This is a genomic window from Thalassolituus sp., assembly GCF_984348125.1.
The window spans coordinates 173015-230685 of sequence record NZ_CFHJLR010000002.1; the positions used below are offsets into that span (position 1 = coordinate 173015).

53 protein-coding genes and 1 pseudogene (2 of these 54 running past the window's edge) are annotated in these 57671 nt (G+C 50.9%); 24 read left to right on the plus strand and 30 right to left on the minus strand.

Features of this window, described 5'->3' with window-relative positions:
* The 7 genes from prmB to AC5E51_RS02290 form a co-directional block, all read right to left on the minus strand.
* Window positions 1-37, minus strand: partial view of a 50S ribosomal protein L3 N(5)-glutamine methyltransferase gene (prmB, locus tag AC5E51_RS02260; protein ID WP_491778039.1) — the 5' end (the start) only. The gene continues 899 nt to the left of window position 1, outside the view; only the first 37 of its 936 coding nucleotides appear in the window; it begins with the start codon at window positions 35-37; its stop codon lies off the left edge, out of view.
* A 39-nt stretch (window positions 38-76) separates the two neighbouring features.
* The gene (locus AC5E51_RS02265; protein ID WP_076515992.1) at window positions 77-1009 is read right to left on the minus strand and encodes a patatin-like phospholipase family protein; all 933 of its coding nucleotides are present in this window, start codon (window positions 1007-1009) and stop codon (window positions 77-79) included.
* 47 nt (window positions 1010-1056) lie between these two features.
* A complete protein-coding gene (locus AC5E51_RS02270) occupies window positions 1057-1938 on the minus strand; it encodes a DUF4892 domain-containing protein (RefSeq protein WP_076515990.1) in 882 nt (293 codons plus the stop codon).
* 34 nt (window positions 1939-1972) lie between these two features.
* A complete protein-coding gene (locus AC5E51_RS02275) occupies window positions 1973-2809 on the minus strand; it encodes a hypothetical protein (RefSeq protein WP_491778040.1) in 837 nt (278 codons plus the stop codon).
* Window positions 2790-3221 (minus strand): hypothetical protein, encoded by a 432-nt coding sequence (locus AC5E51_RS02280; RefSeq protein ID WP_068441210.1) that lies wholly within the window; start codon window positions 3219-3221, stop codon window positions 2790-2792. The genes AC5E51_RS02275 and AC5E51_RS02280 overlap by 20 nt, the downstream gene beginning before the upstream one ends.
* 118 nt (window positions 3222-3339) lie before the next feature.
* Window positions 3340-4704 carry a DUF3422 family protein gene (locus AC5E51_RS02285; RefSeq protein ID WP_491778041.1) on the minus strand — a complete coding sequence of 455 codons (1365 nt, stop codon included), beginning with the start codon at window positions 4702-4704 and terminating at the stop codon, window positions 3340-3342.
* Window positions 4705-4752: 48 nt separating this feature from the next.
* Window positions 4753-5958, minus strand: coding sequence for a YihY family inner membrane protein (locus AC5E51_RS02290; protein ID WP_068441215.1), 1206 nt, complete (start codon window positions 5956-5958; stop codon window positions 4753-4755).
* 69 nt (window positions 5959-6027) lie between these two features.
* On the opposite strand from AC5E51_RS02290, the gene arsC reads away from it, so the two are divergent.
* From arsC to AC5E51_RS02305, 3 genes are read left to right on the plus strand one after another with little or no spacing between them, the layout of a single operon-like run.
* Window positions 6028-6378, plus strand: coding sequence for an arsenate reductase (glutaredoxin) (gene arsC, locus AC5E51_RS02295; RefSeq protein ID WP_068441218.1), 351 nt, complete (start codon window positions 6028-6030; stop codon window positions 6376-6378).
* Entirely contained in the window at window positions 6378-6983 is a 606-nt protein-coding gene (gene wrbA / locus AC5E51_RS02300) for an NAD(P)H:quinone oxidoreductase (protein WP_068441220.1), read from the plus strand. The genes arsC and wrbA overlap by 1 nt, the downstream gene beginning before the upstream one ends.
* Window positions 6980-7339, plus strand: coding sequence for a DUF2069 domain-containing protein (locus tag AC5E51_RS02305; RefSeq protein ID WP_068438024.1), 360 nt, complete (start codon window positions 6980-6982; stop codon window positions 7337-7339). The genes wrbA and AC5E51_RS02305 overlap by 4 nt, the downstream gene beginning before the upstream one ends.
* 38 nt (window positions 7340-7377) lie before the next feature.
* Here AC5E51_RS02305 and AC5E51_RS02310 read toward each other — a convergent pair whose 3' ends face one another.
* Entirely contained in the window at window positions 7378-7608 is a 231-nt protein-coding gene (locus AC5E51_RS02310) for a hypothetical protein (protein WP_068439062.1), read from the minus strand.
* A 552-nt stretch (window positions 7609-8160) separates the two neighbouring features.
* Here AC5E51_RS02310 and AC5E51_RS02315 point away from each other — a divergent pair.
* Window positions 8161-8832, plus strand: coding sequence for a glutathione S-transferase (locus tag AC5E51_RS02315; protein WP_068441227.1), 672 nt, complete (start codon window positions 8161-8163; stop codon window positions 8830-8832).
* Window positions 8833-8847: 15 nt separating this feature from the next.
* The gene (locus AC5E51_RS02320) at window positions 8848-11238 is read left to right on the plus strand and encodes a fatty acid cis/trans isomerase (protein WP_491778042.1); all 2391 of its coding nucleotides are present in this window, start codon (window positions 8848-8850) and stop codon (window positions 11236-11238) included.
* A 133-nt stretch (window positions 11239-11371) separates the two neighbouring features.
* Here AC5E51_RS02320 and AC5E51_RS02325 read toward each other — a convergent pair whose 3' ends face one another.
* Together AC5E51_RS02325 and AC5E51_RS02330 are read right to left on the minus strand one after the other, a co-directional pair.
* Entirely contained in the window at window positions 11372-11530 is a 159-nt protein-coding gene (locus tag AC5E51_RS02325) for a YqaE/Pmp3 family membrane protein (protein WP_076515971.1), read from the minus strand.
* A gap of 67 nt (window positions 11531-11597) precedes the next feature.
* Window positions 11598-12176 (minus strand): glutathione peroxidase, encoded by a 579-nt coding sequence (locus tag AC5E51_RS02330; RefSeq protein WP_068441235.1) that lies wholly within the window; start codon window positions 12174-12176, stop codon window positions 11598-11600.
* A 133-nt stretch (window positions 12177-12309) separates the two neighbouring features.
* Between AC5E51_RS02330 and AC5E51_RS02335 the strand changes: the two genes are divergently transcribed.
* Window positions 12310-13425, plus strand: a complete 1116-nt coding sequence (locus AC5E51_RS02335) for a nucleoid-associated protein (protein WP_297532206.1) — start codon at window positions 12310-12312, stop codon at window positions 13423-13425.
* A 50-nt stretch (window positions 13426-13475) separates the two neighbouring features.
* On the opposite strand, the gene AC5E51_RS02340 is transcribed toward AC5E51_RS02335, so the two are convergent.
* Entirely contained in the window at window positions 13476-14519 is a 1044-nt protein-coding gene (locus tag AC5E51_RS02340; protein ID WP_301377541.1) for a hypothetical protein, read from the minus strand.
* 220 nt (window positions 14520-14739) lie between these two features.
* Between AC5E51_RS02340 and AC5E51_RS02345 the strand changes: the two genes are divergently transcribed.
* Window positions 14740-16710: a RecQ family ATP-dependent DNA helicase gene (locus AC5E51_RS02345; RefSeq protein WP_301377543.1), complete on the plus strand. Its 1971-nt coding sequence runs from the start codon at window positions 14740-14742 to the stop codon at window positions 16708-16710.
* A 10-nt stretch (window positions 16711-16720) separates the two neighbouring features.
* On the opposite strand, the gene tcdA is transcribed toward AC5E51_RS02345, so the two are convergent.
* The 3 genes from tcdA to AC5E51_RS02360 form a co-directional block, all read right to left on the minus strand.
* Complete coding sequence (gene tcdA, locus AC5E51_RS02350) at window positions 16721-17527, minus strand: tRNA cyclic N6-threonylcarbamoyladenosine(37) synthase TcdA (protein ID WP_491778043.1); 807 nt, start codon at window positions 17525-17527, stop codon at window positions 16721-16723.
* A 138-nt stretch (window positions 17528-17665) separates the two neighbouring features.
* Window positions 17666-19006 carry a diguanylate cyclase gene (locus tag AC5E51_RS02355; protein ID WP_491778044.1) on the minus strand — a complete coding sequence of 447 codons (1341 nt, stop codon included), beginning with the start codon at window positions 19004-19006 and terminating at the stop codon, window positions 17666-17668.
* A 164-nt stretch (window positions 19007-19170) separates the two neighbouring features.
* Complete coding sequence (locus tag AC5E51_RS02360) at window positions 19171-19638, minus strand: SUF system Fe-S cluster assembly regulator (protein WP_297532218.1); 468 nt, start codon at window positions 19636-19638, stop codon at window positions 19171-19173.
* Between the two features lie 242 nt (window positions 19639-19880).
* Here AC5E51_RS02360 and sufB point away from each other — a divergent pair, with 242 nt between their 5' ends.
* From sufB to AC5E51_RS02385, 5 genes are all read left to right on the plus strand, one after another.
* On the plus strand, window positions 19881-21326 hold the full coding sequence (sufB, locus tag AC5E51_RS02365) for a Fe-S cluster assembly protein SufB (protein ID WP_068441262.1): 1446 nt from the start codon (window positions 19881-19883) through the stop codon (window positions 21324-21326).
* A 233-nt stretch (window positions 21327-21559) separates the two neighbouring features.
* On the plus strand, window positions 21560-22321 hold the full coding sequence (gene sufC / locus AC5E51_RS02370) for a Fe-S cluster assembly ATPase SufC (protein WP_491778045.1): 762 nt from the start codon (window positions 21560-21562) through the stop codon (window positions 22319-22321).
* Between the two features lies 1 nt (window position 22322).
* The gene (sufD, locus tag AC5E51_RS02375) at window positions 22323-23639 is read left to right on the plus strand and encodes a Fe-S cluster assembly protein SufD (RefSeq protein WP_491778046.1); all 1317 of its coding nucleotides are present in this window, start codon (window positions 22323-22325) and stop codon (window positions 23637-23639) included.
* A gap of 2 nt (window positions 23640-23641) precedes the next feature.
* Window positions 23642-24865 carry an aminotransferase class V-fold PLP-dependent enzyme gene (locus AC5E51_RS02380; protein ID WP_068441271.1) on the plus strand — a complete coding sequence of 408 codons (1224 nt, stop codon included), beginning with the start codon at window positions 23642-23644 and terminating at the stop codon, window positions 24863-24865.
* A gap of 12 nt (window positions 24866-24877) precedes the next feature.
* Window positions 24878-25237 (plus strand): HesB/IscA family protein, encoded by a 360-nt coding sequence (locus tag AC5E51_RS02385; protein ID WP_068434652.1) that lies wholly within the window; start codon window positions 24878-24880, stop codon window positions 25235-25237.
* Window positions 25238-25258: 21 nt separating this feature from the next.
* Here the strand turns inward: AC5E51_RS02385 and AC5E51_RS02390 are convergent, their stop codons facing one another.
* From AC5E51_RS02390 to AC5E51_RS02400, 3 genes and pseudogenes are all read right to left on the minus strand, one after another.
* Entirely contained in the window at window positions 25259-26383 is a 1125-nt protein-coding gene (locus AC5E51_RS02390) for a DUF4013 domain-containing protein (protein ID WP_491778065.1), read from the minus strand.
* A 147-nt stretch (window positions 26384-26530) separates the two neighbouring features.
* Window positions 26531-26605: pseudogene (locus tag AC5E51_RS02395) on the minus strand (B-box zinc finger protein); the annotation flags it as partial.
* Entirely contained in the window at window positions 26606-28036 is a 1431-nt protein-coding gene (locus AC5E51_RS02400) for a rhomboid family intramembrane serine protease (RefSeq protein WP_491778047.1), read from the minus strand.
* A 183-nt stretch (window positions 28037-28219) separates the two neighbouring features.
* Between AC5E51_RS02400 and sufT the strand changes: the two genes are divergently transcribed.
* Window positions 28220-28753, plus strand: a complete 534-nt coding sequence (gene sufT, locus AC5E51_RS02405) for a putative Fe-S cluster assembly protein SufT (protein WP_068441277.1) — start codon at window positions 28220-28222, stop codon at window positions 28751-28753.
* 142 nt (window positions 28754-28895) lie between these two features.
* Window positions 28896-30155 carry an alanine racemase gene (locus AC5E51_RS02410; RefSeq protein ID WP_301377551.1) on the plus strand — a complete coding sequence of 420 codons (1260 nt, stop codon included), beginning with the start codon at window positions 28896-28898 and terminating at the stop codon, window positions 30153-30155.
* Here AC5E51_RS02410 and AC5E51_RS02415 read toward each other — a convergent pair.
* Window positions 30150-32141 carry a methyl-accepting chemotaxis protein gene (locus tag AC5E51_RS02415; RefSeq protein WP_301377553.1) on the minus strand — a complete coding sequence of 664 codons (1992 nt, stop codon included), beginning with the start codon at window positions 32139-32141 and terminating at the stop codon, window positions 30150-30152. The two genes, AC5E51_RS02410 and AC5E51_RS02415, sit on opposite strands and share 6 nt — an antisense overlap.
* Before the next feature lie 189 nt (window positions 32142-32330).
* Between AC5E51_RS02415 and AC5E51_RS02420 the strand changes: the two genes are divergently transcribed.
* The 5 genes from AC5E51_RS02420 to AC5E51_RS02440 all read left to right on the plus strand — a co-directional run bounded on the left by AC5E51_RS02420 (window position 32331) and on the right by AC5E51_RS02440 (window position 37197).
* On the plus strand, window positions 32331-32675 hold the full coding sequence (locus AC5E51_RS02420) for an ArsC family reductase (protein ID WP_301391465.1): 345 nt from the start codon (window positions 32331-32333) through the stop codon (window positions 32673-32675).
* Between the two features lie 31 nt (window positions 32676-32706).
* Window positions 32707-33735, plus strand: a complete 1029-nt coding sequence (dapD, locus tag AC5E51_RS02425; protein WP_301377557.1) for a 2,3,4,5-tetrahydropyridine-2,6-dicarboxylate N-succinyltransferase — start codon at window positions 32707-32709, stop codon at window positions 33733-33735.
* 388 nt (window positions 33736-34123) lie between these two features.
* Window positions 34124-34759 carry an endonuclease III gene (nth, locus tag AC5E51_RS02430; protein ID WP_273091768.1) on the plus strand — a complete coding sequence of 212 codons (636 nt, stop codon included), beginning with the start codon at window positions 34124-34126 and terminating at the stop codon, window positions 34757-34759.
* A 60-nt stretch (window positions 34760-34819) separates the two neighbouring features.
* On the plus strand, window positions 34820-35224 hold the full coding sequence (gene gloA / locus AC5E51_RS02435) for a lactoylglutathione lyase (protein ID WP_301388619.1): 405 nt from the start codon (window positions 34820-34822) through the stop codon (window positions 35222-35224).
* 113 nt (window positions 35225-35337) lie between these two features.
* Window positions 35338-37197, plus strand: coding sequence for a methyl-accepting chemotaxis protein (locus AC5E51_RS02440; RefSeq protein ID WP_491778048.1), 1860 nt, complete (start codon window positions 35338-35340; stop codon window positions 37195-37197).
* A gap of 78 nt (window positions 37198-37275) precedes the next feature.
* On the opposite strand, the gene AC5E51_RS02445 is transcribed toward AC5E51_RS02440, so the two are convergent.
* The 5 genes from AC5E51_RS02445 to AC5E51_RS02465 form a co-directional block, all read right to left on the minus strand.
* Entirely contained in the window at window positions 37276-37806 is a 531-nt protein-coding gene (locus tag AC5E51_RS02445) for a cytochrome b (RefSeq protein ID WP_297532247.1), read from the minus strand.
* A 124-nt stretch (window positions 37807-37930) separates the two neighbouring features.
* Complete coding sequence (locus tag AC5E51_RS02450; protein WP_491778049.1) at window positions 37931-39046, minus strand: ATP-NAD kinase family protein; 1116 nt, start codon at window positions 39044-39046, stop codon at window positions 37931-37933.
* Between the two features lies 1 nt (window position 39047).
* Window positions 39048-40070, minus strand: a complete 1023-nt coding sequence (locus tag AC5E51_RS02455; RefSeq protein ID WP_491227641.1) for a phospholipase A — start codon at window positions 40068-40070, stop codon at window positions 39048-39050.
* Between the two features lie 68 nt (window positions 40071-40138).
* A complete protein-coding gene (locus AC5E51_RS02460; RefSeq protein ID WP_301180221.1) occupies window positions 40139-40585 on the minus strand; it encodes a hypothetical protein in 447 nt (148 codons plus the stop codon).
* A gap of 140 nt (window positions 40586-40725) precedes the next feature.
* A complete protein-coding gene (locus AC5E51_RS02465; protein ID WP_491223113.1) occupies window positions 40726-41499 on the minus strand; it encodes a ferredoxin--NADP reductase in 774 nt (257 codons plus the stop codon).
* Between the two features lie 147 nt (window positions 41500-41646).
* Here AC5E51_RS02465 and AC5E51_RS02470 point away from each other — a divergent pair, with 147 nt between their 5' ends.
* Together AC5E51_RS02470 and AC5E51_RS02475 are read left to right on the plus strand one after the other, a co-directional pair.
* On the plus strand, window positions 41647-42531 hold the full coding sequence (locus AC5E51_RS02470) for a LysR family transcriptional regulator (RefSeq protein ID WP_301387196.1): 885 nt from the start codon (window positions 41647-41649) through the stop codon (window positions 42529-42531).
* A 62-nt stretch (window positions 42532-42593) separates the two neighbouring features.
* On the plus strand, window positions 42594-43196 hold the full coding sequence (locus AC5E51_RS02475) for a response regulator transcription factor (RefSeq protein ID WP_491778050.1): 603 nt from the start codon (window positions 42594-42596) through the stop codon (window positions 43194-43196).
* A gap of 30 nt (window positions 43197-43226) precedes the next feature.
* On the opposite strand, the gene AC5E51_RS02480 is transcribed toward AC5E51_RS02475, so the two are convergent.
* From AC5E51_RS02480 to AC5E51_RS02495, 4 genes are all read right to left on the minus strand, one after another.
* Window positions 43227-44990, minus strand: coding sequence for a sensor histidine kinase (locus AC5E51_RS02480; protein ID WP_491778051.1), 1764 nt, complete (start codon window positions 44988-44990; stop codon window positions 43227-43229).
* A 310-nt stretch (window positions 44991-45300) separates the two neighbouring features.
* Window positions 45301-46623 carry a hypothetical protein gene (locus AC5E51_RS02485; RefSeq protein ID WP_491778052.1) on the minus strand — a complete coding sequence of 441 codons (1323 nt, stop codon included), beginning with the start codon at window positions 46621-46623 and terminating at the stop codon, window positions 45301-45303.
* Between the two features lie 148 nt (window positions 46624-46771).
* Window positions 46772-47536 carry a sulfite exporter TauE/SafE family protein gene (locus tag AC5E51_RS02490; protein ID WP_301389024.1) on the minus strand — a complete coding sequence of 255 codons (765 nt, stop codon included), beginning with the start codon at window positions 47534-47536 and terminating at the stop codon, window positions 46772-46774.
* Window positions 47537-47567: 31 nt separating this feature from the next.
* Window positions 47568-49049: an amidase gene (locus tag AC5E51_RS02495; RefSeq protein ID WP_491778053.1), complete on the minus strand. Its 1482-nt coding sequence runs from the start codon at window positions 49047-49049 to the stop codon at window positions 47568-47570.
* Between the two features lie 205 nt (window positions 49050-49254).
* Between AC5E51_RS02495 and AC5E51_RS02500 the strand changes: the two genes are divergently transcribed.
* Entirely contained in the window at window positions 49255-50199 is a 945-nt protein-coding gene (locus tag AC5E51_RS02500; RefSeq protein ID WP_301392227.1) for a hypothetical protein, read from the plus strand.
* A gap of 69 nt (window positions 50200-50268) precedes the next feature.
* Here the strand turns inward: AC5E51_RS02500 and AC5E51_RS02505 are convergent, their stop codons facing one another.
* Together AC5E51_RS02505 and AC5E51_RS02510 are read right to left on the minus strand one after the other, a co-directional pair.
* Window positions 50269-50829: a CBS domain-containing protein gene (locus AC5E51_RS02505; RefSeq protein ID WP_301377573.1), complete on the minus strand. Its 561-nt coding sequence runs from the start codon at window positions 50827-50829 to the stop codon at window positions 50269-50271.
* A gap of 73 nt (window positions 50830-50902) precedes the next feature.
* Window positions 50903-51217 carry a hypothetical protein gene (locus tag AC5E51_RS02510; protein WP_488046074.1) on the minus strand — a complete coding sequence of 105 codons (315 nt, stop codon included), beginning with the start codon at window positions 51215-51217 and terminating at the stop codon, window positions 50903-50905.
* 137 nt (window positions 51218-51354) lie between these two features.
* On the opposite strand from AC5E51_RS02510, the gene AC5E51_RS02515 reads away from it, so the two are divergent.
* Window positions 51355-51561, plus strand: a complete 207-nt coding sequence (locus tag AC5E51_RS02515; protein WP_491778054.1) for a hypothetical protein — start codon at window positions 51355-51357, stop codon at window positions 51559-51561.
* Between the two features lie 67 nt (window positions 51562-51628).
* Here the strand turns inward: AC5E51_RS02515 and AC5E51_RS02520 are convergent, their stop codons facing one another.
* Window positions 51629-52858 carry an argininosuccinate synthase gene (locus tag AC5E51_RS02520; RefSeq protein WP_273088144.1) on the minus strand — a complete coding sequence of 410 codons (1230 nt, stop codon included), beginning with the start codon at window positions 52856-52858 and terminating at the stop codon, window positions 51629-51631.
* A gap of 232 nt (window positions 52859-53090) precedes the next feature.
* Between AC5E51_RS02520 and AC5E51_RS02525 the strand changes: the two genes are divergently transcribed.
* Window positions 53091-57671 carry the 5' portion of an alpha-2-macroglobulin family protein gene (locus AC5E51_RS02525; protein WP_491778055.1) on the plus strand. Its footprint extends 408 nt past the window's final position, so only the first 4581 of its 4989 coding nucleotides appear in the window; the start codon lies at window positions 53091-53093; the stop codon falls past the right edge of the window.

The following is a 57671-nucleotide window of genomic DNA, read 5'->3' on the forward strand; positions in this document are numbered from 1 at the left end:
CATTGATAGCTTCCTGAGCAAGTTGGTCGAATTTCATCAGGTCTGGCCGTCCAAAAAAGGCGCTATTGTATCAGGATCAGCAGCGGCGCTCACCATAGAGACTACTGTGGCCGTGCTCGAACGCATCAAGCGCGTCGTTAGCAATCTGATAGCCCAGATCAACCATCTCCTGTGCACGATAAAATTCGTACATTTCACAGCTTTCAGTCGGAATACGGATCAGCAGATCAGGCGGATACCCTGCCGTCTTAAAGCGACTCAGAGAAGACTGCATGACCTCAAACATACGGGTCAGGGTCTCCAGTTTTCCCAGATTCTCATTCGCTTCTTTACGGGCTTCATTCGTGCGCTTACCAAGCCACTCAGAAGCACGATCCATAACGGTATTGAGCCAGGCTTTCTTTTCGCTTTCAGATTCCGCAACATCTCTTACGAGGTTCTGTGGTGTCGGCACATCCGAATTGATATCAACGGCAATAATCAGGTCAGCATGAGCTGACACGCACGGGGTAATAGGTAAAGGGTTCAATACCGCGCCGTCCACCAGCATCATTGTGTCAGTGATGACGGGTTCAAGAATGGTTGGAATCGCAGCAGAAGCACGCATCGCTTCGACCAGTGAACCCCGCTGGAACCAGATTTCTTTTTCATGCTTCAGATCAGTAGCCACCGAGGTGTAGGGAATATTCAGGTCTTCAATATTGATCTCGCCGAGAAGCTCACTGATAACACCGTAGACTTTCTCAAGCTTGATAGCACCACCGGATAACAAGCTGAAATCCACAAGTTTAAGAACGTCGATATAACCGAGACTGGTGACCCAATCACGATACTGGGGAAGTTTTCCTGCTGCATAAAAGCCACCAACAATGGCGCCCATTGAGCAGCCGGAAATTTTCACGATATCGTAGCCACGCTCTTCAAGCGCCTGGATAACGCCTATGTGGGTATAACCACGTGCGCCACCGCTCCCCAGCGCGAGAGCGACGGTTTTCTTTGACTGCTTCATCGGATTTTCGAGTCCTATCGCCAGGCCAGAGCTGGCATTTATCTGCTTTAACGGCCCGGCCAGAACGTAAAGCGAACAGCCGGTCGGCGGTCCGCCGCAGGGGCTGGAGTTAATGCACCCAGCGCTCTGACATCAATGCCCGGTAACGCTTTGCGTACCTGCTCGGCCAAACGTTCGGAGCATTCTAATGTGTCCTTGATATGTGCACCATCATAACAATGCACCATCAAGTGTAAGCGTGTCTTCAGACCAACAGAGAGGCCCTGAATAGCATCGAACAGAATCTGGCTTTCGGTAACGTTCACGCCACGACTGTCTGCTACAAAGCCCGGAAGCCAGCCCGACGTCACGGACAATGATGCAAGTACTTCGTCCTGGGTGACCTGACCGATTTTCAGGGGTGCCCGTGTGACTAGCTGATCAATCAGAACTTTCGGCTGACGCCCGCCACGCATGGAGATATACACCATGGTCAGTTTCTGGGTATCAGCGTATGGCTCAATGGTTACGAAATACGCCTGATCTTTGTCGCGGCTGACCAGGCTGGACAGATCAAACACGTCGTTTGCCCAGAAGTTACTGCTTCCGCAATCGATACCAATACACTCATAGAGCGTTCTCTGGCCATCGGTCTGACGCCGGAAGTACACTCTCACCTCTTCGAGACTTACGCCGTCCGGCAAATTATACACGGTACGCTCACGTTCTCCGGAGACACGCAACTCACGCTCTCCAAATGTATCCGCACGCTGGTGCTTCAGTTCAGAAAGTACAAGCCTGTAACGCGAAACACTCTCTTCAGAACGTTCGATTAATTCACTGTCGGGGAATGGTGGCGGTGCTGCAGATGCACCAGAGGGCATCATAGAAGCGAAAACTACCGCCAGAAGTAGAGGGTAAAACCGGATGTAGCGGGCAAAGAGAAGCATAAGCAACCTGTTATGTGACACTCTGCCCAATGTATCAGAATCTCAGGCTGGCACCCAGCTGCCAGTAACCGTTTTCAGCCGGGTCTGCACTGACTTCAACTCCGGTACTGTCGGTCGCTCTGATCGTACGATTTCTTAGCTGACCAATCTCGGCATTCAGCCACACGCCATTGCGCCAGCGAAACTCTGCACCAACCCCCATTCTCCAGTTCGTATAAGAGACGGTCGTTACCTTTGCTGGGGTCAGATCATCGACTTCTTCTTTCCAGTAACCACCGTCAGGATAGAAGCGGGCATAGGTTGAGAACTCCTGACTCCATCGGGTCTGAATATTCGACTTGGGAAAACCCAACCACATTTCAGTATCGGAGGTCAGCTTGGTGGCCAGCGCCAGAAGCGGCCGGGGTTTGCGGTCGCCAAATTTACGGTCAACCACAATACCGTATTGCCAGAAGGTCGTGCGGCCCGTGTAAGTCCGGCCACTGACCTCAACGTTCAGATTGAGATTCTCAGTACCAACAGCATCGAGGTCCGTCATGACGCCGGGCTCAGCCATCAGGTGAAACTCAGTGCTGCCAGTGCGTTTCTGTCGGTATTTAATTGGCACAGATAACCAGATGTATTCACCCTCTGCGGCATTCGCGCCTTCCCAACGGAATTCAGTTAACTCCAGAGACACATCAGAAGTCAGAGATTCTGTGCCACGGTCAGCCCGCTCAAGCGGCAATGAAATCGCAACGGTGCTGGTCGCAAATCGTGTACCTACGCCGCTGTCGGGCGCCCCTGAAATTTCCTGCCCCCATTGAAAGGTGGACGCATTTGCCTGAAGTGCTGCCAATGACAGCAGCAGGCTAGTCGTTATTTTTCGCATACAAATTTCCGATAATCTCTTCAACACGGGCAAAACTGCAGAGTTGCCCAGAGGCTGCTTCCTGTTTACGGGCGATATCGGTTGCTGCAAGAACATCAGCAACGAGTTTCAGATCTGCAAGAGCCTGCCCGCGCACTCCAACCTCTGCCTGACTTTCAGTGTAGTCGGCAATAAAGTCATATGCGTCAGATTCGGCACGTCGACGAAGAGGATCTGTCGGTTTACTCAGACCATTGAGTACATCACGTACTCCGGCAAGTGCGAATGCGCTCTCATGATCGCCCGCCAGCAGCGCATCGCGAATAAGAAGAGCCAATACATCCGCTGAACGACGGACGAGAGAATGAGGAGTGCCGGTGGTTGGTATCGACGCCACCGGCTTCTGTATATGTTCAGGCAACCAATTCAGCATACTGCATCCTCCACTGAAGATGAGGAGGATTCAGCAATTAGCAAGCCAAAATAACAAATCCTTTAAAAATCAGATAGATAAAAAGATATGCGGTCGTTTCTTACCGCACAGTGTCAGTTTACTGCCGCTCTGATTTTCCGCTGTTTCCGTCAGCAGCCCGGTTCCGTCGTGTAATATGCGTTCGGACGCTGCGAACACCGAGCAGCACCAATAACAGCACCACAGGCATCGCTACGCCCTTCGCCAGACTGACATCGATAGGTACCCCTACCGCTTTCAGGCCATTAAATGCTATTTCCAGCAACGACAACAGATAGTAGCCGATAGCAACCACCGAGAGCCCTTCCACCGTCTGCTGCAATCTCAGTTGCAACTGACTGCGACGGTTCATGGAGGATAACAGGTGCTGATTCTGCTCCTGAATCGACAAGTCGACTCGTGTTCTCAGCAGACTTGTGGTCCGGTGAATACGACGCGACAAATCCTCAAGACGATCCCTGACCGAGTTACAGGTTTTGATGCCTGGCGTCAGTCGACGCTCAAGGAACTCCTGCAGGCTCTGAACACCATCCATTGGGACTTCCTGCAGCTGTTTGATTCTGTCTCTGACCAGATCGTGGTAGGCCACTGAAGCTGAGAATCGGAAGTTTGTGTCAGAGCGATGGCGCTCGACTTCTGCCGCCAGATGCGACAGTTCCTGCAGCAGCTCGCGCTCATCTTTGTCTTTGTCGATTTCTGAGATACTCAAATTCAGAGTCGCCAGATTGTCCTCGATACGTGACAATTCTGCGCCCATTTCCCGGGCTACAGGCAGAGCCAGCAATGACATCAGGCGGTAAGTTTCCAGCTCACACAACCGCTGTACCATGCGACCGGCCTGATAAGCATTGAGATCCCGGTTCCAGGCGACGATACGCCCAAATCCGTCGCTATGAAGCTTAAACGCGGTCCAGACCTGGGCTTTATTCTCAGCGACTTCTGAACCAGACACACGCTGACCTTCGAACCAGCGCTTCAGGTCAACGTCACTGGGTTCGGATTCAACCATCACCAGATTAACGGCTACGACTAATTCTCCGGGCATGCTGGCTAGCCAGTCTTTAGGAATAAACGCCAGAGCATCGTCAGAAAACGGGGCTGCGTCTTTGCTGATAAAGGTGAAGTTCGCAAATTCCAGATGGCGTTCCCAGCGCAGCTCAAACCCACCAAAATCCTGATACAAGCAACTGGAGTCGTTACCCGGAGCCGGCACACTATAACGACGACATAGGTCATTTACGTGCTCGAGAATTTCTTCACGATTGTTATCGAGCATCACTGTAAAGTGAGTGACCTGACAACCGCCCTCAATGATTGGCGATGGACGGTTGTGCAATTCTTCGTAGAGCGATGACCTTTGCGGGTGTACGCGCAGCGAGACCGCCGGAGCGCTGATCTCGGGCGTGCCCGCCTCACTCGCTATTTCCTGTATCGCATGTTTCATTGGGTTCTCCTGATGTATCTGCTCATCACTCGGGGCTGACACGCGCTCTCAGTCAAGTAATTCACTGAGCGGTATATCGAAGCGCTCTCCGAACTCTGAACTAAAGTCATTTTGCCATTGGCGTAATTTCACCAGCTTTTTGGCATCTCCGGCATTGGCCTTACACAGCTCCTTCAATGCCTGCCCGGCAAAGAACTCAGAGGTTTTAATGGTCTCAGGCGCCCGAACCCAGGCCCAGCGCCCCTCCTCCGTGAATACAACCCAACCCGACTTGCGAAATTCATTAAGCATATTGGTAACTCGCCCTGCATCGACGTCACCCAATTGGCGCCGGATATCCAGCTCGCGATTTAGAGGTTCACCACTCCGGGCTTTGATCAGAATTTCTGCCAGTCGCAATCGCTCATTCACCGGATGACGCCCTGCACCAGGCCGACGATAATGGCTCAGGCCATAGCTCAGCTCAGCCCCCAGTAGCAGAAGCATCCAGGATACATAGATCCACAACAGAAACAGCGGAACGGCAGCAAACGCGCCATAAATCAGCTTATATGATGGAAAAAGCCCCAGAGCGCCACTGAACAGAAACTTGCCCAATTCAAAGGCCGAGGCAACGATAATGGCGGCTATCAATGCATGAGGCACGGGTACTTTACAATTAGGCACCATCAGATAGACCACGGTCACTGCGCCGATGGTCAGTATCCACGGGATAAGCCGCGCTAGTATTGTCAGAGGCCCACCGGGAGAGCTCTCCCAAAGCGGCATCGACGCCAGAACAGAAGATGTGGCCACTCCGGCACCAAACAGCAGCGGACCGAGGCTCAATACAGCCCAGTAGCGGAAAAATGTCTGAATTTTCGAACGCGAACTTTCAACGTTCCAGATTCGGTTGAACTGTCCTTCAATGGTTTGCAGCAGGAAAATACAAGTCACAAATAAGGCGGCGATACCGATCCAGGTCAGCTGTCTTGCCTGCTCACTGAACTGGCGCAGGTAATCCGTAATCACTTCACTGCCCTGCGGCAGAACATAGCTAAGCAGTTGCTGGTTCGCATCCTGCCCCCACTCCTGCAGCGTCGGGATAGCACTGAGTATCGAATAGCTGACGGTGATCACAGGCACCAGAGCGAACAGTGTGGTGTATGTCAGAGCAGCAGCTTCCTTGCGACGCTCCATGCTTTCGAAACGCTTGAGTGTCTGCCATAAAACGCGTCCGACATGGGCTGGTTCAGGGATAAAACTCGGCTTCATAGGTATCCTTAGCGGGTATCCTTGTTACAATGGCGACCAAATGACTGTCTACCGGAATTCAGAAAAAGCATGAGCGATATTACCATTTATCACAATCCCCGTTGCTCCAAGTCCCGCCAGACACTGGCGCTTTTACAAGAAAACGGCGTCGAACCAACGGTGGTCGAGTATCTGAAAGAAACACCCGATGCAGCGACCCTGAAAGCGGTCATAGATAAGCTCGGCATTACGCCGCGTGAGCTTCTTCGAACCAAAGAAGCCGAATATAAAGAACATGGTCTGAATGATAAAAACGTCGCTGACGACGCCATCATTCAGGCGATGATCGCATCACCCAAGCTTATTGAGCGCCCTATTGTGATCAAGGGTGACCAGGCTCGCATCGGCCGTCCACCAGAGCAGGTACTGGAGATTATTTAATGGCTACGCCCTACGTTCTGGTGCTTTATTACAGCCGCCACGGCAAAACTGCCGAAATGGCTAAGCTGATTGCACGAGGTATCGAATCAGCCGGACTGGAGGCCCGTTTACGCACTGTGCCAGAAGTCAGCCCGGAATCTGAAGCCACTGCGCCGGCAGTGCCAGATGACGGCGCAGTCTATTGCACTCTCGACGATATCAAGCACTGCTCAGGTCTGGTGCTGGGTAGCCCAACCCGCTTTGGCAACATGGCAGCACCACTGAAATATTTCCTCGATACCACCAGCAACCTCTGGCTGACGGGCGCGCTGATTGATAAACCTGCCAGTGTGTTCACTTCTACTTCGTCCTTACACGGCGGCCAGGAAACCACCCTGACTTCGATGATGACGCCATTGATGCATCACGGGATGGTCATAGCAGGCCTGCCGTACAGCGAGGCCGGTTTATCCACAACCTCCTCAGGCGGTACCCCTTACGGCGCTACGCATTGGGCGGGCCCGAACGGTGATCGCGAGTTAAGCAAGGAAGAAATAGGACTTTGTAAAGCTCAGGGGGCACGTATGGCAACACTGGCTAAACGACTGTCAGGAGCGGAAGAATGAAGTCAAACCGCGCCTGGTGGGCGATGGTGCTCTGTTATCTCGGCCTCTTCGGTCTTTTATTGGCAGGAACTTACGCCAGCGCACCGGAACATGTAAAAGGCGATGAGGATATTCTCGGAGCTACACTGATGTTCTGGCTAGTGAAGTGTATCCCACTGCTGCTATTCATTCCGGGCATCATCAAGAAATCGCATTACGCAGCCTCCTGGCTTGCGTACATGGCCATGTTCTACTTCGTTGTGATTATCGCAACAGGAGCTGGCACCTGGATGTGGCTTCAGGTTCTGACCATAGCGCTGATGTTCATCGCTTCGCTGATGTTTACCCGCTGGAAGAAAGCAGAAGAACAGGCTTAATCTGCGATCAAAGCCTGCTCACTACGAATGGGATGACATTACTCGTCGTCCCACTCTCCGTCCGTATCATCGTCGGCAATCTCAGTCGTAACCGTGCTGCCACACTTTACACACTTACCGTCGATATAAACAACGCCGCCCATTTCGTACTCAACCGGGTCTTTCATTCCCAGGTCCACTTCCATGCAGTCATTGCACCAGGTTTGCGTCAGAAAGGCTTCCTGATCTTCTTTATCGCGCGCGTAAAAATCCCGCTCTGTCCGTTCCATTGTCTACTACACTCTTAAACAGGCCCATCGGCCCTACCAAAATTACGGGACTGTGTCATACATGACACAGAGACCCAGACCTATATTCGTATTCTATTCTGATTAGGCAGATCGATAAACGGAAACTCCCATGAGAAGCGCGAGTATCTGAGTGGCGAAGGCCTGTATGACGTTTTCCTGGCCTCTGACCGTGGCGATATCGTTTACAAAGAACAGGCGACAACTTCCTTGTGGGTGGCGATCATCTACTTCGTTCTGAGATGCGAGGATTTCAGGAGGCTCCAGACGAGTTTCTGAATGCGCTTCCAGACAATGCTGTCCCGAGTTCAACGCGGGATGCTATCCGTCAGCGCGGTTCCCTGGTTGGTTACCTCCGCTTAAAAACAGATGTGATTGATTCGGCCAGCTCTGGAAGCAACGGAACACTCTGTTTCGCTGCATATCCCTCTCTTTATCACTCAATTCAGTACCCGCTCGGATAAGGCACTTTCAATCCTAAAGCGTGTCCGTTATAAGAGTCTGTAAACTTCAATTCTTAATGGTCAGGTACTTATGGTCACGCTTCATCATCTTGAAAACTCGCGTTCACAACGTATTCTCTGGTTGCTCGAAGAGCTGGGTATCGAATATGAAATCAAGCTTTATAAACGCGATCCTAAAACAAACCTGGCTCCTGATGAACTCAAGGCGATACACCCTCTGGGTAAGTCTCCGCTGATTACCGACGGTGGAAAAGTCGTCGCGGAATCCGCAGTAATCGTAAACTACCTGATCCGTAACTACGACAAAGACAATCGTTTCAGCAGCACACAAGATAGTGATGCAGCTCAGCAGACTGAATACTGGCTGCACTTTGCTGAAGGCTCATTGATGCCGTATCTGGTGATGAGCCTGGTATTTACCAAAGTGAAGACGGCCCCTATGCCCTTTTTTGTTCGACCGGTAGCCAAAGGTATTGCTGATCAGGTAATGAAAAGCTTTATCAGTCCGAACGTTGAAAACTCCCTGCGCTTTATCGAGGATCACCTGAGTAAAAATATGTGGTTCTCCGGAGACGAAATGTCTGCCGCTGACTTTCAGATGATATTCCCTCTGGAAGCAGCCATGACCCGCTCCGATATTGCGTCTAAATTACCCGCGATCAATGCCTGGGTTAAAAAGGTACACGCACTTCCGGCTTATCAGAATGCACTGAAAAAAGGTGGCCCATACGATTACGCCTGATCGTAAACTGACATTATGATGAATTTCTTCAAGAAGACCTGGCTCGTCTGGATTATAGTCCTGACAGGCTGTGCTACGGCAGGCCTGCAGTCCTTAGACACCAATGAATTGTTCGGTAAATCGCTTATCGTAGAGCGCAGAGCTGACTTCAACGCTGAAGAAGCTTCCTGGTTCAGAGAGGAAGTGAAGCCTGTTCTCGATCAACGTTGCGTTGTCTGCCATGCCTGTAACGATGCACCGTGTCAGTTAAAACTGACATCCGCTGAGGGCATTATGCGGGGAGCGAATCCGCAGAAAGTTTATCACGGCACACGCCTGACCGCTGCCGAACCAACCCGGTTAGGTATCGACGCAGACTCAACTGCTGAGTGGCGACAAATGGGTTTTCACTCTGTACTCAACGAGCGAACTCAAAGTCCGGAGGTAAACCTCGCCAACTCGCTCATTTATCAAATGCTGGCACTCAAGAAAAACGCGCCAGCACCTGAGAATGCACTCCTGAGTGATGACTACAATCTGGCTCTCAATCGTTCTCAATCTTGTCCGACGCGCGAAGAGTTCAACGAGTACGCAGAAGAACACCCGAAATGGGGAATGCCGTATGGCCTGCCTGAAATCAGCGACAGCGAGTACAACACCTTGGTGCAGTGGCTGAGAGCCGGCTCGCCGATGTCTCAGCCGGAGCCCCTTTCCGATGAAACCAAAGAGACCATCAAAGAATGGGAAACGTACCTGAACGACGACAGTCTGAAACAGCAACTGGCCAGTCGGTATATGTACGAACACCTCTTCCTGGCCAGCCTGTATTTTTCAGATGAACCGCTTTTCCGTGGAATCGATCCGAAACAACGGCCAGAAAACTTCTTCCGGCTGGTCCGTTCGTATACCCCACCGGGTCTCCCCATCGAGGTTGTAGCAACGCGTCGCCCATATGACGACCCGGGCGTGAAGCGTATCTATTATCGATTAGAGCGTATAAAAGAAACCATCGTAGCCAAAACTCACATGCCTTACCGCCTCAACGATGAGCGCATGGAATGGATGAAGTCGCTGTTCAACGAGCCAGACTATGAAATTAGCAGCTTGCCGGGATACGAAGTTCATATCGCCTCCAATCCCTTTATCGCCTTCCACGATTTACCGGTGAAATCCCGTTATCGCTTTATGCTTGAAGAGTCTGAATACATTATCCGTGGCTTTATCAAGGGGCCGGTTTGTCGCGGGCAAGTTGCGTTGAATGTGATCGACGATCATTTCTGGGCCGTATTTATAGACCCTGATGCGATTGACTCTGGTGAGCTCGCAGATTTTCTCAGCGAACAAAGCAATAACCTTCGTTTGCCGGGCGAGGCAGAGAGTAACGCGGGTATTCTCAGCAACTGGTTGAAGTACTCTGATCTGCACAAAGACTACCTCGAAGCCAAGAACCAAAAAATGATCGAGCACTTCCCTGAGGGTAAGGAGCTTGACCTTGATCTTATCTGGGATGGCGACGGACACAATCCGAATGCGGCACTCACTATTATGCGCCATTTCGACAGTTCCTCTGTCGAACAAGGCTTCATTGGGCAACCGACCAAAACCGCCTGGGTCGTGGATTACACTCTGCTTGAGCGCATCCACTATCTGTTGGTCGCTGAATTCGATGTCTACGGTAACGTCGGCCATCAGCTGATGACCCGTCTGTATATGGATTTTCTGAGAATGGAGGGCGAACACAACTTCCTTACCTTCCTGCCTCAGAAAAAGCGGATTGAACTGGCCAATTACTGGTACCGGGACGCCAGCGATGAAGTCGATGAGTATCTGGTCAATTATGAAGACTCGGTTATTACCGATCCGGGGATTGAATATCAGACTCAGGAACAGAAGATCGAACTGTATGGCCTGCTGAAGACCCACCTGAAAGGCGCCACCTCTATGCGCTACGAGTTGTCAGGTGCCGTCACTCCTGAGCGGCTTTCAGCACTCTTACCGATCAATGATGTTGTGGGTAAGCAAGCCACACTGATGCCTGAGATCTCATTCCTTATGATCGATCAGGTGATGGGTGACCCTCAGGTATTCACGCTGTTGAGAGCAAGCGGCCACAGCAACCTGACGGGCCTGCTGTATGAGGAGAACAATCGTCTTCCGGAAGAGGATTACCTGACGATCGTACCTGGGCTTCTTGGCACTTATCCAGCGGCCATTTACCGTGTACCTGAGTACAGGTTAGGTGACTTTATCTCTGGCATTAAGGCGCTTGAATCAGAGGAAGACTACAAGTCGCTGGCAGGGCAGTTCGCTGTCCGTCGCACGTCACCAGACTTCTGGCAGAAGAGTGACGAGCTGCATAGCTGGTTCCGTAAGGACAGTCCGCTGAACTACGGCGTGCTTGATTACGCTCGTCTTGAAAACCGGTAAGACGTCAGGCTTCAATACTTCTGAGGCACGGATGCCGGAGTATTGGTATTAAAACACCAACAAATCAAACACCCACAAAAAAGCCGCATCAGATGCGGCTTCTTTGTGTTCTTGCACAACCGTTAGGCTGCGACTATCTACGCGCGATAACCCATACCGCGTGAATGATACCTGGCAGATAACCCAACAGAGTCAACAGAATATTCAGCCAGAATGCCCCACCAATACCAACTTGCAGAAACACACCAAGTGGGGGTACCAGTACTGATAGTAAAATCCGGATAAGATCCATGTCTTACTCTCCATCATAATGAACGTAAAGATATAGATGGCTTATCCGGTCTGAAGTTCAAACTGTTTTACAGGCCAGCACTGCTGAGCAGGTTCTCGATGACTTCTTCATCTGGAATGCGGAAACTCGAATTCGAGTGAACCACCTTACCTTCCGGGTTAATCATGTACTTGTAAAAGTTCCAGCGAGGGTACTGGTCCTGACTGGCGACCTCTTTGAAAAGTGGGTGAGCATTCTCCCCCTTCACAGGTACTGTCGATAACATGGTAAAGGTGACGCCAAAGTTTTTGAAACAGACTTCAGCGGCTTCTGCCTCGTCCTTTGCTTCCTGATTAAAAGAATCAGAAGACACACCCAGAACGACCAGTCCGCGATCCTTATATTTCTCATGAATCGCTTCAAGATCGCCAAACTGATCGGTAAAGCCACAGTGACTCGCCGTATTCACAAGTAATACGGGCTTACCGTCCGTCACATCACACAGATTCAGCATCTTACTACTGTGAAGCTGTTTCATCGTATGGTGATAAATTTCCGGGCAGGATTCTGGATAGCTACCTTCACTTTCTTCGGCCTGAACACTGATGCCTGCAAAGGTTAACGACAGCGCACCGATAAAAAATAACTGCTTGAGTGAATTACGCATGGTTTTCTCCTCAATGTGGTTATTAAGAATAGCAAAAACGCTGACAGGTAAGGAACAGGCCGTCCGGGCGCTGACATGATATTATCCGGCCACATTTCGTACACGCCGCTGAGGCGTGATGTCAGGAGATAGTATGGCGCTCAAGCACTTCATCACTCACAAAATAGCTAAGCTGGAAAAAGAACCAGCAGCCACTGTGACCTACAGCGACCTTGAGGGCGAAGTAGGTGAAGATACTCTGTCGGGTTACTACCAGCGTTGTGCCTCTCAACTGAAGGGTATTCTTTTACAGCGTAGCGGTAAGCGTTACGGTGTGTTCAATCCCGAATCGCCAGCGTTCAGCGCGCTTATCCGCAACTGGCAGAAAGAAGCCATGCCGTTTTCGAGCTGGGCACGCAAAGCCATTGCGCACATCAGCGCTAGCCTCGACAGTACCGACCTTCTTGTAGACGGCTATATCGCAGTATTTCACGAAGAGCTGGCGGATGCCGACAAGCTCTATATCTTCCACCTGCGCTACAAAGACAGCGTGACGGTCGATGCTAACCTCAACCTGTCAGAAACCCGCTACCTGGACTTCTCAAATACCGGCTTTGGTGTATGCATCAATCTCACCGACTGGGCACAGGATGAAGACGCAAAGTACATCACCTTTTCTTTTGGCCGCGGTGACCGCCCTCTCCAGAACGCTATCCTCGACGCTATCGGATTCACGGATACCCTGAATACGACGGCAGAAACAGAGGAATTCCTTGAGATCGTCGACTCCTACAGCCGTACACTTCCCGAGGAACAGGCGTTTGAATATAAGTCTAAGGTAGTCGATTACTGTATAGAGCAGGATCTACGTGGCGAACCCGTCGTCTTCGAAGAGCTGGAAAACCACCTCGCCAACGAGACCAATGCAAAACCTGCAGAAGCATTTTCACATTATGTGATAGAGAAGAAGAAAGAGCGTCGTAAGCAACCCACTCCCGCAGGCGCCACTCCCGAAGAACTGGTCGCAGCCGGCGCTCCCGTGGCAGAGGTTGCCGATGCCGTGAAAGCAGAGCTGATTCCAGACCGTAAGAAACTCAAAGGATTTATTCGCTTCAGTGGAAAGAATAAAGATCTGAGTCTAAGCTTTTCGGCTGCCCTGCTGGGTAAAGATATTGAATTCAATCCTGCGAACAAATCTCTTCTCATTCACAAGGTGCCAGAGAGCCTTCTCAAGCAACTGTCTGCCAAAAGCACTGATAGCGAAGACTAAACATAAAAAAGCCCGGCGGCTGCCGGGCTCTCATAATCATTAAGTAATCATCAATCTTCGTACTGCTGGTAGCTGTCGATAGTGACCGCCAACTGTGCATGCATGAAGTCACCGTCATGTGGCCACAAAAAAGCGGTCCATGGCGTCAGCGCAAGCGGGTTGATGACGTAGGTGTTATCAATCACCTCGTAATTGATATCGAAGCTCACACCCGCGATAGAGTTTGAGGACGTTTCTGTCCACTCAGCAGCCGCACTGCAGGCCGATTCGCCATCATTGCAAGCGTTAACGTAAAAAGTGAAAACGTCTTCAGTGTTAATGATCGCACCAAGTGACTCCGTCACCGTGCCAGCGTTCGCCTGATAGAAGCGATAGTACTGTGTCTGACGATCGCTTTCGTCATAGTAGGTATAAATGTTTTCGGTGTAGATAAAATCATCACCACCTTGCTCAGTCACCTGTTCGCCGTACTCTATGCCAACACAGTTAGCAATCGAGCTATCTACTGAGCCTGCATTGCCTAAATTAGTGTAGTCCAGGCCATACGTTGAGGTCAGTTGCTCAGCATCTTCAAAGCTGGTGCTGTCACTGACTTTGACGCCCTCGAGTGTCAGCGTCGTACTTTCACCCACAGGCGTGGTGACGCGGCTACCTTCTGCCGACAGCGACCGGTTATTGGTGGCAAACGTCACAGTCAGGTCCGTCAGCGTCATTGCAGTGACACCGGATTCATCCATATCACCAGTTTCAGTCAGCGTCGCCTCGTAACCGGTTTCGGTCGCTGTCAGTTCAAAGTCTTTGCGCCACTCGCTGTCACATCGGGTGAGCTCGTAAATGCCCTGCTCGTTCGCAGTGACTTTTACAAACTCACGGGTCATACCCGCATAGGCGTATGGATTCATGCTGTCTTCAGCGTTCGGGATACTGGAGTTTTCTTCCGTCACAATCATCCAGATGCCCTCTGGTGATTCCGCGCTCAGGCTGCGATCAACTAGCGGCAGACCAGTAAACCCCTGAGGAAAACACCCCGCCAGCGAAAGAGAAAGACCAGCAACGGCCGCAGGTGCCAGAGCAGGTTTAATGAGCTTGAGCATGGATAACTCCATTTAATTTGTTATTCGAGTCGGACACCAGAATACCTGATAAACGCCTGTCTATTATCTCAAAAGGTGCAAAGTGGCCTCATCTGCCCCATACCCGCAAGACAAAATACGCCACTAGCGACAAAGCGGCTGTCAGAATCCATTGGCTCGATCCGTCTGCCTTCGCTATCGTAGGCTGTTAATCAGTTACAAACTCTGCAAGGATGCACAGATGAATACGATTCCTGACTGGCAAGCGCCACTTAAACGTACCTTCGGCTTTGATCAGCTACGCGAAGGCCAGCAACCCGTTGTTGAGGCCATACTGGCCGGGCGATCTGCTGCGGCAATTTTCCCAACGGGTTCAGGTAAGTCCCTCTGCTATCAGCTACCCGCCCTGCTGCTTCCGAACCTGACCTTAGTGGTGTCGCCGCTGTTGGCACTGATGCAGGATCAGGTGGCTTTTCTGCGCAGCAAAGGCGTTGCCGCTGCCAGCCTCGACTCCACTCTCAGCCGAGAAGAATTGACTTCAGTACAACAAGGCGTTCGCAGCGGTGAAATAAAGATTCTTTTTATCTCAGTGGAGCGTTTAAAAAATGAGCGCTTTCGCGAATTTATCCGGGGCGTTGCTATCTCTTTACTGGTCGTCGATGAAGCGCACTGTATTTCTGAATGGGGGCACAACTTCCGCCCGGATTACCTGAAACTGCCTCAATGGCGTCGCGAATTTAATATCCCGCAATCTTTGCTCTTAACAGCAACGGCGACACAGCCCGTCGTAGAAGACATGCGCCGACATTTTGATATCGTAGAGCAGGATGTCATCAGTACCGGTTTCTATCGGCCAAACCTTCGATTATTAGTTCAGCCTACGCCAGTACATGAACGCATAAACAAATGTGCTCAATGGTTAAATCACCGGATCAAAAAAGGCGAACCTTTCGGCAGTATTATTTACGTTACACAGCAAAACACCGCCGACGAAGTCGCCAGCCAGTTAAAGCAGATGGTATCCGTGCCGGTGGAGTCCTATCATGCAGGCCTTGCCAGCGAGACACGTCAGGAGATTCAGCAGCGTTTTATGTCAGGGGCGACGCCCTGCATCGTGGCGACCATTGCCTTTGGTATGGGCATCGACAAAAGCAATATCCGTCAGGTACTGCATTATGACTTACCAAAATCGATAGAAAACTACAGTCAGGAAATCGGCCGCGCCGGGCGTGACCGGAATCCCTCCGACTGTGTATTGCTCGCCGATTTAAGTGGTTTAACCATACTTGAAAATTTCACCTACGGCGATACGCCAACCCTCGGGGCGATTAAGCGTTTACTCACCACCATCAGCACAGATACCGCTGTAAACAGTAATGGCTCTGGCCGTTGGGAAACCATGATGCAGCCACTGTCGAACCAGACGGATATCCGCCCACTGCCATTAAAAACCTTACTCGTACATTTAGAAATGGCCGGGCGAATCACTCCGCTCTACAGCTACTATGCCGAATACCGTTTTAAGCCAGAATCCGAAAGCGCCCTGCTCGCTCAGTTCAGTGGCGAGCGACAGACGTTTATTCAGACGCTGTTAAATCACAGTAAAAAAGGTCGCACCTGGTACAGCCTGGATATGGATGCACTAATTCAGAGCCTTGGACCGGATGCGCGCTCGCGTGCAGTGAAAGCCTTAGAATATTGTGCTGAGCAGCAATGGTTAACGCTCGAAATAAAGCAGATGACCGAGGTGTATGAGGTAAAGCCTTGGCAAGTATCCGAGACCGACGCCATTGCCGATGAACTGCACCAGAGCTTTATGGCTCATCAGAACAGTGATATTCAACGCCTGCACAATATGGTGAGCCTGTTTCAATCACAGCAGTGTCTCAGCCGGCAACTGGCTGTGTATTTTAACGATCACTCAATGACGCAGGACTGCGGACACTGTTCCGTCTGTATAGGTAAATGGCAGTCATGGCCTCAGAACAGTGTGGCTTCTGCACCAGATGCTTCTGTTATTAAGGGGATGCTGTCTGAGTTTAATCAAGCGTATCAAACGATGTTTAATCAGCTGCCCGAGCCTGAAACCCAGACCCGTTTTTTAAGTGGTATGGCGAGCCCGTGGCTAACCAAAGTGAAAGCGAAGAAACTTGCGAATTACGCAGAACTTGAGCAAGTGCCGTATGCGGATGTTTTAAAAACTCTGACTTAATTTGAAAAAATTAAGGCTTCTTCCCGGCATTATCCGCAATGCGGCGAATCACCCGTGATGCTGCGACAAAACCAAAAGTACCCGTCACCATAGTCGCGGAGCCAAAACCGCTATTGCAGTCGAGGCGGGTGCTTTCGCCAGCAAAAGCTTTGGTCTGACACACAGTGCCGTCGCTGTTTGGGTACACCAGCTGTTCGGTTGAAAAGACACAAGGCACAGAATAGTTACGCGATGCGTTACGCGAAAAACCGTATTCACGACGTAGCAAAGAGCGTACTTTACGCGCAAGAGGATCATTGAAGGTTTTATTCAGATCACCGACCTGAATCTGCGTCGGGTCCGTCTGACCACCAGCCGCCCCCGTGGTAACGATACGAATCTTGCGACGCTTACAGAAGGCAATCAGCGCGGCTTTATTCTTTACACTATCGATGCAATCGATCACGTAATCCATATCCGGCGTGATCTGCTCCTCGAGGTTTGAGGCCGTCACAAACGCCATACGAGCATCGACATCGATCTCAGGGTTAATGTCTTTTAAACGCTCAGCCACCGCTTCGCACTTGAGCTTACCGACCGAACTGGTCATGGCGTGAATCTGTCGATTGGTGTTGGTAACGCAAATGTCGTCCATATCGATCAGAGTGACCTTGCCAACACCCGAACGCGCCAGAGCCTCAGCTGCCCAACTACCGACACCACCAATGCCTATCACGCAGACGTGCGCATCGTGCAGGCGTTGCAAGCCGTCTGCACCGTATAAACGGCCAATACCGCCGAAACGGTCGAGGTAGGATGGACTCATCGAAGAAGACATTATGGAACTCAGAGATCAAAAACGTGGGAAGATTATATCAGCTTAACTGCCGACTCTCTTCTTCCCTGAGCGTCAGTACTTCGAACCCTTCGGCCGTTACGGCAATAGATTCGTAGGTCCTCGCTCTAACAGATGGGATCAATCTTCGGATGGAACAAAAGCAAAATCGTTCTTTCCGTCTTTCTTTACCCGGTACATGGCGGCATCTGCGGCTTTAAGCAATGATTCGAGATCCTCCCCATCGTCAGGGAAGTTAGCAATGCCGATACTGGCGCTGACCCGGGCCTGGGCGCCCTCAACCGATATTGGCTCTTTCAGGCAATCCAGAATACGCTGGGCCATTCCTTCAGAATCTGCTCTCGAGCTGGCGTGAGACAGCAGTACATACTCGTCTCCACCAATCCGGGCCAGCAGGTCGCTCTCACAAATAACCTCCTGTAAGCGTCTGGCCACTTCACGCAACACCTCATCACCGGCACTGTGGCTGAAGTTGTCGTTGATTGCTTTGAAGCCATCCAGATCAATAAACATCAGCCAGAGTGGCTGTTTATCAAGGGCGGCATGAGCGAGTTCAGCGTCGGCGGCCTCCTGCATGTAGTGCAGGCTATGTACACCCGTAAGAGCATCCTTCATCGCAATATCATGCAGCCTCGAGCGCGCTGACTCGACCTCTTCCAGCGCCTCATACAATTCGGTGAAATCATACTCGACCACCAGAAACAGGAAATCCCCGTTCAATGGATGGCGGGTACGGCGAATATCCAGGCTATGGCGGCGCGGCCCATTGGCGGTTTGCATGATGTAGTCCCAGCGGCCTTCTTCTCCAGCCTGCACCCGCTTAAGACAATCCCGCCCCTCGGCTGGATCAGCAAAGCGGGCAACGAAAGGAGAGATATCTGCTGCTAAAGACTGGCTATGGATATAGTTATAAGCATCGGTTGCCGCAGGGTTTTCTACCACGGGTGTACCATCCAGGGTGAAGGTAGTTGCAGGCACCCGCGTATAGCGCATCGCCTCCATCAAGAGCAGATTTTCGGGCTGCTCCCCCATGTTCACCTGTTCATTGATGTAGGCAATGATGCCTCGATGTCGGTCTGGCCCCAAGAGCACTGCCCGGTGCATCATCAACAACGTCTTAGGTTTACCGTTCGGATAGGTTGTCCAGGGGTCAACGGTAAGGCCTTCGCGCACCGCGAGCTCAAAGGTTTGCAACGTACGGTCACGCGCGCCCTGAGTATCACCTGACAGATCTTTGTCGATCAGTGCTTGCACCGAATCCAGCCCCCAGAAGGCAACCGCTGCTGAGTTGCCCCACCACCAACCGTGCTTATCGATATCGAACACCCAAACAACGTTGGGTATCAGTTCGTAAAGCTTAAATTCTTCAATGGTCTCGATATGAACCAGATGACCATACTGACTGAGATTTACCACGGTTGAGCAACGACCTCGGCGACGCTGAAAAATGCTTTCCTGCACTAGTTCAGACTCACAAGTCCAATGTGAGATGGATTGTAGATAACACGTACGTTCAACTATAGCAGGAGTCTATCTGACTGCTACTGACTCAGACCTGACTACAGTTTTCAGTGGCCCAGATTGCCTAACTCAATTCCGCACACTTGCTTGAAAAGATGGCGCCCCTACAAATTCACCAACTGAATCCTTGGCCCGTCATCCAGCAACTGCCGGTACAACTGATCGACGATCTGAGGGTTACGGACGTCTTCGAGAGAAATTCGCCCCATCATCTGCATAATCAGCTGGTTTATCCCACCCCAGCCGTCTGAGAGATTACAGGTATCGGTGATATCGCAGACATGATGGTCCTGAGAGCACTCCGTCAGAGCAATCGGGCCTTCGAAGGCTTCAACTACATCGCGAACGCTGATCTGTGCAGGTGACCGGGCGATGCGATAACCGCCTTTGGCACCACGACGGGCGTTCACAAGTCCGCTATCGACCAGTGCCTTCATCACTTTGCGTACGGTCGGAACGTTGAGACCAGTGGTCGATGAAATGTCATCCACCGACTGCTGAACCGCGCCCTGCGCCGCCAAGTGATTAAGCACCACGATTCCGTAATCTGTGAGTTTGCCGATTCTGAGCATCTGTCTTTCCTGTGGATCAGGCCGCCGTGTTTTTCTTAGAACCCGATTGAGAATCATTGTCGATTCGTCAGCATTCATGGGCTTTGATACAATCCTGACACAAAGCATACCAACTTGGTATTCTTTCTGTACAGACAGAGAGTACCTGAGTAAAATACTCAGTTATTGGCGTCAGTTCTGGTAGACTGCGCTCGATAATGATGTACCCGATGCACCTATGATGCGATGCGAGAGAAGTAGCTATGGCCACCAACGCTGAAATTGAAAGCCAGATCAAAGCCCGTGAATACAAAGCCGGCTTCGTCACTAACATTGAGTCCGAGACCCTGCCACCAGGGCTGGATGAAGATGTGGTGCGCTTTATTTCAGCTAAAAAAGGCGAACCCGAGTGGCTGACTGAGTGGCGCTTAAAAGCCTACCGCGAATGGCTGACCATGGAAGAGCCTGATTGGGCGCACCTAGGTTACCCTGAAATCGATTATCAGGGCGTGTCTTACTACTCTGCGCCTAAGAGCATGGAAGACAAACCAAAATCGCTTGATGAAGTCGACCCAGAGCTGCTGGAAACCTACAACAAGTTGGGTATCCCACTGCACGAGCAAATGGCACTTGCGGGCGTTGCCGTTGATGCCGTGTTCGACTCAGTATCCGTCGCGACTACATTCCGCGAAAAGCTGGAAGAAGCTGGCGTTATCTTTATGCCGATTTCAGAAGCCGTTCACGAGTACCCAGAGCTGATCAAGAAGTACATGGGCTCTGTTGTACCTCAGCGCGATAACTTCTTTGCAGCACTGAACTGCGCCGTGTTCTCCGATGGTTCCTTTGTGTATATCCCGAAAGGGGTTCGCTGCCCGATGGAACTGTCTACGTATTTCCGTATCAACGAAGCCATGACCGGCCAGTTTGAGCGTACTTTAATTGTCGCCGATGAAGGTTCGTACGTCAGTTACCTCGAAGGCTGTACTGCACCGATGCGTGATGAAAACCAGCTGCACGCAGCCGTTGTAGAGCTGGTCGCTCTTGATGGTGCTGAAATTAAGTACAGCACAGTACAGAACTGGTACCCAGGCGATGAAAACGGCAAAGGCGGTATCTACAACTTCGTGACCAAGCGTGCGGTTGCTCATACCAACGCTAAAGTCAGCTGGACTCAGGTTGAAACCGGTTCTGCCGTCACCTGGAAGTACCCAAGCTGTGTACTGAAAGGTGACAACAGCATTGGCGAATTTTATTCCGTTGCCCTGACCAATAATTGTCAGCAAGCCGACACCGGCACCAAGATGATTCACATGGGTAAGAACACTAAGTCGACCATTATTTCGAAAGGTATTTCTGCGGGTAAAAGTCAGAATGCTTATCGCGGCTTAGTGCGAATGGGTCCAATGGCGGAAGGTGCGCGTAACTTCACTCAGTGCGATTCTCTGCTCTTAGGCGATAAGTGTGGTGCTCATACCTTCCCATATATTGAGAGCAAGCACCCAAGTGCTGTAGTAGAACACGAAGCAACGACATCGACCGTAAGCGATGATCAGTTGTTCCTGTGTCAGCAGCGCGGCATCGATACCGAGAAAGCGGTATCCATGATTGTTAACGGGTTCTGTAAAGAAGTATTTAAAGAGTTGCCGATGGAGTTTGCCGTAGAGGCCGGAAAGCTGCTGGAGATATCGTTAGAGGGATCAGTCGGATAACTCCGGTTTTCAGGCAAACAAAACAGACCGGCAGGTCGCGGTAAATACGTCCCTGTACGCTCGGCCGCGCCATCCATGGCGCAGACGCCTGCCTCACCTGTTTTGTCCGCCACACCCAGTTACACTTCAGGTTACCGACCTGTAGGAGCCGTTCAAACCGCGAAGCGCGTTTAATGGCGAAAAAATTAATTTGATGACACTAACCGTCTGCCACCAGACAAAAGGTTAAAGAAATGATCGAGATTAAAGACCTCAAGGCCAGCGTTGAAGAAAAAGAAATTCTCAAAGGCCTGAACCTGAACATCGGCCCGGGTGAAGTACACGCCATTATGGGTCCGAACGGTGCCGGTAAAAGTACCCTGGGTAACGTACTGGCGGGTCGTGAAGGCTACGAAGTGACTGGTGGTTCCGCCACTCTGAACGGCAAGGATATTCTCGATCTTGATCCTGAAGAGCGCGCACGCGAAGGTCTGTTTCTGGCATTCCAGTATCCGGTTGAAATTCCGGGTGTTTCTAACCTCGAATTCCTGAAAGCCTCTGTTGATGCAGTACGTGAGCAGCAAGGCAAGCCTGCGCTGGATTCTGTTCAGTTTTTAAAACTTGCTCGTGAAAAATGCAAAGCCGTCAACCTCGATCAGAGCTTCCTCAAGCGTGGCGTTAACGAAGGTTTTTCTGGTGGTGAGAAAAAGCGTAACGAGCTGATGCAGATGATGCTGCTGGAACCAAGCCTGTGCATCCTCGATGAAACCGACTCCGGTCTGGATATCGATGCCCTACAGGTGGTCGCTGATGGTGTGAACGAAATGCGCGATGCTAACCGCAGCTTTATCGTAGTTACCCACTACCAGCGTCTGCTCGACTATATCGTGCCAGACTATGTTCACGTTCTGGCGAATGGCCGCATCGTGAAATCCGGCGGTAAAGAACTGGCGCTGGAGCTGGAAGAAAAAGGCTACGGCTGGCTGGAAAACGGTAACGAAAACGGAGCTGAGTGATATGGCCGCTGAATTTATTGCCCAGCAGCTTGAACTTGCAAAAGGCATCAGCCCACTGGCATGGCTCGAATCAACAAATGAGCGCGGCCAACAGGCCTTCGCTGAAGCCACTGTGCCTACACGTAAAACCGAAGACTGGAAATACACCTCACTGTATAACCTGACTGAAACCGGCTTTGCCAATAGCGCTCCGCACGCTCAGGCGCATGCACCGGTAGTTCCGGGTCTTCAGGCTAATCGCCTTGTAGTTGCTAACGGCGAGCTCGATACTGCCGCATCAGACGCTGCTGCACTCGAACTTGTGGTTCGTTTCCGTGACGCTCGCCCGGAACAGCAGGAAGCTATTCGTGAACTATTAGGCAATGTAAAAGGTGAACGTGGACATTTGTTTGCCGACCTCAATGACGCCAGCATTAACGATGGCTTGTTTGTTCTGGTCGAGAAGAACCAACGCCTGGAGCACCCACTGCACATTGTTTACGCCAACACCGCAGGCGATGCACCTTTTACCGTTAATACCCGTTTATTGATCGCTCTCGAGCTGGGTTCTGAAGCGACTGTCATCGAGCACTACGCAGGTGATGATACTGCTGATGGTAAGCAGAATAATTTCACCAACGCAGTGACTGAAATCCGCGTTGGCGATAACGCAAAACTGGTGCATTACCGCCTACAACTGATGGCAGAGTCTACGTTTCATATTGGTGGCACTTTTATCGATCTTCAGCGTGATGCACGTTACGAAGGTTTTCACTTAGGTCTGGGTTCTGCCCTCACCCGCAATGACATTATCGTGAACCATAATGTTGGCGGTTCGCACTGCGAAATGAACGGTGTCTATGTTCCGCAGAACAAACAGGTCATTGATTTTCATACCTGCGTTGAGCACAAAGCAGCGCACTGTACGACCGACGAAGTGTTCCGCGGCATTATGAATGATAAAGCCAAAGCAACTTTTAACGGCCGTATTCATATTCATCCGGATGCCCAGAAAACGCTGGCTGAACTGAGCAACAAAAACCTGCTGCTGACAAACACCGCCGAGATCAACACCAAGCCTGAGCTTGAGATCTACGCTGATGACGTTCAGTGTGCACACGGTGCCACCGTCGCTCAGCTTGAAGAAAAAGCCCGCTTCTATCTGCAAAGCCGTGGTATCAGCGCCGCCGATGCTGAAGTGATGCTGAGCTTTGGTTTTATCAATGAACTGCTGAATGGTCTGAACGATGAAGCGCTGGGCCTTTGGCTACGCCCTCAGTTGGCAAAACGCTTTGGTCGAGATGACGATCTGTCCGCTCAACTCTCTGGAGAGCTGTAAGAATGACTCAGGCGCTGATTAACGACATCCGTGCACAATTCCCGGCACTTCATCAGGAAGTGAACGGCAAGCCGCTGGTTTACCTCGATAACGGCGCGACCACTCAAAAGCCGCAATGCGTTATTGATGCGCTGAGTGATTATTATCGCCTGAATAATTCGAATGTTCACCGTGGCGCTCACACTCTGAGTGATCGCGCTACGCAACAGTTTGAAGACGCACGCAAAACCCTGCAGGCGTTTCTAAACGCGAACAAGTCAGAAGAAGTCGTCTGGACCCGTGGCACAACCGAGTCGATTAATCTGGTTGCTGCGACCTGGGGCCGTCAGAACATCAAGGCCGGTGACGAAATTCTCGTGTCAGGCATGGAGCACCACTCGAACATCGTTCCGTGGCAGATGCTGTGTGAGCAGACAGGTGCAACACTTCGTCCTATTCCGGTAAAAGATAATGGCGAGTTGGATATGGAAGCGTTTACTTCCATGCTCAACGATAAGGTAAAACTAGTGGGCGTTGTTCATGTGTCCAACGCATTAGGCACGATTAATCCCGTCGCTGACATTATTAAGATGTCTCACGATGTAGGTGCCAAAGTACTGGTTGATGGTGCCCAGGCCGTTGCCCACTGGGATGTCGATGTGCAGGCACTCGATGTCGACTTCTACGCCTTCTCTGGTCATAAGCTGTTCGGCCCGACTGGTATCGGTGTGCTGTACGGCAAAGAAGAACTGCTGAATGCCATGCCGCCTTATCAAGGCGGAGGTGAAATGATTGAGCACTGCTCTTTCGATGGTACAACCTACAATGTTCTGCCCTTTAAATTTGAAGCAGGCACCCCCAACATTGCTGGGGCCATCGGTTTGGCTGCCGCGGTTAGTTATCTGAATGGCGTGGACCGTGCAGCACTTGAGCAACACGAGAATGCGCTGCTCGTACGTGCCAACGAACTGGCCGACGAGATTGGCGGTATCCGTAAAATCGGTACTGCACCACATAAAGCGAGCGTATTCAGCTTCCTGTTGGATGGTGCACACCCTGCTGACGTCGGGACTCTGCTCGACCAGCAAGGCATTGCCGTTCGCACTGGCCATCACTGTGCGATGCCATTGATGAACCAGTTTAAGGTGCCGGGTACAGTTCGTGCCTCGTTCAGTTTTTATAACACCATGGACGATGTTGAGCGCCTGTTTGCTGGCCTTGAAAAAGCCAGAATGTTTTTACTCTAAGGTGATCCGGCTATGAATATTGAGACTTATGATCCAAATGCTAAAGCAGAAGTCTCCATGACGGAGGCAGCGATTGCACACGTGCGTAAGCAGCTGAGCAAAAACCCAGACATGAAAGGTATTCGCCTTGCAGTCAAAAAGAGTGGCTGTTCAGGCTTTAAATATGATGTCGAATTCGTTGATGATGAAAAGTCAGAAGACGATGCGATTCAGGTAGCCGACGACGTGACCCTTTACGTTGCAGCAGACGCCCGTGCCTATGTCCGTGGCACGGTGATCGACTTCACCAAAGAAGGCCTGAACAGCACCATTACCTTCAATAACCCGAATGCCAAAGACCTGTGTGGCTGCGGTGAAAGTTTCAGCGTCTGAGGCTCAGTTGAGCTGCCCTGCTTAAACGGCTTGAGCCTCCAGCCGGTTAAGCAGTTTCTTACACCGTGACGCCATCTCTTCTTTTTCAAGCGCCTGTAGCGCTTCATGCATCAACGAATAGGCTTTAATCAATAGCTGATTATCTGAGCAGTCCTGATGCATACCATTCACCAGTCGAATTACGGCCGGGTAATCCCCAAATGAAGCGTAATCCTGTGCGAGAGTGAATCGCACTTCGTGGCTTGTCGGTTTGAAGTCAGAAATCACGCTGCGGGTCTGGTTATAAATTCGCTTAAGCTGGGCCTGGTGTCCTTTATGTAGCTTGTAAGCCATGTAATCGTTAGCAAACTCAGGCAGGTCTTCTTTGTTTCTGGTAGCCGTTAAAAATTCGAAATATTCATCATTGAACGACAGGTCTTGTCCATGACGATCCAGTGTTTTCTTGTACAAGCGATTGACGCCCTCATAGTCGCCTTCCTTGGTCAGAACACTGATCTTCGCCCGGCTACGCTCTACTTCGCTACGATATATCGGAGCATCCCCCGTCTGTGCTCGCGCGTAAAAACCAAGCTTTTCCTGATACTGGAAAACCACGTAGCCGAGAAGGTGAAAGATAACCACCATATAGAAATTAGAAATGACTGACTGAAGAATCATGCTCGCCCACTCGAATCCAGAGAAGACCATGTAAGAAAGCAAACCCACAGACGAACTCATCAATAAAAGAAGGCCAATCAGAATACCGTACGGTAAACCAACAGCACTGACAATACGTAATATATTCTGTGGCGCAAACGAAGCCAGTACGCGATCGGTTAACGCAAAATTAATCAGAAAGGCGGGAATACTGAGCACAACCAAGGCGCCAAGTAGCCCGGTAATCCCTGCACCCAAATAATGGTATGAGCCGATCCCACCTGCGGTAATCAGGATAATCAAACCAATCATTTTGAAAATAATCACGATGCCACCCGAGAAGGCTTCGCTCAGGTCGGGCGGAGACATATTTCCCGCAGCCGTCTCTTCCAGGCATTGAAAGCTGTACTTGGTGAGAATACCCGCCGAGATCAACCCTGCCACAGCACCTACGATAGGCACAAAGAACAGAACACCGCTGATAGCAGACAGTACAACTATCAGAGTCATAACCGGTACAGTGAGCGGATACCGGAAGGTTTCAGAGAGTCGTTCCCAGAAGGGTTCAGCCGTGTACGCTGATCCCAGTGACTCGAGCGTCGCGCCACATTTGCAGCAGTAGCGGTCCTCCCCCCTTTCAGACTCCTGGGTGCAGGTATCACATACCCGACTGTCGCAATGAGTACAGTACCAGGTGGCGGCTTCGGTAGGATGATATTTGCAATACTTCATTTATGCCCCCATCGCCAGTTGTTCAGCAACGCTGACATAATATTGTTGCTTGTCTGCCCGATTCTGACGGCTGTGTGCTTTGGCCAGACTGATCGCCACCCGGCTTAATTCAGATGATTTTGCGTTGCGCTTTTTCAATAGAGAAAAGATCTCTTCTGAGAAACTGAGATCCTCTAAGTGAGAGAAATTTGAGCCACAGATCGCCAACGTTTCTGAATCAATATGCTTAAGGTAAGGCCGGATATCTGCCCATATATCGCGTTGGCGGATTAATTCTTCGTCTGAGGTATCTTCGTAGCGCAGAACTTTTTTCAGGCTCGCAAGCCAGGTCTTATTTCTGCGTAATTTAAGCAGGTTGTACTGAAGTAGCAGTAATTCAAACTCCTCACCATAGGTCGCAATTGCCTGCTCTATACGATGCTGAGCAGTATCAAAGCGATACTTCTCAATGGCAGCGTATATCTCCGCAAGTTGCTGACGATAAGGTTCGGTATCATCTTCAGGCGTTTCGATGTATTCGAATTTAAGTAACTCAGGGCGAATCAGAGCCAGCGCCCCAACAGACAATGCACCAGCAACAAAACCACCAGCATGAGCCATAAAGGCGACGTTACTGTCAGGGTCTGAATAAAAGCTGATCAGCTCTTTGCCGATATACACCGGCAGAAGAATCATCGCTGGTGCCCGGAAGTAACCAACGATCAAATAGAACCAATAAAAGAAGCGAATAGTCTGCCATCGATAAATAATCAGATACATTGCCATTACCGCCGACAATGAGCCCGAAGCACCGACCAAAGGTTGTTCTGAAGTGAAATCCACCGCTGCATGTGAAATACCAGCCACAATACCGCCGAGCAGATACAGCCCAAGAAAAGACAGGTGCCCGAGAACGGCTTCAACGACAAAGCCACAAATCATCAGAAACATCATGTTCCCCATCAGGTGCATAAAATCACCGTGGAGAAACTGATACATGAAAAGGTCAATCACCGAGAGGTCGTTCGGCTTCACACCAAAACGCACACTACTGATACTGTCTATCTGCTCATTGATCTCAGAGCGGCGATCAACCCACTCGTAATAAAAGCTCGGGTAAAACAACGAGGGGCCGTTCGCTTCAAGGTATTTATAGAACCCCCTGTCTGTCACAACCGCAGTTGCGACCGGAAAAATCATGTCGTCTTCATGATATGCCCGCAGCTCTTCGAGGTGCTCAATGTCGCCCTGTTGTTCCAGATAAGTCTGGTAGTGTGGCCATTCATCTTCAAGGTACCCCGACTCGTTGTACGCAGTAATTGCCTTGATATAACGTTCGGTATCGCCGCTCTGATAGAGAAAAAATACGAGGATATTCAGAAGGATGATACCGATCAGAACAATCGGCGGGTGACTCCAGTTCAGGCGCCGCTCAACGGGAAGGATAATCATGTAGTAGCTGTCCTTGTCGCTCGTGGCAGGGCTCCAGCCCACCACCCTGTAAACTCTGCCAGCTTAAACTGCTTCCCCTCGTCGGACAACTCTACAAACTCAGTTCCCGTGTGCTAACTGAGTGAATAAAGTATCGCCAATCCTGTTAGAATACGCGTTTTATCCAGATCACAGGTTGAATCCATGTCTATTGAACGTCGAATGGTGGTTGCCAACGATAATTGTCCTGCTCGCATGGTGCCGTCCGGCACGCCGACGACAATCAGCGCCGGTACCTTCGTCACCATCAATCAGGCATTGGGTGGTAATTATACGGTGACGGTGAACGGCAATATGATGCGCGTCGATGGTACAGATGCGGCTGCGCTTGGGCTTGAGTCTGAGAGCATCACCTTCGATGACCCAGGTGACGGTCAGGTTCACAAAGAACAGATTGAGCAGGCTCTTCGCACCATCTTCGATCCTGAAATTCCGATCAACCTTCTCGATCTCGGGCTGATCTACGGTATCGATATCGAGGGTACCGACGTCAATATCCGCATGACACTGACAGCCCCTACCTGCGGTATGGGGCCCGTTCTGGTTTCTGATGTGAAATACCGTGTCGCAAAAGTTCCTAATGTCGCTTCTGTCAATGTTGAACTGGTCTTTGACCCGCCCTGGAGCCGCGACATGATGACCGAAGAAGCCCAACTTGAGGCCGGACTCTTCTTCTGACTCTCTGACCAGTCGTTCGCGGTAAACTGGCTATTTCAACAATGGCCGGATATGATGTTACCAGTTTGGCAACATTGCCGATGCATTAGTAATAATAAAAATAAAATAGCAATAAAAAGTGGCCGTCTGGCCCAGGCGAGCAATGAACGACTTGTATTTTACGGCGCTGACCGAGGCCTTGCATGAGGCTGAGATCTGCACGCCGACCCTAGTACTGGATAAGGAACGTCTGGATAGAAATATTGACCACCTTATCGACGTACTGAATAAAGGGTTCGACTATCGCCTTGTCACTAAGTCGTTACCCTCAATTCCACTGCTTCAGTACATTATGCGGCGCACTGGCAGTCAAAGACTGATGTGCTTCCATCTACCCTTTCTGCTGCAAATCGTGAATCAGATTCCGTCTGCCGACATTCTGATGGGAAAACCCCTTCCCATTCGCGCAGCACGCCATTTCTATAACTGGCATAAAAAGCAAACCAGCAGTATGTGCTTCTCTCCGGATCTTCAACTGCAGTGGCTGATAGATAGCCCTCGCCGGTTAGCTCAATACGGCCAGTTTGCCCGGGAGAACAATCTGACCATCAGGGTCAGCCTGGAAATCGACGTAGGTATGCATCGGGGTGGCTTCCGGAGCAGCAGTGAATTCACCGAAGCTTTACGGATAATTCAGAACTCAGACCACCTGATACTGACCGGCTTAATGGGCTACGAGGCTCATATCCCACACATTCCAGCTATTCTCGGTGGCGCCCGGCGTGCGTTTGCAGATGCCCGGGGGCGATATAGCAACTTTCTTCAGGCGGTAGAAACAGAGTTGGGAAACGATGCCCTCAAAGACCTGACGCTCAATACTGGCGGCAGCTCAACCTACACCATGTATACCGACAACAGCTTTGTATCAGAGATCGCGGCTGGCTCTGCATTGGTTAAACCCAAGAACTACGATGTTGATACCCTGGAGCATCATATTGCCGCAGCCTACATAGCCGCGCCTGTTCTGAAGAAGGTAGATCGCCCAGAGATTCCTCTATCACCTGCTGTGTCGGCAGTTCTCCGCTGGACTGGCTTCCTTCCATCTCAAGGGGCTTTTATCTACGGCGGTAACTGGCTTGCAAAACCTGTCTACCCAAGGGAAACGGAACAGGTTCGTCTTCATGGCCGGTCCAGTAATCAGGAACTGTATGGGTTTCCGAAGGATACGAAGATCGAAGAAGATGACTATATTTTCCTGAGACCGACACAAAGCGAGTCGGTGTTTCGTCAGTTTGGCCATATCGCCATCTATGAAAACGGTAAGATTACCGATTGGTGGTCGGTATTTCAGGAAGAGCACAACGAAGGGAACTCCGCCGACTCACTGCTTGAGTCGGCTCAGAAGCGAAGCTATCGCCTATAATTCGAACCGCTCGGCCTGATCCTGTAATGTCCGGGCCAGAGCGCGCTGCTCTTCTGCGGTTTTACGCATGAAATTACCTGTTGCAGCGGTATGACGCGATATATTGAAGATATTTCTCGTGCGCGTCGATACCTCTCCATTGGTCTGCACCTGCTCTTCAGCGGCGGCGGCGATCTGGTCTGACATATCCCGAATACCAGCCACTGCATCACGGATCATCGACAACTCCTGACTGAGCGTACCGGACAGTGACACGGCTCCTGTAACAACATCTTTTGAGCCCTCAACGGCTTTAAACGCTTCCTGAGTCTGCGACTGGAACTGACTGACGATTTGCTCAATCTCATACGTCGATTCCTGTGTTCTCTGAGCCAGGCTGCGGACCTCATCAGCAACAACAGCGAAACCACGCCCCTGCTCGCCCGCCCTTGCAGCTTCGATAGCTGCGTTAAGTGCCAGTAGATTAGTTTGCTCTGCAATCGCCTTGATCACACTCAACACGCTGCCGATAGACTCACTACGACCGTGCAATTCGCGAATCACACCCGCGACCGAAGTCATCGTTTCATCCAGACTGGCGATCTTGCCAACACTCTCTTGGACAACACCGACGCTTTTCCCGATCGTCGTATCGGCAGAATCAGTCTGCTCAGACATATTGTGAATATTCACCGCAATATCCCGAGCTGCGATCTCAAGCTGGCCGACGGACTCGACAACAGATTCAGTCTCTGTCTGTTGCTGTTTCATACCTTTGGTACTTAGTGAGATCGTCGCGTGGTTCTGAATAGCGATCAAAGACAGTTGTTTCGATGTGCTGTCGATTGAATGGATCATATCCGCAATCTGTGCCTGCATGCTGTTAAAGGCTCTCGCTGCCTCGCCGAGTTCATCATCCGTATGAATCATAGCCGGCACATCAAGTTGCAGGTTGTCTGAAACCCGCTTCAACCCCTGCACGACTTCCCTGATCTGGTTAACCAGCATTGCGACGACGAGCCAAACCAGCAAAATCGATACCGCAATAACAGCAACTGCGATAGTCAGCATACCTACAAATTCACTCTGAGCCAGAGTACCACCTGCTTTTGCGTTGCTGATGAGCGCGGCTGACAGGGTATCTTCGACCTCTTTCAATTTATTAATACGCGCTGTTGACGCTGCAAACCAATCAGCTGCCTTCACCCCAAAACCACCGGTGCCAGACTGCCTGTGGGCGATATCACGATACTTCTGGACTGCAACAACTTCTGCACTGACATTGAACCGCTCCCACAATGTCGCCCCATCATCATCAGTGAAAGCGGCAAACTCACGAAAGTGACTCTCTTGTTCAGCAACCAGGTGCACAAAGCGTGAGTACAGAGCACCATTAAACTGATCTGCACCAAATGCGTTACTAAGCACCGCTCTCTCGATACCCGCTCGCTCTTTGCCCTGGAGGAATGAATAATAAGCGGAGAGATCAAGCGTAGCCTTTGCATCCTCCGAATAATGCGCAGCTTGCGCAGGTACACTCAGAAGATGTGCAATGGTGCCGGTGTAGAACTTAAGTACCTCACCGAGCTCGACCGATTGGTCTGTGACAGATTTTCTTACGGAAGCCAGGCGTTCCAGGCGTTTTTCCGCCGCCTTAATCTCTTGCTGAACCCCTGGATAATCTTTCAACGAATGGTCACGAATATAGGCTTCCCAATCGGCCCGGCGGGCATCCACGAGCTGACGCTGCTTAACAATCGCCTGTGCGAAGGAACTCCCGCCACTCCCAAGATAACCCGCAGACATGCCCCGCTCTTTTTGCATTTCATGTGCAAGATTACTATTGAGCTGAGTCAAGGTTACAAGCACTTCGATGTGACTGAAGCTTGCAATTCGCGCACTCATCGACTGCAATAAACGAACATCAGTCAACACCAGAGCAGCCAATAGCGGCACGATTAATAACATCAGTTTTGCACGAATGCTCAAGCTCTTGATCAGCGACATAAGCAAGACTCCTCTTTGGCTATAAGCGTAGACCGCCCCCAAAGCTCTGCAAGCCGAGATTCATCCAATAAAAGCACTGTGAACAATCACCCCTGTCAGGTTGGCCCAGCAAAGCACAGCACCTGCTGAACGAGCCTGCCCATTCTGGTATCATCCGCACCGATTTAAGACATGAATAAGGGATACTCCGTGCTGACGATTTACGGTATCAAAAACTGCGACACCATGAAGAAAGCTCTTAAGTGGCTGGCTGACGCAGGTATCGACTACCACTTTCATGACTACAAAAAAGAAGGAGTCCCGGCGGACAAGCTGGATACATGGCTCGATGAACTAGGCTGGGAAGCGGTGATCAACCGTCGCGGAACAACCTGGCGAAAGCTTGATGAAAGCACCCGTGAAGCGATGGATAACACCACGGCGAAAGCAGTCATACTCGACAACCCTTCAATCATAAAGCGCCCACTTCTTGATACTGGCAGTGAGCTTGTGCTTGGCTTCAAAGCAGACGACTACGAAGCCCGCCTGAAATAACAACATTTAAACGACTACTTGAGGAATACTCATGACCACATTCGCAATCGCCATTGGTGTTGGTACCCACAACAGTAAAGGTGAATGGCTCGAGGTTTACTACCAGAAGCCTCTGCTGAATCCAGCTGACGGCATCGTTGAAGCTGCTCGCTCCGCACTGGGCTACACCGGTGGCAACGAAGCAATCAGCGTGAATTCTGACCAGCTAAGCACTTTTGCATCTGCCGTTGAAGGCGCCGATAGCGAGCAAGCTAAACTCGCGCGCGCATGCACTGAAAGCAAGCGTCCAGTGGTTGTGACCATTCTGGAGTCTGACGATCAGGCATCATCCACCCCGGAAGTTTACCTGAAGCTCCACCTGCTCTCTCACCGTCTGGTTAAGCCACATGGCGTCAATCTAGCGGGAATCTTCGGTCTGCTGCCAAACGTTGCCTGGACTAACAAAGGCGCTATCGACCTGAATGAGCTGGCTGATGCTCAGCTGCAGGCTCGACTCGATGGTGAACTGCTGTCAGTAAACAGTATAGATAAGTTCCCACGCATGACCGATTACGTGGTGCCTGCCGGCGTACGCATTGCGCACACTGCTCGCGTTCGTCTTGGTGCCTACATCGGTGAAGGCACGACCATCATGCACGAAGGTTTCGTTAACTTTAATGCGGGCACCATGGGTGTTTCTATGGTTGAAGGTCGTATCTCTGCGGGCGTCGTTGTTGGTGACGGCTCTGATCTGGGCGGCGGCTGCTCTACGATGGGTACTCTGTCTGGTGGTGGTAACATCATTATTTCTGTTGGCGAGAAGTGCCTGTTGGGTGCCAACGCCGGTATCGGTATCCCTCTGGGTGATCGCTGCACTGTCGAAGCAGGCCTGTACGTGACCGCTGGCACCAAGATTCAGGTACTCGACGATCAGAAGAACATCGTTGAAACCGTTAAAGGACGTGACCTGGCGGGTAAGTCAGACCTGCTGTTCCGTCGTGACTCTATTACAGGCGCCGTTCAGTGCGTGACCAATAAGAGCGCTATCGCTCTGAATGAAGAGCTTCACGCGAACAACTGATACCGTTCAAGCTCCACTTGTCCGGGCAGGCCTGCCCGGACAACCTTCTTACCCTGCATTTTTAGCCCAAACGTAATCAGCGTTACTGCAATGTAATCACTGAACGTATATTTTGTGTATTTGCACGAAATCGCCTTTCGTTACCTATTTTACTGACTAACCTATAAATACCAGCCAGCGAGAAACCATTCCAAACGCGGTTGGAAACACCACGTCAATAAGATGTAGAGAATAGGCACAGCCGGCGAAAATAAAAATAACAGCCGCTGAATAACGAAAAGTAAGCCTGTCGATCACCACTAAGCCCTGCTCTCTCCCCGGAGGCAGGGCTTTTTCCTTTCTACTGGCTGCAACTGGTATCATGGTATTGCAACCTGATGTGATGACTATGAATAAAGACAAACGTATCGAAATCTTTACCCGGCTCAGAAACGAGAATCCGAATCCGGAAACTGAACTGGAGTACACCTCTCCCTATGAATTGCTTGTTGCCGTGACCCTGTCGGCACAAGCTACCGACGTAAGCGTAAACAAAGCGACACGGAAGTTGTTTCCCGTGGCAAATACGCCCGCCCAGATTCTAGCTCTCGGTGAAGAAGGCCTGAAGGAATACATCAAAACCATCGGTCTGTTTAACAGCAAAGCGAAGAATGTCGTCAAAATGGCCGAGCTCCTGCTTGAGCGCCATGGAGGTGACGTTCCTCAAACGCGCGACGAACTCGTGGCTCTGCCCGGTGTCGGACGAAAGACAGCCAATGTCGTACTGAACACGGCCTTCCGACAGCCAGCTATGGCCGTCGATACCCATATTTTCCGGGTATCGAACCGCACTAAGATTGCTCCCGGTAAGAATGTGGATGAAGTTGAAGCGAGACTGATGCGACTGGTCCCGAAAGAGTTTCTGATGGATGCTCATCACTGGTTGATTCTTCATGGGCGATACACCTGCGTTGCACGCAAACCGAAGTGCGGGTCTTGCATCATCGAAGATCTGTGTGAATTCAAACAGAAGACGTCTGACTGACACTAGCACCCCTACCAGATGCAGCCCAGTCAGAGATAACCCGGATAAAGGAGAGAGATAATGAGAATACTGCACACTATGCTGCGCGTAGGCGACCTCGATCGCTCGATCAGCTTCTATACCGAAGTAATGGGTATGCAGCTGCTGCGAAAGAGCGACAACGAGCAGTACCGCTACACCCTGGCGTTCGTGGGCTACCAACCGGAGAAAGAAGGCGCTGTTCTTGAGCTGACCTACAACTGGGACGAATCAGAGTACGATCTGGGCACAGGTTACGGTCATATCGCAATAGAAGTCGATGATGCAGCAGATACCTGTGAAGCCATCCGCAACGCCGGTGGTACCGTGACCCGTGAAGCGGGCCCCGTCAAAGGTGGCAGCACGGTCATTGCCTTTGTGCAGGACCCGGACGGCTACAAAATCGAGCTGATTGAAAAGAAACAGCCTATCCCCATTGAGCTTTGATTCTGGCGGGTAACCAGCCAATCCCGCCCGACTGAACTGACACCCTGAGCAAAAATCAGGCAGCCTTTCAGGCCACTGCTACACTGAATGCAAGTCAGTATGAGGTAGTAGCAATGTTCAACCACTTATCTATTAAGGCTAAGCACAACCTGATCGTCGCCGTGACGCTCGTGGGGCTCATCGTGCTTGGCCTGATCACCAGTATGCAACTCTCCTCAATTGAGCACCTCGGAGAGGTACGCCAGGACATCTCTGATGTGGAGAAAGGTGTGCTCACACTCAGGCGCCATGAGAAGGACTTTTTAGCACGGCTCGATCCTGCCTACCTTGATAAGCACGCCAGCACTGCGTCATCTCTGACAGAGAGCCTCAACAAACTGAAGGCTGACATGCAGACTCAGGGTATGAATGTTTCCGGCGTCGACGGCCTACAACAATCAGTAAATGATTACGTCGCATCATTTAATGCCTTAGCGGCACTGAGAACAGAAGCAGGACTGACCCCCAAAACAGGGCTCTATGGTAGCCTGCGCGATGCGGCGCATCAGGTTGAAGAGTCATTGAAAGAAGGAAACGACTACGAGCTGCTCTACCAGATGTTGATGCTCCGGCGCCACGAGAAAGACTTCATGCTGCGTCTGGATGCCAAGTACATCGATCGCTTTACTGACCGCGTTAATGACACTATCCCCATGCTGAGAGAGCGTGGTTTTAATGCATCGGTTCCACTTATGGAGAAGTACAGAAAGGACTTCTTATCGCTGGCCGATAAACTGAAAGAAATTGGACTCAGTGCTGACTCAGGTGTGTCTGGAGAAATGCGTCAGTCTGTCAGTGCGTCCGAGGATAGCCTGGACGCAATGGCTACGGCGACCAATAATGAAGCGAGCCAGCTGCTCAGCACGACCTATCAGGCACTGTTTATTACCTTTGCCCTGATCATCGCCGTTATATTCGCCATTACTAAGCTGATCTCAAACAGCATCTGCAAACCGGTGATCAGCATCACTGAGCGCATTCAGCATATATCGAAAGACCTGGATCTATCGCAGACTGTCACCCATGGTTCAACTGATGAACTGGGGCAGATGTCGACCTCGTTCAATCACCTTATCACCAGTCTCCGTGAAACCATTAACCAGGTGTTACGTTCGTCCAGCACGGTGGACGAAGCCGCTATGGCACTCCGATCAATCACAACCTCCCTTAATACCGTGACTGACGAGCAGGAGCAGGAGCTACAGAGTGCAGTAACCTGCATCGACGAAATGTCTCAGACAGTGCATCAGGTAGCACGTAATGCATCAGATGCTGCTGATGCTGTTACGTCAGTGGGTAAGGACATCAGCAAGGGTAAGAAGATTGCGGATGAGGCACGGGATGCTATCCAAAGTCTGAGCAAGGACATCACAAACACTTCCGCTGCTGCCCAACAACTCCAGAAAGACAGCGAGAGCATTGCAGAAATTCTTGGTGTCATTAACGGAATTGCCGAACAGACAAACCTGCTTGCACTCAACGCTGCGATTGAAGCCGCCCGCGCCGGTGAACAAGGCCGGGGCTTTGCCGTGGTAGCTGATGAGGTGCGTACGCTTGCCAGCCGTACCCAGGAATCTACCGAATCGATCCGCAGTACGCTTGAGCAGTTCCGCTCTGGGACAACACAAGTCGTCGACACAGTGGAACGGTCACAGGCTCAGTCTACCTTTGGCATTGAAAAAACGACCGAATCAGCGGCCATTCTGGATCGCATTTCAGAAGTGATGCTCAGTATCAATGATGTAAATACTCAGGTAGCCACAGCGGCAGAACAGCAGAGTCAGGTCGCGGCTGAAATCAGCCAGAATATTCACAAAATCAATGGTCTGACACAGCAGTGCAGTGAAGAAGCATCAAAAGCAGAACACGAAGGGAATGTGCTCAGTGGACTTTCAAAAGAGCTGGCGCAGAAAATCAGTCGCTTTACGCTCTAGAGATTTGTAGTCCTTTGCACCGGCGGCCTTCGATATCTGCCAGACATGAGTGATATCAGAAGGCCGCAGAACATAGTCTCAGTCGCGAATCATACGACGTAGCGTTTCATCCCGACGGATAAAGTGGTGGTAAAGCGCACCTAATATATGCAGAGCAATGAGAGCCATCAGTACTTTTGAAACAATACCGTGGGTCAAGCCTGCAATTTCATTGATCTGTTCATTTTCTGCGATCAGGGTGGGGATTTCCCAACCAAACATAGCCACGGGATAGCCTGCAGACTGACTCATCAGGATACCGCTCACAGGCATCAACAACATTGAAAGATAAAGCAAACCTTTCACCGCGCCAGCTACCATTTGTGTACTCTTCGGCACACCACTCACAGGTCTGACCGGATTAATAATCCGCAACGGAATACGCAAGAAAAAGAGAAGCAGCGCAAGAACACCCACTGACTTATGCAAGTCCATCAATTCAAACTTCTCTGGGCCATTGGCCATATTCTCAAGCAGTGTCCCCACGACCAGCAGGCCAATGATGATAATCGCCATCAACCAGTGAATCATTTTGGTTGCCGGACTGTAGTACTTTCCACCTTTACGCATTATTAATTCTTTCCTGTTTTTAATTTTGGCCAGCGGCTGGCAATCTCTCATAAGGCGATATCTTGTCATCGTCGCGAGAGTCTGACAATGTCATCAGGCTTACTTTCTTCAAGCTCACTCTGTGTCAGATGATGGGATAAACCACCTGATCGTGATATCCCGTGATCACCGTCTGGGTTCCCGCCCAACGACGGTCAAGTTCTACGTCACCACTATCAATTACGAGCGGCCGTCCCTCGAGCCCCACCAGTTTTGTCTTGGTCGTTACAACGTAAAAGTGATCTTTTCCAAGAGCTGTAAGAATACGTGGGCTGAATTGCTGATTTCCGCGACCGAAAATATGGCCCTGCCCACCCATGACACTGACAACCGCGTAGGCTTCTTCGTATTCCTGCAATAGCGCCCAAATACCTGACTCGCTCAGGTCACTGGCAATGACCTGCTCATCCACCACCGCATCAACGCCTAGTAGCGTCGATTCAAGGTGAAGATCATCAAGAATTGCCTGGGTCGTTTTACCGGAGCCAAAAAGGTACAGTGCTCCCGGCTCCATCTCTTCGATGACATGCGCTGCAATATCGGCCAGCACCAGTTCTTCTGACTCGGTACCGCCCTGTTTTACCGACTGCACAAAATGCCCGCTCTGAACGACACGCATTTCACCATATTGCCGCGCCCGAACCTGATCTTGGCGAAATGCATCCTCATCAAGGTCTCTGACCTCTGCGTCACGGATATCGACTAATTGTCCTTTAACCAGTCGCTGCAGCACTTCGCCACTCGCACTCGGCGATATTCCGTATACACCAGAATGAATTTTTACGCCCGCAGGAATCCCCAGAACCGGTACGCGGTCGCCAATCACACCATAGATATCGCGGGCAGTACCATCACCTCCCGCGAATACCAGAACGTCCGGCTTCGCCTCAGCAATGTGTCTGGCAGCAGTGATGGTGTCGGCCGCAGTAGATGGCACTGCAGGCTCGAAATCGATCAGGTGATACTGGAAGTTCATTTCATCCAGTAATGTCTGTCCCATCTCTCCCGGGCATGACAGAAACTGAATCTGACCGGCATAAGGAAGTAGTAGTTCTAATGCGACTCGGGCACGAATACAGGCCCGCTGAGTTGCACCGCGACGGAATGCCTCTTCGACGATTTCCGGGCCGTCACTGCCCTTAAGGCCCACAGCCCCGCCAATGCCGGCAAATGGATTGATGATAAGTCCGAGCGTCAACATATCAGAACCAGTCGGTCAGTTTGATCCCGATACCGAATCGCTCCTGATAACGATCGTAGTCGATCAGGCTTTCGCCATAACCATTGAAGTATTGAGCATAACCTTTGATTTTCTTGGTCAGCGGAAAGCTGTAACCAAGCTCTACAGCGCCGCGATTTTCAGAAAAGTCGAGGTTATTCCGCACCATGATGGAGAACTGATGCTTCTGCATCAGCTTCACATAGTTGAGTTCCCCGTACCCCAGATAATCGTCGATATCAGGATTGTCGTTGTCTTTGGGGTCTGCAGGGTCAGCCTCTTTACCTTCCGGAATACGCCACCAGACCTTTGGACTGATCACACCACTCCCTACGATAAATGCCGTTTCTGCGATAATCCGGTTCCAGCTTCGTGACAAGGTGCTGGTCTGTCCATTGGACTGATGATTCAGTGACAAACGTACATAATCTACGATTTTATCTTTCAGCATCCAGCTAACCATCAATTCAGGTTCGTGGTTAGTCTCCCGGAAAGGCCGGGAGATATCACTGTTATATACTTGCCAGAATGAACGGTTGGTATAACCCAATTCAATGCGACTGAAGTTTCCGAGTACATCTTCCGCAATAATGTATTTGAGGCTTAACTGTACAATAGCCTCCAGATGGTCATAGCCCTCTTCAAGCGGAACGTTTTCATCAGCGTACTGGTTAATAGCACGCTCAAGTTCGTCGTTGCTGGGCCTGGCCTGCCAGGTCAGTGGCAGAAAGTAGTTGGGGCGATGAGGCAAAAGAACATAGGGGTTTTCAGAAGCCAGCATCTCAGTGCGAACTTTATCGATCAAGGTGGGTAAGTTTTTAGCCTCGTCGGGGAATTCATCTTCCGAGACAACCTGAACTTCCATGGTCTCAGTTTTAATACCAGCAGGAATATCCTTACGGACGATTGGCTCCCTTTCCTGCTGTGCTGGAGCTGTTTCAGCAGAATGGACATTGATCGCGCAAACAGCAATGCACGCTACAAGAGCGCTTCTCAGAATCGTCATAACAGGAGCCTTCAGGTTGGTAATCTTCTAGCAGGCAAGACTACCACGAATCGCCTGGAGGCGCCTGATCAGGCCACATGAGCAGCTTCGAGGAATGGTGTCCGCACAGCCTGAAATTCATTTTTGCAGTGCGGACAGGTTCTGGTATCACGCGAGAGTATCTTGTTATGAAGGTGAAACAGCTGACTGTCCTTTTCCCAGCAGTAGGAGCAGTACGGCTGACCGAATGGCCGTCCATCGAGCGTTTTATAATAACCGTCACCGCGACGCTTCAGGTTGCCACGATAGACAATCGCCTCATGCATCCGAATCAATTCAGCATCTTTTTCTTCGATCACATCCTGAAGCAGAGACAATTCCATCTTTGCTTCCGACACCGAGGCTGTCAGATCAGCCAGTAATCGCTTGAGGTCACTTTTTTCCAGCAGGTAACCCGACTGGCGGATTGCCCTGGCTACGTCTTTTGCCCCTTCAAGGGTGTCCATCACAGCTTCTACAGTACCGTGCACTGGCATAGTCAATCTCCCGACAATTTCCGGTAGAAAAGCGTCGCTTTTCCGACACTTCTTACAATATAGAAGCTATGCAGCAGTTTTAATGCCAGTGTGGGTAAACCTCAGCTAAGAATTACTCATTACCAGAGACTACTTTTCACTTACTTCTCGACGAATGCACGCTCGATAACGTAATGACCAGCGTGCCCGCCGCGGGCTTCTGTAAAGCCCAGCTCGTCTAGCATGTCGGTCAGCTCATCGAGCATCGCCGGGCTGCCACACAGCATAAAGCGGTCATTCTCAGGATCGATGTCCTCAAGGCCTATATCCGCTGCCAGCTTGCCACTGCGGATCAGATCCGTCAGGCGTCCGGTATTGCGGTATTCTTCCCGGGTCACAGTCGGGTAGTAAATTAACTTCTCCTGCACGATGTCCCCGAAGTACTCGTTGTTAGGCAGTTCGTTTTCAATACGGTCCTGATAAGCCAGCTCAGATACGTAACGAACACCGTGAGTCAGAATGACCTTATCGTATTGCTCATACACATCGAGGTCTTTAATGATGCTCATAAACGGCGCCAGCCCCGTTCCCGTGCTCAACAGATAAAGGTTCTTACCCGGCAGAAGGTTATCTGTAATCAGGGTACCCACTGGCTTGGTTCCCACCAGGATCTCATCACCGACAGACAGTTTCTGCAGGTGCTTGGTCAGAGGGCCGTCCTGAACCTTAATTGAGAAAAACTCCATCTCTTCTTCGTAGTTCGCGCTGGCGATACTGTAAGCTCTGAGCAGTGGCTTATCTTCAACCTCAAGCCCGATCATAGTGAAATGACCATTCTTAAAACGCAGTCCCTGATTACGGGTGGTAGTGAAGCTGAACAGTGTGTCATTCCAATGATGTACGCTCGTAACTGTTTCACGAATCAGGTTGCTCATGTTGGCGACTCCGTTGTTTCTGAAAGATGCTGAGCTAATTGCTCAAAGAATGACCACAGGTTACGCCTACTACAAAATTCGATAAAACAACTTATTTTGATATAATTAATCGAATATACCGATCAAAGTATTCCCGGACGTATAACAATGAGATACACATTGCGGCAACTCGAAGTCTTCCTCGCGATCGCACAAGCTGGCAACCTGACCCGCGCAGCGACTGAACTGAACATGTCCCAAAGTGCGGCGAGCAGTGCTCTGAAAGATTTGGAAACCCAGTTCGACGTACTCTTGTTCGACCGGGTTGGCAAACGCCTGCAGTTGAGTGATCGCGGTAAGCAACTTCGCCCGGCAGCCGAACGCCTGATGGGGATGGCCGATGATCTGGAGCAGAGTCTTCTGAACAATGCAGATGCCGGCCCACTCAATATCGGGGCAACCTTATCCATCGGCAATTATCTCGCTGTGCAGATGGTCGCGGAGTACATGAGCCTCCATCCGGATGCTCCGATTACGCTGGACGTTGAGAATACTGAACACATCGCCGAGCGCGTTCTGAATTTTGAACTGGACGTCGGTATGATCGAGGGCGAATTTCAGCACCCTCATCTGGATATAAAACCCTGGCGTAGTGATGAGCTGACAGTATTCTGCAGCCCTGAACATGAGTTAGCCACTTCTGACACAGTCACCGATCAGCAACTGATGGCGGCGTCCTGGATTCTTCGTGAAAATGGTTCAGGTACGCGGCAGGCGTTTAATCGGGCAATGCGCGGCCTGCTTCCTGAGATGAATATTGCGCTGGAGTTACAGCACACGGAGGCAATTAAACGCGCGGTGCAGGAAAACCTCGGTGTTGGTTGCCTGTCTTTAATGACGCTGGAGGATGAACTTCAAAGCGGACGCCTGGTACGTATCCAGACACCTGAGCGTGACCTTCATCGCCGACTGTACCTGATATTACATAAACAGAAATATCAGAGTGCAGGTATACAGGCCTGGATGGATCTTTGCCAGAAATGGTCGTCATAAGACACTCTGACTTACCTGAGGTTGTGGTAATCTTCGTAAACGCACTCCAGCTGTAGAATCCGATGCTGTTTTATCTTGTCGATGATCATCAGATGTTTGCTGAAGCCTTGAAGAATATTATCGAGGGTTTTGGCCACAACTGTACCGTCCGCGTCTTCCCTGACGCCCGCCCTGCTCTCGAACAACTGAAGTCCGAAAAGCCTGACCTGATTATTCTCGACCTCGAAATGGAAGGTATGGGGGGCACAGACATGCTGAAAATACTTTCTCAGCATGGTCTTGAGATACCTGTACTGGTCTGCTCTGGTAATCTCACGCCACACAATATGGCAGAGATTAAAGCGGCCGGTGCTCGCGGCTTTTTACGAAAGTCCGAGAGCATAACTGAAGTAAAGGAAGCCATTATCGCCGTCGTCGAAGGGGGCTACTACCCGGCGGAGTTCCGTGATGCGCCAACCGGTAAGACAATTAACGAGAACCCGCTATCGCCACGGCAGCAAGCCATTCTTACGTTAATGAAGTCAGGCATGAGCAATAGCGAAATTGCTGACATGTTATTTCTGAGCCCGAACACGATCAAAACCCATGTCCGTCTTATGTACGACACACTCAATGTCAGCAGTCGTATCGAGTGCCTTAACAAAGCAAGGTCACTCGGGCTCTGAGCTCAGGAGACTCTTTACCTGGCGCTATCCTTAAGAAATATCTAACTGCGTAATAGCAGACATGATTTCTGTATTGCTTACGGGTTTGAACAGTATTGGATATCCGCTGCTTTTAAGTGCCTGAATTCTCTCGGGTGATGTATTACCAGTCATAATGATCGCGGGGATGGGTCTTCCCAGATGAGAATTAACCTCTTCAATCATATCACCGGACGCAAGATTACCCGGCAGCCTGTCATCTGAGAGAACCAGCTGAGGGATAAAACGGCCCGATCTGAGCACCTGCTTAAGTTGTTGCATGTTATTAGCAACTTCAACGTCATGTCCGGCGGCGACCAGAATCATAGACAGAGAATCAGTGATCTGAGGTTCATCATCGATCACCAGAATACGTAACTGTGACTGATCTTTGATCGTACTATCTTCCGTGGAATTCGCACTATCATCAGATGCACGGGGTAAATAGAACCGGAAAGACGTGCCCACCCCTACATCAGACTCGAATTCAAAAGGAATGGCGTGTAATTCGCACAGGCGCTTAACAATCGGCAGCCCGAGCCCCATACCGGCATTCCCGGTAACCGTCTCCGGGCCAGAATCCAGCTGCACAAACTCTTCGAATACAATGGCCTGTTTAGCCTTTGGAATTCCCTGCCCAGTATCTTTTACTGTCAGGCAGACAGTGCCCCCTGAAGCATGCGCCGACACGGTTACCTCTCCATGGTCCGTATACCTGACGGCATTACCAATCACATTATCGAGGATTTCAATCAGAATGCTTTTGTCTGCAGAAACAATGCATTGTTCGCCCTGAACACGCAATTGAATTCCCTTTTCTATCGCATGTACCGAGTGAACGGCGGATATTTCATTTAATACTTTCTGAACACGCACCGTCTGGCGATTTACTTCCAGTACGCCAGCATCCAGCTTGGAAATATCCAGCAGTCTGTCCAGCAGATGACTTGCAGAAGATAAGCTTCTTACCAGCTTTTCAGACGTTTCCTGACTGCGCATATCAGGATTGGACAGCATGGCTTCTGCGTATAAACGAGCAGCCTGCACTGGCTGACGAAGGTCGTGGCTGGCGACAGCAATAAAGCGTGTTTTCGCAGCTGTCCGCTCATCCGCTAACTCCTGGGCGTTACGATGCTCCAGGCGCAGAATAATGGACTCCATATGGGTTCGATGAATCACGATACTGAACAGCACCAACATCATCCAGGTGAGCGGCGCGATTATAAGTGGCAGTATTTCACCACCAAAGTCCACGGATAGAAGATGCCAACTGAAACTGAAAAAAACAGGGGTAAGAAATGTAATATAAATATCAGGGTAACATCCCATAGTGACTGATGGCATCGATGAGGCAACTACCACAAGTAGCAGCAAAGAAAGTATCTGAATCTGACTGGCATCAGGAAAGAATAAAAACGGGGTCAGCGCCCAGAATATTCCCCATATCACAGAGAGATAGAGGTTTACCCAATGCCAGGTACGGACGTAACTTAAAGAACGATTTTCATGGTCTGAGCGATAATGCCAACGTATCAGTACCCAGGAGTTGATAGCAACAAAAAGAATACCAGAGAACCAGGTGAGGAGCGCATTAGCTGTCGCCGATGAATAAAACATCAAGCCAACAATACAGGCCACAATGACCGACCCAACCATCCGGGAACCGACTTCCGCCATAAAAAGGTTGTGCCTTTCCCACTGCAGGTCTTCCGCCAACGGGTGTTCACTTATAGGAGGGAGAAACTCATTTTTAAGTTTCTTTAGAAGTCCTGCCAACGCGATTACTCCTTAACATCACTTTGCTTCTGACACCCGAAGAGGCCTACATGATTCTATTACCGGATTATACCCCTGATCATTGTTCAGACACTGGCACTGGGCGATCTGCCTTACCTTCAGCTTCCAAATGCTCTAACGAGTATACCTTTAAGCACGAATCAATAGTAAACGACTACTCTGGTGACTACTTCACCTAAACAGGTGAAATATGAAACTTAAGATTCATAGCTTGACCTCTATCAAAGGACAAAAAAGCCCCCTGAAAAGAGGGCTAAAAGAGTGTGGTAAGAATGAGTAATGTCAGTGATTATTTCACTTCGACTTCAGCACCAGCGCCTTCGAGTTCCGCCTTAATCTGCTCGGCTTCTTCTTTACTTGCTTTGTAAGAAGAGGCAGCAGGAGACACTGCTCTCACTGGAGACTCTTCCGGAGTTTCCTCGACTACGTCAGACTGCGGTACTGTTGGTGCCGTAAACTCAATGAGCTTGCCTTCGTCAGTAGAGTCGTGGCACCACACCGTTGTGCCGTTTACAGCCAGCTGATCAACGCATCGGGTGAAATCACCACCGCTCAGCAATACGTACTCACCTCCATTGAAGTCCGCACCGGCGAGACCGGCATCTGCTGAAACAGCAAGTAAGCTTTCGCCGCTGTATACCAGGTCCAGGATAACTACCCCATTTTCAGTATCAGATGTAAATGGATTACCATCATTATTCAGTTCAATGCCTTCCGATTCCAGCGCACTCAAAAGATAGGTGTTGTCCTCAACAGTCATGGCAACCAGGAAATCATCTTCAGGATCTTCTTCAACTGCCGTCACAATAATACCAGCGTCAGCATCCAACACAGTAAAGTCACTTTCAGTTACTTCATTGTTCTCATAATCGTAAATCAGGCTGGCTTTAAAAACTGCGACTTCACCAGTGCTATCCTTACCAGTAATAAAGAAATCAATCTCATAGGCTGGCGTTTCCTCGTCACTCAGGTCAGATGCCGATAGACCGCCGAGCGAATGGCAGTCAACCAGGAAGAAGTTACTCTTGGTCTCATCGTTAATATCCAGCGATGCGCTGATGTCTGTACCGGCCAGATAGATCTCCAGGCTTGCTGGAGTCTGAGTTTCTTCTTCAATGGCAACCGCTTGAGCGCTGGCTCCGCCGCCCTCGCCGCCATCAAGAGCTTCTCCACCTTCAATTACGCTGGCTTCTTCGTATCCGCAAGTCGCAATCAGAACAGTGTCGATTTCTTCGCCTTCGACAGTACCAGACACAGGCAACGCCAGAACATCACGGTAGTAGTCTTTTTCGAGTGCTACGCCCTCAACTGCTACAAATTCTTTTGTTGCTGCAGGCGCTACCATCAAGGTGTGGGAGATGCTGTCGTCAGAGCCGGTCGAACGCTTAAGCGCAACCATGTCACCGTTTGTCGCATTCTGAGGGTAAGTAAGGCCAACCAGCTCATCCGCACCTAAAGACCATGCTGTATCGGTATACACCGCAAGAGGATCAGGCGTAACGATGTCGTCACCGGTTTCATCATCACTGGAAGATGACGAACCGCCACCACAGCCAACCAGAGTCATAGAAGTCGCGGCAAGTACCGCCAGTGTTAATTTATTCAGTTCCATTCTGCTCTCCCGAACGTTAATTTTTGTCAACGAAAGAAGTAGACCAGAAGGGTATTCGGGCTTTCTTCACCCGTTTGGGTGAAAAGAGTTTGGGAAGGCTGCTGATAACGGCCATTCAGGCCTTATTTACCTTTTACTGACCGTCAGGTCAGCTTACTGAAAGCGACAACCACCACGCAACTAACAAGCGCACAGCCAGCAAACTAAGAAACCAGCGGTACAGCAGTCTGAAACGCGCTTCGGGCAGTTTGCCGAGCAGTTTAAGCCCTGACTTTGTCCCCAGATAACCTAAAACAATCATGCCCGCCATGACCGGAATCCAGGCAGAGAATGCGAAGCCGATAGCGCCGAATACGATGATTTTAAGCAGATGCTGAATGCTCATTGCGGTTGAGAAAAGCGCAGTGTAATGCCACTTATTGTGGGCATCTTTGCTCAGCCAGGCCGAGACAAGTGGGCCGGAGGCACCGACGAGAAAGCTCGCCAATGTCGTAATAAAGCCCCCGATCGCTAAACCCACACGGGTTCGGCCAAGGCCAATTTTTGGCATCGGTAGCCAGGTAATCCAGAGAACAAACAAAGCGATAAACAGAGGAATCAATTGGGCATCGAGGCGCCCGACCAGCCAGACACCACCGGCGACAGCGATAATGGCGCCCGCGACAAACCAGAACAGACGTGGGCGATCAAGGTACTGGCGGGAAAGGAACGCGCGCGACGCATTTGATCCCAGTTGCACCACACCGTGCACTGGCACCAGAGCTATGGGCGGCACGATGCTTGCCATCACGGTAATCAGAAAGGCGCCCCCACCCACTCCCAAAGCCGCCGTTATAAAGGAGCCAAGGAATGACGCAGCAAAAAGTATCAGGGCCTCTGTCAGGGTCAGGCCGTCAGGTATCAGTTCGAGCATGTACCCTCACAGAGTTCACTTGAGACAGAAGTCAGTACCCTTCTGGTTTAACAAAACCGCGGAATGATTTCTCTAACAGAGACGCAAATTTAATCGTCGTTTTATCATGATATTTGCGGCCAAGGATCTGCACGTTCACCGGCAGGCCGTTCTTTGTTGAGCCCACAGGTGCGCTGGTTGCGGGTAACCCCATTAATGTTGCCGGAGCAATCCACATAAAGATATCCGTGTAAGGGCCAGGCATACCGTTTACGTGGAGTTTGCGCTTGTGCATTGCAGGCCTTGGTTGATGCTTGAACGCAGGCACATGAACCACAGGAGTCAGTATCACATCGTACTGATCAAATAACTTATCGGCTTTCTGCGCAATTCGCAGACGCGTCTCGTGCTGTTGCAGCCAGTCAGCATGAACCTGTGTCATCCCTTTCAGCAGTTTATCGATATGAGCACTGAGTTTAAGCTTCGCACCGAACTTGCCGGCGAGCTTACCAATCACCGCCGTCACCCGGCGTTGAGCAGGCTTCAGGGTTCCACTGAGCACCGAACCGAGCAGGTTCATATAGGTCGGGACAAAGGTCTCCAGCGACATCCCTTCTGGCGCTCCTGTGGTAACGTCTACACCTTGAGACTTCAGGTGTGCAGCCAACGCTGTGTAGGCCGCCTGCAACTCATCATCAATCGGGCTCAATGAATCCTGAGTCCATAACAGCACCTTATAGCCACTCAGGTCTTTCTCAGGCGCCTCGGGCAGTGTCAGTGACCATGAATTACCCATTAATGGACCAGGTGCTGCCAGAATATCGAGCATGACATCCAGGTCATCAGCATGACGCGTCATCGGCCCTGGGGTCGACAGGTCTGGTTCAAGAAGCATCCCTGGTGGGCCAGGAATATGACCGCGGCTGGCGATGATGCCATGTGTTGGCTTGTGACCGTAGGTTCCACAGAAATGCGATGGTGTGCGGATAGAGCCCGCAAGATCAGACCCCAGTTCAATCGGGGTAAGTCCTGCAGCAAGCGCAGCCGCTGCACCGCCGGATGAGCCGCCCGGTGTGCGACTGGTGTCATGGGGGTTGTTTGTGGTGCCGTAGACCTTGTTGAAGCTCTGCAGATCACCTGCAAACAAAGGCACATTGGTTTTACCGAAAGGAATGGCACCGGCGTCGACAAGGCGCTGTACGGTAAACGCATTTTCCGCTGGTATATGTTTGGCTAGAGAGCGGGAACCCGCAGTACAAGGCATACCGACAACTTCGAAGGTATCTTTGATCGTCATTGGGATACCATGCAAAGGGCCCCATGACTCGCCTTTTGCTCTCGCTTCATCGGCAGCATCGGCACGAGATAATGCATCATCAAAGTTCGTTGCCACGACGGCGTTCAGTGCTGGGTTCAGCTTTTCAATGCGATCACGGAAGTATTCTACCAACCCTCGGCTGGTAACCTCTCCAGCAGCCAGCGCTGCCTGAAGTTCTGCGATGCCGCAGAAAGCCCACTCTTTAGACACAGTCATCCCCTATATTATTGTTAGCGGTATTATTTTTAGCGACTTCTATTACTAGCAACTTCTGGTTTTGAATCAGGAAAGCGTCTCAGGTTACCGGACACAATCATGACTGCCAATGTGCAAATGTGCCGTGCATCAGTGAGGATTGACCTGGTTTGTGAACCGGCATACCCTCAGTTGAAAGGATGCAGAAGTCTGGTGAGTGGGGTCTATGAGACGGAAGTTGTCGCAACACCTAGTCAAATGCACGGTTACCGTGCTGATATGGATGTTTTGTTTTGTCGTTCATGCTGAAGAATCAGCCCCCGAGAATCTGAATTGGGTAAAAAACGACGCGCCCCCTTTCTACATCATCAGATCAGATGGCCAGCAAGGCTTTGGTGATCAATTGCAAACTCAGATTGAAGGTGCTTTGGATCATTACCGACATGACACTCTTCATGTGCCGCTGAGTCGGTTGTCATCGAGCTGGAAGCCTTACGATCCACTATGCTTCGCGACCATGATCCATGAGGCACCACTGAGCGATGACTACCTGCTCTCAGTGCCCAATGCCATGTACCTCCCCCACGGTATCATCACCACCAACGCATTCGCTGAGAGCTTAACCGTTCATGAAGATGGCAGCGTATCGCTGGAATCGATAATCAGCGAGCAGAAGACCAGTATGGGGCACATCAGCGGCCGTACTTACGGAGAAAAGCTCGACAGGATGCTGCGGCGCTACCGACACAATATTGAAATTAATGCTCGCGCGGGATCTACAGAAACCCGTGGAATTCTCACTATGCTGAATGAGGGCCGCTTTGATTTCATCATCGATTACGAGTTTGTTCTTAATCACCATGTAGACTCGGCTGAACAAGCAGGGCAGCTCCGCTTCTTACCTATCAGTGAAACCCGCGGCAATTTTATTCTGGGCGCGGTAGGTTGCACGAATTCTGAACAGGGTAAAAAAGCCATTCAGGCCATAAATAAAGCCCTGCCAGATATCGTCAATAGCCGCTCATACCGCCGAGCCGTCGCGGCCTGGTTGGTTCCGGTTGGCGACGAAGCCTATTACTGGAATAAATTCGACGATGTTCTGAGAGAATACCTGGGCTTTCCGACCCAACCTAAAAAGACGGCTCGCCTGCCCTTCGCTACATCAGAATAAATACCTACCAACGAAGAAACTGCCGGCGCTAGAGCACACGGCAGTTTGCTTTGCCCGGATAGAATCCGGTCAGGATACGGCAGAGAAGACCTTACTGAAGCTCGACTGTTCCTGAATATTCACCGGCAACCTCAGCTTACGAGAAATATCGCTGGCCGAAAAAACACCCCGAATCTGATGTGTATCCTCATCAATCACCAGGCAGTGTTGCTGATAATTGTCCTGCAGAAAGTCAATCACGTCACCGATCGTTGATGAACTGACCTCATGAATATTCAGCGCCAGCAGATCCTGTTTTCTGGTCATCAGATCACTGACCTGCACTTCATCACGGGGAACGCCTGAAGCCGCAGCTTCAGCAATAATATTTTGCTCCGACAGATCGACTGCTGAGACCACACCCACAAAATGCCCGGTGGCATCAACCACAATCTTCAACCTGACGTGTGTCCGGATCATCAGGCTACGAGCTTCAGGTGCAGAAACATGTCCCTCAATAACCATAGGCTCAATCTCCCGGAAATCAGTAAAGAAATCCATCGCCGGGCTAAGCAGAGTTTTCTCTTTAAAATCTGCAGGCTGAACCAACTCATCAATTTTCTGGACAGGATATAGGGTCAATTTTTTCATAATACGATCTCCTGGCACCGCAACTTATCGTGCCGTACTGATTCTTGAATATTTGATTGAATAGTCTGAAGAATCAGAGCGAAGGAGGAGCCCGTATGAAGGAATACTGGCCAAGAGAATGAACTGCCGTAGAGACAACATAAGGAACGTCCTGTGAAGGCAGGATAACACCCGATAGCTTGCGGCTTGAAAGTGAGGACTTTTCGTCGTCATCTGCGCCGTTATCACATGCGCTCAGCAGCGCTTCAGCGAGGTTTTCTACAACCAGGGCAGCAGAGCCGGCATCCGCTATGCCGGAGTTCTTAGCACCATCTATGGAAGGTAGAGCGGAAACGGGAAGAGAGATATTCAGAAGTAGCAGCAACGCTGGTACTAGCGAAAAGTGCATACAACCTCCTAAATACTCAAAAGACTGATTTCAATATATGCCTGAGATCTGGTTTGTACCAGTAAGTTTCCGTCAACGAATAGAAAGGAATCTGCCCATGACGGCATCAACCACTCCCAGCGAATTCCCTGTATGTCTTGCCATACAGCCACCCACAGCCGGATCTGAAGATACCCGATGGGGTCCAGCAGCACATCGACGATGGGAGACTGGTCGTTTTTGAGCAGGCAAACAGCGAACCTCTGCTCAACGATATCTATATTTCATCGTTAAAGTCAGATCAACGTCCGTACCGGGTTGAACTGGTGACTTCATGGTTTATGAATATGGTCGCGGATCACTGATTGACAGACACAAAAAAGGCGCTCAATGAGCGCCTCTCTTTTCCGGACGTTTCTTACTGCAAAAAGCTTACAGCAGGTCGCGACCTTTCTTAGCAGCCGTGCGCAGGCGCAAAGCGTTCAGCTTAATAAAGCCTTCCGCGTCTTTCTGATCGTACGCACCTGCATCGTCTTCGAAGGTAGCGATTGCTTCGTCAAACAGTGAGTCGTCAGACTTACGGCCAACCACAATCACATTGCCTTTGTACAGCTTCAGGCGAACTTCACCATTTACAACGGACTGAGTCTCATCGATGGCAGCCTGCAGCATCTTACGCTCTGGCGACCACCAGTAACCGTTGTAGATTAACTCAGCGTACTTAGGCATCAGAGAATCTTTCAGGTGAGCCGCTTCACGGTCCAGAGTGATAGATTCGATCGCACGGTGTGCTTTCAGCAAAACAGTACCTGCCGGAGTCTCGTAACAACCACGAGCTTTCATACCGACATAGCGGTTTTCAACGATGTCGACACGGCCAATACCGTTAGCGCCTGCCAGCTTGTTCAGCTCTTCCATGATGGTCGCAGGAGACTTGTCGACACCATCGATAGCCACCGGGTCACCGTTCTTGAAAGTGATGTTCAGGTAAGTTGCTTCGTCTGGCGCATTCTCAGGGGATACAGACCACAGCCACATGTCTTCTTCTGGCTCTGCCCATGGATCTTCGATCAGATCACCTTCGTAAGAAATGTGTAGCAGGTTGGCATCCATAGAGTATGGAGACTTCTTACCTTTCTTCTTCTCTACGTGGATGTTGTGCTCATCACAGTAAGCCATCAGCTTTTCACGGGAGTTCAGATCCCACTCACGCCATGGCGCGATCACTTTAACGCCTGGCTTCAGTGCGTAAGCACCCAGCTCGAAACGTACCTGGTCATTACCTTTACCGGTCGCACCGTGAGCAATCGCGTCAGCACCTGTTTCGTTCGCGATCTCGATCAGACGCTTAGAAATCAGAGGACGTGCAATAGAAGTACCCAGCAGGTATTCACCTTCATAGATGGTGTTAGCGCGGAACATCGGGAAAACGAAGTCGCGGGCAAACTCTTCACGCAGGTCGTCGATGTAGATTTCTTTGATGCCCAGAGCTTCGGCTTTCGCACGAGCTGGTTCTACTTCTTCACCCTGACCCAGGTCAGCGGTAAAAGTAACGACTTCACAGTTGTATTCCGTTTGCAGCCACTTAGCGATTACGGAGGTATCGAGACCACCGGAATACGCCAGTACGACTTTCTTGATGTCTGACATGCGCTTCTCCAGAGATAAACGACGCTTCTACCTGTCTGCCCGTACTTTGGTACAGGGTGGTGACAGCGCCGGGGCAAAAATTCAAGGGGGCATATTGTACTGATTGTGAGCAATAACGCCAGCAGGCCGCCGAAGTAACGCCTCCAGAAATCTCACGATTGAAAAGAATTATGAGTACAATCGGAGAATCGCGATGTCATAGCAGTCTCCTTCCGGCTGCTCGATCAATAACAAGGGATCAGGGATGCTTAAGATATTTACCAGGCCGTTCGCCAAACACCGTTGCTCGCACCGCAAGGCTTCACTTGCGCGCTCAACCGCCTTTCTGCTTTCTCTTGCTGTATTCAGTACCTTCCAGGCCGGCTGCCAACCAGAGGAAGGCGCAAGCTCTGGTTCAGAAAGTACTAAAACCGAAAGCGCGCCGTCACAAACATCTGTTGTTAAAGAAACACAGAGCGCCAGCACGCCTCCCCCGATCAACGATGCGATGTACGCTGATATCCCACTGACAATCGCCTCAGTAAACGAAACCAGTTACGACGGTGGAATGACGGTAGGCATTCGCTTTTCAGCGCCGCTGAGCAGCAATCAGCCTTTTCAGAATTACGTACACATCAGCGGAGAAACGCCCGCCTGGATTCTCTCTGATGACGGCCTGACCCTTTACCTCGCGGATCCAGAGCCCGAGCGCACCTACAAGGTGATGGTTAGCAAAGGCCTAAAAGCACGTAACGGCACTGTCCTGAAGGAGGGAGATAGCGCCAGCGTGACCTTACCCCCAGCGCCACCGTCAGCCACGTTTGCCAGCGACGGCCACTACCTGACCACCGACCTGAGCGTTGGTCTTCCTGTCAACGTTATGAACGCCAGCGAAGTTAACGTCAGTTTCTTCCGGGTTCGCAATGACAATGAAGCCCTGCGACAGATGCTGCTCTGGAAATCATCTGACGCCCTTGAGCACATCTATCGACTTGAGGATATGAACGAGTTCTCTGACTTTGTTTACGATGGCCGTATCGCTCTGACGAGTGACAGAAACCGTCTGCGCAAAGTGAATCTGCCGCTGGCATCGATTGATGCCCTAAAACAACAAGCAGTCTACCTCGCGGTCATGACGATACCGGGTCAATTCAAGTCCAAGCTGTCGACCACCTGGTTTACCGTCAGCGATATCGGCCTGCATATTCGCGAATACAGAAAGAACATAGGAATCTTCACCAGAGACCTCAACTCAGGAGCCAGCAAAACCAACGTTGAACTCACTGTGATGAGTGGCTATCGCAGCCAGGAGCCGAAAGTGACCAGGCTTTCGAGCGGTAGTAAAGGATACGTTGAGCATCCGCGCAAAGATTTTTACAACACCGTCCTGATCGCACGTGACGATGACGCGGTTACCCTCATGCACCTCAACAGTGCCTCACTGGATATGTCGGATTTCGACTCGGGCACCCGCCCTTACCGTAGCACCGAACTATTCATGTACGGCCCGCGAGATCTCTATCGCGGCGGTGATACCGTATACATCAACGGGCTTTATCGTGATGCCGATGGCAAAGCCCAACCAGACAGTCTTCTGACCTATTACCTACGCCGACCTGATGGAACCCGCAGCGATAAAGTGACCTGGCGCAGCACGGTTCCCGGTGTCTATGAATTTTCTACGACACTGGCCGACGACGCCCCGACGGGCCAGTGGAGCTTTAACGTCACAGAACCGAATGGCAGCACCCACCGGTATAACTTTCAGGTCGAAGATTTTATGCCAGAACGCATGAAACTGGAGTGGAATCCCGATCAGAAATCCGCGGTATTCAGTACACAAGATCCGATAAAAATTGATGTGCTCGGCAGCTACCTGTATGGCGCTCCGGCAGCCGGCAACAACTTTGAAGCCGATTTCAGTTTACGTCCGACGGCGCATCCATTTCAGCAATGGCCCGAATTCCATTTTGGAGATCCGAAGCAGGACGACTGGATTCAGTCTCTGCCAGCGCGGGAAACCAGATTAAGCGATAAGGGCGAGCTGACACTGCACCCTGCAATCACCTGGAAAGAGGCCCGTGTGCCACTGGCCCTCAAAATCACAGGCAGCCTTTTTGAAAGCGGAGGCCGCCCGGTTGTCCGCTCTCATACCGTAAGCATCGTGCCAGAGGGGCAACTTGTCGGCATTCGCCCGCTTTTTAAAGACAGAGCGAACACCAACGCCCCCGCCAGCTTTGAACTGATCAGCACCAACAGTAAAGGTGAACTGGTTGACAGCACATCACTGGAGATGACGCTGACAAATATCACTTTGGAAACCCGCTGGAAGCGAGACGACAACCGCGGCTGGCATTACGAAGAGCAGCGTCGTAATGTGCGCGAACTGAGTCTGCCAGTAACCACCAATAGTGAAGGTCCGGTGACGGTTCAGGTACCTGTACAGTGGGGCGAATACCTTCTCGAAATTCGCGACACCAATACAAATCTGAGTACACGCGTTTACTTTAACGCTGGCCATCGCTGGTACTGGCGGTCACAGGAGCAGGCAGCACGCCCGGACCAGGTCAGCCTCGCTTTCGATAAAGAAAGTTACAATGCCGGTGACAACGCACGTCTGAAAATCACACCACCCGCAGCCGGCCGCTCGCTGGTGCTGATTGAAGCTGACCAGTTACTCTTCCGTACGGAAGCCGATATTCCTGCAGAAGGCGGCTGGGTGGATATTCCAGTCAGCAAAGACTGGCAGCGCCATGACATCTATGTGTCAGTCATCCACTTACAGCCCTCTGACGCTCAACAAAGAATCACCCCTACACGCTCGGTTGGATTGATTCACCTGCCGCTCAACAGAGAATCTGAACGACTGAACATTGAAATTCAGACACCAGAGAAATGGCTGCCCGCGAAAACAGAGCAGGTCACACTCGACATATCATCGGAGAAACCAGTGAGCCGCGCCTGGGTGACTCTGGCAGCCGTCGATAGCGGCATTCTGTCAATCAGCCGCTTTAAAACACCCGAGCCTTTCGAGTTTTTCTTCGGCCCACGCCGCTTCTCGGTTGATGCAAAGGACATGTACGGAAAGCTCATCGACCTGAACAATAACCGCACTGGAGAAATCCGCTACGGTGGTGATGCAGACCTGGCTCGCGGTGGTGGTCTCGCACGTTCAGAGGTTCAGATCATCTCCCTGTTCAGTGGCATGGTAAACGTAGAAAACGGACAGGCCGTTATCCCTGTCTCCATGCCCGACTTCAATGGTCAGATTCGCCTGATGGCATTGGCCTTTGATGAGAGCAGAGTCGGCAGCTCGGATAAAGAAGTGACGGTGGCCGCGCCAGTTGTAACACAGTTATCTCTGCCCAGATTTATCGGCGCTGGGGATACATCCAGCGTTGCACTGGATATCACGAATATGACAGGTGCAGGCAGCGATTTCGAGGTCACTCTGTCAGCCTCGGGGCCGGTGCAGGCCGACGCACTGACGCAAACACTTTCGTTGCAGGAACAACAGCGCTCTACACTGCTCTTCCCCTTCACCGCAACAGGTGCCGGGCGCATTGTCTTCCGTACAGAGGTCTGGCATCAGGGCAAAATAGTGATTGATCGTGAGTGGGGACTTCAGAGTCGATATCCGTATCCGGCCCAGACCTTCCGCGAATACGATGTACTCGAAACGGGCGCATTACTGACAATGAACTCTGACGTATCCTCGGGCTGGCTGAGTGATTCGATTGTTGCCGCGGTGTCTGCAAGCAGCTCCGAAAACCTGAATGCTGAAGAGCGCATGGCTCGTCTGCTGCGTTACCCATACGGTTGCGTCGAACAAACCACCAGCTCAACCTATCCATGGCTCTATGCAAGCGACGAACAGATCATGCGCCTGAAAGACTCGATAGACGGTGAATTAACCCGAGCCAATGCCATAGCCAGTGGCCTTGCCCGCATCGCTACACGGCAGAAACCAAATGGAGGATTTGGTCTGTGGCGTCGTGAAGATGCAGACGAACAGCACTGGCTGGCGGCTTACGTTGCTCAGTTTATGACGGATGTGCAGGCTGCGGGCTATCAGGTTGATAACGATGTTTTGGGCAAAGTATTGATTCGACTTCGGGAATATTCGCGTAACAAGGCACAGCTGCGCGAACTCTGGGCCGAAGACGTCGACCTTTACCGCTTTACCTATCAGGCCTTCGCACACTTTATTCTCGCGCAGCACAACATAGCGTCACTGGCGGATATCCGGACGACCGCGGCCTACGTGCCTGAGAATGCAGGTGGTCTGGCACTGTTGCATCTGGCAATCGCTGCAAAACTACAGGGAGACAATCGCCTTGCAACTGAGCTTTACCACCAATCTCAAAGACAACAGCCGATACGTCCATACATCGGTGATTACGGCTCAGAACTGCGCGACAAAGCTCAACAGGCCCGACTGATCTGGAAATACGACCTGGATAAGGCCCGCCCTGTTAAATTAACGTCCGAAGTAGCAGAAGCGATACGCAGCCGCCGCTACCTGAGCACGCAAGAGCAGATTGCCATCGTGCAGCTGGCAGATGAACAACAGAAGCACACTGGCGAGAAGTGGGAACTGATGCTGCTGAGCGCCGGGAAAGAGCAGACACTGACCGGCACTGAGCCTACACGGCTAGTATTACGGGGAAAAGATGCTACCGACCTCAGCCTCACCAATATCGGCGATAAAAATCTCTATGCGGCGCTGACCTATCAAGGATACGGGGCCACGCCTCCGGAAAAACAATCGTCCGGCGATGTCAGCGTAACCCGCAATTACTGGAACATGGAGGGAGAGAAAATCGGTACGGATAATACTTTAACC

Coding starts and splice junctions, on each gene's coding strand:
- AC5E51_RS02265 (WP_076515992.1), bottom strand. CDS start 1,009: ATGAAGCAGTCAAAGAAAACCGTCGCTCTCGCGCTGGGGAGCGGTGGC.
- AC5E51_RS02270 (WP_076515990.1), bottom strand. CDS start 1,938: ATGCTTCTCTTTGCCCGCTACATCCGGTTTTACCCTCTACTTCTGGCG.
- AC5E51_RS02275 (WP_491778040.1), bottom strand. CDS start 2,809: ATGCGAAAAATAACGACTAGCCTGCTGCTGTCATTGGCAGCACTTCAG.
- AC5E51_RS02280 (WP_068441210.1), bottom strand. CDS start 3,221: ATGCTGAATTGGTTGCCTGAACATATACAGAAGCCGGTGGCGTCGATA.
- AC5E51_RS02285 (WP_491778041.1), bottom strand. CDS start 4,704: ATGAAACATGCGATACAGGAAATAGCGAGTGAGGCGGGCACGCCCGAG.
- AC5E51_RS02290 (WP_068441215.1), bottom strand. CDS start 5,958: ATGAAGCCGAGTTTTATCCCTGAACCAGCCCATGTCGGACGCGTTTTA.
- arsC (WP_068441218.1), top strand. CDS start 6,028: ATGAGCGATATTACCATTTATCACAATCCCCGTTGCTCCAAGTCCCGC.
- wrbA (WP_068441220.1), top strand. CDS start 6,378: ATGGCTACGCCCTACGTTCTGGTGCTTTATTACAGCCGCCACGGCAAA.
- AC5E51_RS02305 (WP_068438024.1), top strand. CDS start 6,980: ATGAAGTCAAACCGCGCCTGGTGGGCGATGGTGCTCTGTTATCTCGGC.
- AC5E51_RS02310 (WP_068439062.1), bottom strand. CDS start 7,608: ATGGAACGGACAGAGCGGGATTTTTACGCGCGCGATAAAGAAGATCAG.
- AC5E51_RS02315 (WP_068441227.1), top strand. CDS start 8,161: ATGGTCACGCTTCATCATCTTGAAAACTCGCGTTCACAACGTATTCTC.
- AC5E51_RS02320 (WP_491778042.1), top strand. CDS start 8,848: ATGATGAATTTCTTCAAGAAGACCTGGCTCGTCTGGATTATAGTCCTG.
- AC5E51_RS02325 (WP_076515971.1), bottom strand. CDS start 11,530: ATGGATCTTATCCGGATTTTACTATCAGTACTGGTACCCCCACTTGGT.
- AC5E51_RS02330 (WP_068441235.1), bottom strand. CDS start 12,176: ATGCGTAATTCACTCAAGCAGTTATTTTTTATCGGTGCGCTGTCGTTA.
- AC5E51_RS02335 (WP_297532206.1), top strand. CDS start 12,310: ATGGCGCTCAAGCACTTCATCACTCACAAAATAGCTAAGCTGGAAAAA.
- AC5E51_RS02340 (WP_301377541.1), bottom strand. CDS start 14,519: ATGCTCAAGCTCATTAAACCTGCTCTGGCACCTGCGGCCGTTGCTGGT.
- AC5E51_RS02345 (WP_301377543.1), top strand. CDS start 14,740: ATGAATACGATTCCTGACTGGCAAGCGCCACTTAAACGTACCTTCGGC.
- tcdA (WP_491778043.1), bottom strand. CDS start 17,527: ATGTCTTCTTCGATGAGTCCATCCTACCTCGACCGTTTCGGCGGTATT.
- AC5E51_RS02360 (WP_297532218.1), bottom strand. CDS start 19,638: ATGCTCAGAATCGGCAAACTCACAGATTACGGAATCGTGGTGCTTAAT.
- sufB (WP_068441262.1), top strand. CDS start 19,881: ATGGCCACCAACGCTGAAATTGAAAGCCAGATCAAAGCCCGTGAATAC.
- sufC (WP_491778045.1), top strand. CDS start 21,560: ATGATCGAGATTAAAGACCTCAAGGCCAGCGTTGAAGAAAAAGAAATT.
- sufD (WP_491778046.1), top strand. CDS start 22,323: ATGGCCGCTGAATTTATTGCCCAGCAGCTTGAACTTGCAAAAGGCATC.
- AC5E51_RS02380 (WP_068441271.1), top strand. CDS start 23,642: ATGACTCAGGCGCTGATTAACGACATCCGTGCACAATTCCCGGCACTT.
- AC5E51_RS02385 (WP_068434652.1), top strand. CDS start 24,878: ATGAATATTGAGACTTATGATCCAAATGCTAAAGCAGAAGTCTCCATG.
- AC5E51_RS02390 (WP_491778065.1), bottom strand. CDS start 26,383: ATGACTCTGATAGTTGTACTGTCTGCTATCAGCGGTGTTCTGTTCTTT.
- AC5E51_RS02400 (WP_491778047.1), bottom strand. CDS start 28,036: ATGATTATCCTTCCCGTTGAGCGGCGCCTGAACTGGAGTCACCCGCCG.
- sufT (WP_068441277.1), top strand. CDS start 28,220: ATGTCTATTGAACGTCGAATGGTGGTTGCCAACGATAATTGTCCTGCT.
- AC5E51_RS02410 (WP_301377551.1), top strand. CDS start 28,896: ATGAACGACTTGTATTTTACGGCGCTGACCGAGGCCTTGCATGAGGCT.
- AC5E51_RS02415 (WP_301377553.1), bottom strand. CDS start 32,141: ATGTCGCTGATCAAGAGCTTGAGCATTCGTGCAAAACTGATGTTATTA.
- dapD (WP_301377557.1), top strand. CDS start 32,707: ATGACCACATTCGCAATCGCCATTGGTGTTGGTACCCACAACAGTAAA.
- nth (WP_273091768.1), top strand. CDS start 34,124: ATGAATAAAGACAAACGTATCGAAATCTTTACCCGGCTCAGAAACGAG.
- gloA (WP_301388619.1), top strand. CDS start 34,820: ATGAGAATACTGCACACTATGCTGCGCGTAGGCGACCTCGATCGCTCG.
- AC5E51_RS02440 (WP_491778048.1), top strand. CDS start 35,338: ATGTTCAACCACTTATCTATTAAGGCTAAGCACAACCTGATCGTCGCC.
- AC5E51_RS02445 (WP_297532247.1), bottom strand. CDS start 37,806: ATGCGTAAAGGTGGAAAGTACTACAGTCCGGCAACCAAAATGATTCAC.
- AC5E51_RS02450 (WP_491778049.1), bottom strand. CDS start 39,046: ATGTTGACGCTCGGACTTATCATCAATCCATTTGCCGGCATTGGCGGG.
- AC5E51_RS02455 (WP_491227641.1), bottom strand. CDS start 40,070: ATGACGATTCTGAGAAGCGCTCTTGTAGCGTGCATTGCTGTTTGCGCG.
- AC5E51_RS02460 (WP_301180221.1), bottom strand. CDS start 40,585: ATGCCAGTGCACGGTACTGTAGAAGCTGTGATGGACACCCTTGAAGGG.
- AC5E51_RS02465 (WP_491223113.1), bottom strand. CDS start 41,499: ATGAGCAACCTGATTCGTGAAACAGTTACGAGCGTACATCATTGGAAT.
- AC5E51_RS02470 (WP_301387196.1), top strand. CDS start 41,647: ATGAGATACACATTGCGGCAACTCGAAGTCTTCCTCGCGATCGCACAA.
- AC5E51_RS02475 (WP_491778050.1), top strand. CDS start 42,594: ATGCTGTTTTATCTTGTCGATGATCATCAGATGTTTGCTGAAGCCTTG.
- AC5E51_RS02485 (WP_491778052.1), bottom strand. CDS start 46,623: ATGGAACTGAATAAATTAACACTGGCGGTACTTGCCGCGACTTCTATG.
- AC5E51_RS02490 (WP_301389024.1), bottom strand. CDS start 47,536: ATGCTCGAACTGATACCTGACGGCCTGACCCTGACAGAGGCCCTGATA.
- AC5E51_RS02495 (WP_491778053.1), bottom strand. CDS start 49,049: ATGACTGTGTCTAAAGAGTGGGCTTTCTGCGGCATCGCAGAACTTCAG.
- AC5E51_RS02500 (WP_301392227.1), top strand. CDS start 49,255: ATGAGACGGAAGTTGTCGCAACACCTAGTCAAATGCACGGTTACCGTG.
- AC5E51_RS02505 (WP_301377573.1), bottom strand. CDS start 50,829: ATGAAAAAATTGACCCTATATCCTGTCCAGAAAATTGATGAGTTGGTT.
- AC5E51_RS02510 (WP_488046074.1), bottom strand. CDS start 51,217: ATGCACTTTTCGCTAGTACCAGCGTTGCTGCTACTTCTGAATATCTCT.